Origin of the sequence: Nonomuraea sp. NPDC049709 (assembly GCF_040674815.1) — a bacterium.
Taxonomy (GTDB): domain Bacteria; phylum Actinomycetota; class Actinomycetes; order Streptosporangiales; family Streptosporangiaceae; genus Nonomuraea.
Genome location: NZ_JBFANM010000094.1, coordinates 1 through 41,147, shown reverse-complemented (window position 1 = coordinate 41,147; position 41,147 = coordinate 1). Strand labels below are relative to the sequence as shown.

At 71.5% G+C, this 41,147-nt stretch carries 41 protein-coding genes and 1 pseudogene; 18 read left to right on the top strand and 24 right to left on the bottom strand.

Annotated features, from left to right (window positions below):
- Positions 1-522 (top strand): FAD-dependent oxidoreductase (locus AB0J69_RS53000; RefSeq protein ID WP_364134891.1); only part of this gene is annotated, 522 nt, incomplete at its 5' end.
- 87 nt (positions 523-609) lie between these two features.
- Here the strand turns inward: AB0J69_RS53000 and AB0J69_RS52995 are convergent.
- The 3 genes from AB0J69_RS52995 to AB0J69_RS52985 are packed head-to-tail and all read right to left on the bottom strand — an operon-like array spanning position 610 to position 2,562.
- A complete protein-coding gene (locus AB0J69_RS52995; protein ID WP_364134888.1) occupies positions 610-804 on the bottom strand; it encodes a DUF2795 domain-containing protein in 195 nt (64 codons plus the stop codon).
- Positions 805-824: 20 nt separating this feature from the next.
- On the bottom strand, positions 825-1,721 hold the full coding sequence (locus AB0J69_RS52990) for a glycosyltransferase (protein ID WP_364134885.1): 897 nt from the start codon (positions 1,719-1,721) through the stop codon (positions 825-827).
- Positions 1,714-2,562, bottom strand: a complete 849-nt coding sequence (locus AB0J69_RS52985) for a glycosyltransferase (protein WP_364134883.1) — start codon at positions 2,560-2,562, stop codon at positions 1,714-1,716. The genes AB0J69_RS52990 and AB0J69_RS52985 overlap by 8 nt, the downstream gene beginning before the upstream one ends.
- A gap of 116 nt (positions 2,563-2,678) precedes the next feature.
- Here AB0J69_RS52985 and AB0J69_RS52980 point away from each other — a divergent pair, with 116 nt between their 5' ends.
- The 5 genes from AB0J69_RS52980 (at position 2,679) to aspS (ending at position 8,359) form a co-directional block, all read left to right on the top strand.
- Positions 2,679-3,305, top strand: coding sequence for a TetR/AcrR family transcriptional regulator (locus AB0J69_RS52980; protein ID WP_364134881.1), 627 nt, complete (start codon positions 2,679-2,681; stop codon positions 3,303-3,305).
- The gene (locus tag AB0J69_RS52975; RefSeq protein WP_364134879.1) at positions 3,302-4,660 is read left to right on the top strand and encodes a carotenoid oxygenase family protein; all 1,359 of its coding nucleotides are present in this window, start codon (positions 3,302-3,304) and stop codon (positions 4,658-4,660) included. Before AB0J69_RS52980 ends, AB0J69_RS52975 begins: the two co-directional genes overlap by 4 nt.
- Before the next feature lie 75 nt (positions 4,661-4,735).
- The gene (gene cmk / locus AB0J69_RS52970) at positions 4,736-5,371 is read left to right on the top strand and encodes a (d)CMP kinase (protein ID WP_364134897.1); all 636 of its coding nucleotides are present in this window, start codon (positions 4,736-4,738) and stop codon (positions 5,369-5,371) included.
- Between the two features lie 38 nt (positions 5,372-5,409).
- Positions 5,410-6,801, top strand: coding sequence for a ribosome biogenesis GTPase Der (der, locus tag AB0J69_RS52965; RefSeq protein WP_364134876.1), 1,392 nt, complete (start codon positions 5,410-5,412; stop codon positions 6,799-6,801).
- A 295-nt stretch (positions 6,802-7,096) separates the two neighbouring features.
- Complete coding sequence (gene aspS, locus AB0J69_RS52960) at positions 7,097-8,359, top strand: aspartate--tRNA(Asn) ligase (RefSeq protein WP_364134873.1); 1,263 nt, start codon at positions 7,097-7,099, stop codon at positions 8,357-8,359.
- A gap of 179 nt (positions 8,360-8,538) precedes the next feature.
- Here the strand turns inward: aspS and AB0J69_RS52955 are convergent, their stop codons facing one another.
- From AB0J69_RS52955 to AB0J69_RS52945, 3 genes are read right to left on the bottom strand one after another with little or no spacing between them, the layout of a single operon-like run.
- Positions 8,539-10,428 (bottom strand): MFS transporter, encoded by a 1,890-nt coding sequence (locus AB0J69_RS52955; protein ID WP_364134871.1) that lies wholly within the window; start codon positions 10,426-10,428, stop codon positions 8,539-8,541.
- A gap of 10 nt (positions 10,429-10,438) precedes the next feature.
- Complete coding sequence (locus AB0J69_RS52950; RefSeq protein WP_364134868.1) at positions 10,439-11,089, bottom strand: LppX_LprAFG lipoprotein; 651 nt, start codon at positions 11,087-11,089, stop codon at positions 10,439-10,441.
- 59 nt (positions 11,090-11,148) lie between these two features.
- Entirely contained in the window at positions 11,149-11,607 is a 459-nt protein-coding gene (locus AB0J69_RS52945; RefSeq protein ID WP_364134865.1) for a MarR family transcriptional regulator, read from the bottom strand.
- A gap of 34 nt (positions 11,608-11,641) precedes the next feature.
- Here AB0J69_RS52945 and AB0J69_RS52940 point away from each other — a divergent pair, with 34 nt between their 5' ends.
- Complete coding sequence (locus tag AB0J69_RS52940) at positions 11,642-12,568, top strand: cation diffusion facilitator family transporter (RefSeq protein ID WP_364134862.1); 927 nt, start codon at positions 11,642-11,644, stop codon at positions 12,566-12,568.
- On the opposite strand, the gene AB0J69_RS52935 is transcribed toward AB0J69_RS52940, so the two are convergent.
- Both AB0J69_RS52935 and AB0J69_RS52930 read right to left on the bottom strand, forming a co-directional pair.
- On the bottom strand, positions 12,525-13,154 hold the full coding sequence (locus tag AB0J69_RS52935) for a 4'-phosphopantetheinyl transferase superfamily protein (protein WP_364134860.1): 630 nt from the start codon (positions 13,152-13,154) through the stop codon (positions 12,525-12,527). The two genes, AB0J69_RS52940 and AB0J69_RS52935, sit on opposite strands and share 44 nt — an antisense overlap.
- 17 nt (positions 13,155-13,171) lie before the next feature.
- Positions 13,172-13,939 (bottom strand): hypothetical protein, encoded by a 768-nt coding sequence (locus AB0J69_RS52930; RefSeq protein WP_364134857.1) that lies wholly within the window; start codon positions 13,937-13,939, stop codon positions 13,172-13,174.
- Between the two features lie 24 nt (positions 13,940-13,963).
- Here AB0J69_RS52930 and AB0J69_RS52925 point away from each other — a divergent pair.
- Positions 13,964-14,053: pseudogene (locus AB0J69_RS52925) on the top strand (pentapeptide repeat-containing protein); the annotation flags it as partial.
- A 152-nt stretch (positions 14,054-14,205) separates the two neighbouring features.
- On the opposite strand, the gene AB0J69_RS52920 reads toward AB0J69_RS52925, so the two are convergent.
- The 9 genes from AB0J69_RS52920 to AB0J69_RS52880 form a co-directional block, all read right to left on the bottom strand.
- On the bottom strand, positions 14,206-15,582 hold the full coding sequence (locus tag AB0J69_RS52920; protein ID WP_364134854.1) for an MCE family protein: 1,377 nt from the start codon (positions 15,580-15,582) through the stop codon (positions 14,206-14,208).
- A complete protein-coding gene (locus AB0J69_RS52915) occupies positions 15,579-16,577 on the bottom strand; it encodes an MCE family protein (protein ID WP_364134852.1) in 999 nt (332 codons plus the stop codon). The genes AB0J69_RS52920 and AB0J69_RS52915 overlap by 4 nt, the downstream gene beginning before the upstream one ends.
- Positions 16,574-17,599 (bottom strand): MCE family protein, encoded by a 1,026-nt coding sequence (locus tag AB0J69_RS52910; RefSeq protein ID WP_364134850.1) that lies wholly within the window; start codon positions 17,597-17,599, stop codon positions 16,574-16,576. The genes AB0J69_RS52915 and AB0J69_RS52910 overlap by 4 nt, the downstream gene beginning before the upstream one ends.
- On the bottom strand, positions 17,596-18,621 hold the full coding sequence (locus AB0J69_RS52905) for an MlaD family protein (RefSeq protein WP_364134847.1): 1,026 nt from the start codon (positions 18,619-18,621) through the stop codon (positions 17,596-17,598). The genes AB0J69_RS52910 and AB0J69_RS52905 overlap by 4 nt, the downstream gene beginning before the upstream one ends.
- The gene (locus AB0J69_RS52900; protein WP_364134845.1) at positions 18,621-19,664 is read right to left on the bottom strand and encodes an MlaD family protein; all 1,044 of its coding nucleotides are present in this window, start codon (positions 19,662-19,664) and stop codon (positions 18,621-18,623) included. Before AB0J69_RS52900 ends, AB0J69_RS52905 begins: the two co-directional genes overlap by 1 nt.
- A gap of 1 nt (position 19,665) precedes the next feature.
- Entirely contained in the window at positions 19,666-20,685 is a 1,020-nt protein-coding gene (locus AB0J69_RS52895; protein ID WP_364134843.1) for an MlaD family protein, read from the bottom strand.
- A 4-nt stretch (positions 20,686-20,689) separates the two neighbouring features.
- Positions 20,690-21,544: an ABC transporter permease gene (locus AB0J69_RS52890; RefSeq protein ID WP_364134840.1), complete on the bottom strand. Its 855-nt coding sequence runs from the start codon at positions 21,542-21,544 to the stop codon at positions 20,690-20,692.
- Positions 21,544-22,335 (bottom strand): ABC transporter permease, encoded by a 792-nt coding sequence (locus AB0J69_RS52885; protein ID WP_364134837.1) that lies wholly within the window; start codon positions 22,333-22,335, stop codon positions 21,544-21,546. The genes AB0J69_RS52890 and AB0J69_RS52885 overlap by 1 nt, the downstream gene beginning before the upstream one ends.
- Before the next feature lie 136 nt (positions 22,336-22,471).
- A complete protein-coding gene (locus tag AB0J69_RS52880; RefSeq protein ID WP_364134835.1) occupies positions 22,472-23,863 on the bottom strand; it encodes an aminopeptidase P family protein in 1,392 nt (463 codons plus the stop codon).
- Positions 23,864-24,001: 138 nt separating this feature from the next.
- On the opposite strand from AB0J69_RS52880, the gene AB0J69_RS52875 reads away from it, so the two are divergent.
- The 4 genes from AB0J69_RS52875 to AB0J69_RS52860 all read left to right on the top strand — a co-directional run bounded on the left by AB0J69_RS52875 (position 24,002) and on the right by AB0J69_RS52860 (position 27,693).
- Entirely contained in the window at positions 24,002-24,430 is a 429-nt protein-coding gene (locus AB0J69_RS52875; protein WP_364134832.1) for a CBS domain-containing protein, read from the top strand.
- Between the two features lie 22 nt (positions 24,431-24,452).
- A complete protein-coding gene (locus AB0J69_RS52870) occupies positions 24,453-25,112 on the top strand; it encodes a hypothetical protein (RefSeq protein WP_364134829.1) in 660 nt (219 codons plus the stop codon).
- Positions 25,113-25,279: 167 nt separating this feature from the next.
- Entirely contained in the window at positions 25,280-26,053 is a 774-nt protein-coding gene (locus AB0J69_RS52865; RefSeq protein WP_364134826.1) for a cyclase family protein, read from the top strand.
- Positions 26,050-27,693, top strand: a complete 1,644-nt coding sequence (locus AB0J69_RS52860) for a thiamine pyrophosphate-binding protein (RefSeq protein WP_364134823.1) — start codon at positions 26,050-26,052, stop codon at positions 27,691-27,693. The genes AB0J69_RS52865 and AB0J69_RS52860 overlap by 4 nt, the downstream gene beginning before the upstream one ends.
- Positions 27,694-27,707: 14 nt before the next feature.
- On the opposite strand, the gene AB0J69_RS52855 is transcribed toward AB0J69_RS52860, so the two are convergent.
- The 3 genes from AB0J69_RS52855 to dhaK are packed head-to-tail and all read right to left on the bottom strand — an operon-like array spanning position 27,708 to position 29,682.
- Positions 27,708-28,082, bottom strand: coding sequence for a phosphoenolpyruvate--protein phosphotransferase (locus AB0J69_RS52855; protein ID WP_364134821.1), 375 nt, complete (start codon positions 28,080-28,082; stop codon positions 27,708-27,710).
- A gap of 2 nt (positions 28,083-28,084) precedes the next feature.
- Positions 28,085-28,702, bottom strand: coding sequence for a dihydroxyacetone kinase subunit DhaL (dhaL, locus tag AB0J69_RS52850; RefSeq protein ID WP_364134818.1), 618 nt, complete (start codon positions 28,700-28,702; stop codon positions 28,085-28,087).
- Positions 28,702-29,682, bottom strand: coding sequence for a dihydroxyacetone kinase subunit DhaK (gene dhaK, locus AB0J69_RS52845; RefSeq protein ID WP_364134815.1), 981 nt, complete (start codon positions 29,680-29,682; stop codon positions 28,702-28,704). Before dhaK ends, dhaL begins: the two co-directional genes overlap by 1 nt.
- Before the next feature lie 54 nt (positions 29,683-29,736).
- Here dhaK and AB0J69_RS52840 point away from each other — a divergent pair, with 54 nt between their 5' ends.
- Entirely contained in the window at positions 29,737-30,903 is a 1,167-nt protein-coding gene (locus AB0J69_RS52840; RefSeq protein ID WP_364134812.1) for a cytochrome P450, read from the top strand.
- Positions 30,904-30,921: 18 nt separating this feature from the next.
- Positions 30,922-31,671, top strand: coding sequence for a lysophospholipid acyltransferase family protein (locus tag AB0J69_RS52835; protein ID WP_364134809.1), 750 nt, complete (start codon positions 30,922-30,924; stop codon positions 31,669-31,671).
- An 89-nt stretch (positions 31,672-31,760) separates the two neighbouring features.
- Here AB0J69_RS52835 and AB0J69_RS52830 read toward each other — a convergent pair whose 3' ends face one another.
- The gene (locus tag AB0J69_RS52830) at positions 31,761-33,503 is read right to left on the bottom strand and encodes a pyruvate dehydrogenase (RefSeq protein ID WP_364134806.1); all 1,743 of its coding nucleotides are present in this window, start codon (positions 33,501-33,503) and stop codon (positions 31,761-31,763) included.
- Positions 33,504-34,013: 510 nt separating this feature from the next.
- Entirely contained in the window at positions 34,014-34,664 is a 651-nt protein-coding gene (locus tag AB0J69_RS52825) for an FAD-dependent monooxygenase (protein ID WP_364134803.1), read from the bottom strand.
- Positions 34,665-35,344: 680 nt separating this feature from the next.
- Between AB0J69_RS52825 and AB0J69_RS52820 the strand changes: the two genes are divergently transcribed.
- Complete coding sequence (locus tag AB0J69_RS52820; RefSeq protein WP_364134800.1) at positions 35,345-35,908, top strand: GNAT family N-acetyltransferase; 564 nt, start codon at positions 35,345-35,347, stop codon at positions 35,906-35,908.
- Positions 35,909-36,117: 209 nt separating this feature from the next.
- On the opposite strand, the gene AB0J69_RS52815 is transcribed toward AB0J69_RS52820, so the two are convergent.
- Positions 36,118-36,528 (bottom strand): phosphotransferase, encoded by a 411-nt coding sequence (locus AB0J69_RS52815; protein ID WP_364134894.1) that lies wholly within the window; start codon positions 36,526-36,528, stop codon positions 36,118-36,120.
- 125 nt (positions 36,529-36,653) lie between these two features.
- On the opposite strand from AB0J69_RS52815, the gene AB0J69_RS52810 reads away from it, so the two are divergent.
- Positions 36,654-37,103, top strand: coding sequence for a hypothetical protein (locus AB0J69_RS52810; protein ID WP_364134797.1), 450 nt, complete (start codon positions 36,654-36,656; stop codon positions 37,101-37,103).
- A 6-nt stretch (positions 37,104-37,109) separates the two neighbouring features.
- Positions 37,110-38,036, top strand: coding sequence for a hypothetical protein (locus AB0J69_RS52805; RefSeq protein WP_364134795.1), 927 nt, complete (start codon positions 37,110-37,112; stop codon positions 38,034-38,036).
- An 18-nt stretch (positions 38,037-38,054) separates the two neighbouring features.
- Here AB0J69_RS52805 and AB0J69_RS52800 read toward each other — a convergent pair whose 3' ends face one another.
- A complete protein-coding gene (locus tag AB0J69_RS52800) occupies positions 38,055-38,567 on the bottom strand; it encodes a hypothetical protein (protein ID WP_364134792.1) in 513 nt (170 codons plus the stop codon).
- A 145-nt stretch (positions 38,568-38,712) separates the two neighbouring features.
- On the opposite strand from AB0J69_RS52800, the gene AB0J69_RS52795 reads away from it, so the two are divergent.
- Positions 38,713-40,797 (top strand): prolyl oligopeptidase family serine peptidase, encoded by a 2,085-nt coding sequence (locus AB0J69_RS52795; protein WP_364134789.1) that lies wholly within the window; start codon positions 38,713-38,715, stop codon positions 40,795-40,797.
- Positions 40,798-41,147 lie beyond the last annotated feature (350 nt).

Genomic DNA, 41,147 nt, shown 5'->3' with positions numbered 1-41,147 from the left:
GCGGGCGTCGCGCCCGCCGCGGGCGAGCTCGTCCACTCCGACGCCACGCTCTGGACCACCGGCACCCGGGGGCTGCCCGTGGCCGCCGGGTCGGGGCTGAGCGTCGACGCCCGCGACCGGATCGTGGTGGACTCCGCGCTGCGCTCGGTCTCCCACCCCGACGTGTACGCCGTCGGCGACGCCGCCGCCGTCAGCCAGAAGTTCGGCGTCATGCACGGCACCTGCCAGGGCGGCATCCCCACCGGCCTGCACGCCGCCGACTCGCTGGCCGACACGTTGCGCGGGAAGACGCCGAGGCCCTTCAAGTTCGGATATTTCCACCAGCCGGTCAGCCTGGGACGCGGGGACGCGGTCATCCAGTTCACCCGGCCGGACGACAGCCCGCGCAGGTGGTACCTGACCGGGCGGGCGGCCGTCTTCTACAAGGAGACGGTGAGCAGCAGCCCGATGCCGATGTTCCGGCTGCTCAAGCGGGGGCTGGTGCCCGTGCGGGCGTTCGCGCTGAGCGCCCTGCCTTCATGAGGGCCTTCACGACGGGTCTCATGAAGGCCTCGGGGCGGCAGCGCGGCGGGCGGGACCGGTGGCCCCGCCCGCCGTGCTCCCCACGGATCAGCGTTTCGTGACCGCCTCGCTGACGGCGTTCGGGCCGTCGTAGCGGCGGTCGGGCATGGCCTCCAGGGCCTGGACTATGTCGTTGCCCGCGTTGTGCTCGCGAGCTGCCTTGATCAGATCGTCCTTGGTGGCCGGGTAGTCGACCCCGCTCAGGTGCTTCTGCAGGTCGATCGGGTTGGGTGCAGTACTCATACCTGCCTGCTGCCCCGCGTTCACGAGACGTAACGGCGCGCCCGCGAGTTGGCCTGCGATGCCTCCAGACTCGCCAGCCGGGCCTCCACCCGCGGCGGCACGCGCCGCCGCTCGGCCAGCACCCACGGCAGGCCGCGCAGGGCGTCCAGGGCCGCCAGCGCCGAGACGCGGTCGCGCGGCACGGTCGCCGCCAGCCGCAGGGTACGCCGCAGCGCCGCCGGGACCGGCCGCCGCAGCCAGGTGAACCAGAGCGTGTTCCGCAGCCCCACCCGGCGCCTGGCGTGCGCGTCGCGCTGCTTGGAGGCCTGGTGGTGCACGGTCAGGTCCGCCAGGTAGCACAGCTCCCACCCGGCCGTGGCCAGGTCCACGGCGAGCAGCTCCTCCTCGCCGCCCAGCCACAGCCGCCGGTCGAAGCCCCCGCACTCCAGGAACGCCTCCCGCCGCAGCACCGACGCGCCCGCCAGGAAGCTGCCGAGCGCGGGGCCGGGCAGCCAGGCGGGGCCGCGTACGGGGGAGTCGCGCAGCTCGGCCACGATCGGGTCGTCGCGCCCGCCCGGCTCGGCCAGGATGCGGGCCGTGACGACGGCCAGCCGGGGATGCGCGTCGAGCACGTCGGCGGCCCGGGCCAGCGAGCCCGGCGCCCACCAGGTGTCGTCGTCGGCGAAGGCCACGTACGGCGTGCGCAGCCGCTCCACCCCCACGTTCCGCCCCACGGCACCCAGGTTCTCGTCGAGCGCGACCACGTCCACCTCGGGATAGGCGGCCGCGACGGCCTGAGCGGTGCCGTCGTCCGAGCCGTTGTCCACCAGCACCACCTGGGGCCGCTCCGGCAGCGCCAGCAGCCTGCCCAGCGAGGTGAGGACCTCCTCCCGCCGGTTCCAGGTGATCACGACGGCTCCCACGCGCTGATCAGCCACCGGTACGCTCCAGCCTGCGCCGCGCGCGCTCCACCGAGACCGGCAGCCCGCGCCGCTCGGCCAGCGCCCGCGGCAGCCGCCGCACGGCGGTACGCAGCCCCTCCCAGCCCGCGGGCCCGCCGCGCAGCGCCTCGAACGAGCGTCGCGCCACCACCCGCCACGGGCGGCGCAGCACCGCTGTGAGCACGGCGTTGCGGGTGGCCAGCACCTGCCTGCCGCGCGGGTCCCGGGCCGGCGAGGGGTGGTGGTGGGCCACCACGTCGTCCACGTACGCCAGCCCCCAGCCCCTCGCGGCCAGGTCCATGGCCAGCCGCTCCTCCTCGCCGAAGAAGAAGATCACGTCGTCGAACCCGCCCGCCTCCAGGAACGCCTCCTTGCGCACCACCGCCCCACACGCCAGGAACCCCAGCACGCTCGGCCCCGGCAGGTCCGGCTCGACGCCGAGCGGGGAGTCGCGCATCAGCTCCGACACCGGGTCCAGCCGCTCCTCCGGGCCCACCAGCACGCGCGCGCCCAGCACCGCCAGGCGGGGATAGGCGTCCAGCACGTCGGCGGCCCGCTCCAGGGCGTCCGGCGCCCACCAGGAGTCGTCGTCGGCGAAGGCCACGTACGGCGTCTCGGCCATCTGGACGCCGATGTTGCGGGCGGGGGCGCCCAGGTTCCGGCCCGCCTCGACCACGTGGACGTCGGGGAAGTGGCGGCGGACGAATACGGCGGTCCCGTCGGTGGAGCCGTTGTCCACGAGGATCACCGGGCGCGGGTGCAGGGGGAGCGAGCGGGTCAGCGCCCGAAGGCGGTCCTTGCTCGCCACGACCACCGTGACGCGGGCTCCGTTCTTCACACCGTGTCACTTACCGGGCGGGCAGCTCTTAGTCCTCCCGCAGGCCGTTGACGGGCCGGTGGGAGGGGCGTAGAAAGGTGGGTAACAGTGTTACCCGGAAGAAACGGCGTTACTGGATGACGATCACCGCCTATCAGCAGGCCCAGCGGCAGGGGCAGGAGGCCGTCAGGGCGGCCGTCCTCGACGCGGCCAAACGGCTGCTCATCGGCGCGGGGCCGGAGGCGCTGACCGTGCGGCGGATCTCCGCCGAGGTCGGCTGCTCGACCAAGGTGATCTACACGCTCTTCGGCGGGAAGGACGGGCTCAGCGAGGCGCTCTGGCTGGAGGGGTTCGCCCGGTTCGAGCGGCGGCTGCTGGCCGTGCCGCCGGACGACGACACGCTCCGGCGGCTGCACGCGGGCCTGGCCCTCTACCGGGAATACGCGCTGAGCGAGTCCGACTACTACCGGGTCATGTTCCAGGGGGCGATGCCGGGGTTCAGGCCGGGGGAGGAGGCGGTGCGGGCGTCCAAGAGGACGTTCCAGCTGCTGGTACGTGGCGTGGCGGCCTGCCTGGAGGCCGGCAGCCTGAGGGGCGCGGAGGCCGTGGAGATCGCCGACGTGCTGTGGATGGCCATGCACGGCGCCGTAAGTCTGGAAATTTCGGGTTATTTCGATCGGGCCGAGGCCGAGCGGCGCTACCGCCTGCTGTGCACCTCGGTGCTCACCCCATTCCTGGCTCCAGAAGAGAGGGACACGCCATGAGCACAACCCCCTTCAAGAACGGGTTCGCCCCGGTCGCCGAGGAGATCACCGCCTTCGACCTCGAGGTCACCGGCCGCATCCCGGCCGAGCTCAACGGCCGCTACCTGCGCAATGGCCCCAACCCGCTCAGCCTCGACGACCCCAACGCCGGCCACCTGTTCCTCGGCGAGGGCATGGTGCACGGGGTGCGGCTGCGCGACGGCCGCGCGGAGTGGTACCGCAACCGCTGGGTGCGCAGCGCCGCCGTCGCCGAGCGGCTCGGCGAGCCGGCCAGGCCGGGGCCCGTGCACGAGGGCATGGACTTCGCGGCCAACACGCACGTCATCGGGCTGGCCGGGCGCACGTTCGCGACCGTGGAGGCGGGGGCGCTGCCGTACGAGCTGGGTTACGAGCTCGACACCATCGGCTCCTGCGACTTCGACGGCGGCCTGCCCGGCGGGTACGCCGCCCACACCCACCTCGACCCGGTCAGCGGGGAGCTGCACGCGCTGGCGTACTTCTTCGGCTGGGACCACCACCAGCACGTCGTCATCGACCCCAAGGGCGAGGTGACGCAGGTCAGGAGGATCCCGATCGCCGACGCGCCGATGGTGCACGACTTCGCGCTCACCGAGCGGTTCGTGGTGATCTACGACCTGCCGGTCACGTTCAGCATGGCCCACGCGGAGAAGGGGGTGTCGCTGCCGTACGCGTGGAACGACGCGCACGCGCCCAGGCTCGGGCTCATGTCGCGCGAGACGGGCGACGTGCGGTGGGTGGAGGCGCCGTCCTGCTGGGTCTTCCACACGCTCAACGCCTACGACGACGGCGACGAGGTGGTCGTGGACGTGGTCAGCTACCCGAAGGGGTTCGTGGACGCCCGGCTCGACGCCGGCGGCCCGCCCACGCTCGACCGGTGGCGGGTCAACCTGGCCACCGGCCGGGTCGGGGTGGCGCGGCTGGACGACCGCGCGCAGGAGTTCCCGCGCATGGACGAGCGCCGCACCGGACGGTCCTACCGCTACGGCTACACCGCCGCCACCCGCGAGCTGCACGAGATCGTCCGCCCGGCCACCGAGCTGGAGGACCTGCCCGACGAGGCGTTCGACAACACGCTCATCAAGCACGACCTGGAGCGGGGGACGCAGGAGTCGCGGCAGTTCGGGCGGGGGGCGTACGTGGGCGAGCCCGTCTTCGTCGGCTCCGGGCAGGCCGAGGACGACGGTTACGTGATGTCGTACGTCAACAACCCGGCCAGGGGAGCGGCCGACCTGGTGATCCTTCCCGCGCAGGACTTCACCGGCGAGCCGCTCGCCACGGTGCACCTGCCCGCCCGGGTGCCGCTCGGCTTCCACGGAAGCTGGATCGCCGACTGAGCCGGAGGCGGTAGCCTCTTCAGGTTGGGTGGACAACGTGAAGAGGGAGAGGCCGTGACCGGTCTGGTCGTCGCCATGGACGGTCCTTCGGGGTCGGGCAAGTCGAGCGTGTCGCGCGGGGTCGCCCGCGCGCTGGGCCTGCGTTACCTCGACACCGGGGCGATGTACCGCGCGATGACCTGGTGGATGCTCCGGCAGGGCGTCGATCTGGCCGATCCCGACGCGATCGCGGCCCGCTGCGCCGAGCCCGCCGTCGTCCCCGGCACCGACCCCGACGGCCCGACGATCCGCGTCGACGACGTGGACGTGGCGGGGCCGATCAGGGAGAGCGAGGTCACCGGCGCGGTCTCGGTCGTCGCCGCCGTTCCCGAGGTGCGCACGCGCCTCGTCGCGCTGCAGCGGGAGATCATCGGCGAGGGTGACATCGTGGTCGAGGGCCGCGACATCGGCACGGTCGTCTGGCCCGACGCGGCCGTCAAGGTCTACCTGACGGCCAGCGCGGAGGCCCGTGCCCGCCGGCGCAGCGCCGAGCTGACCGGCTCCACGGTGGAGGCCCAGCAGGCGGCCATGGCCCGGCGTGACACCCTGGACTCGACACGTAAGACGGACCCACTCTCGATGGCGGCTGGCGCCGTCGAGCTCGACACGACCCCGCTGACCTTGGAAGAGGTCATCGGGGAGGTGCTGAGGCTGGTCAAAGAGCGCACCTGAGCCAAACTCGGTGCGGTACTCGCAAAGGATGAAAAATCGTGACAACGGGGGATTGGGTCGAGGCTGACCTCGACGAGCTCGAGATCACCGAGCACGACCACGGCGTTCCGCTGCCGGTCGTCGCCATCGTGGGGCGGCCCAACGTCGGCAAGTCCACGCTGGTCAACCGCATCATCGGCCGCCGCGAGGCCGTCGTGGAAGACGTGCCCGGGGTCACCCGCGACCGCGTCACCTACGACGCCAACTGGCGCGGCCGCCGCTTCACCGTGGTCGACACCGGAGGCTGGGACCCCGACGCCACCGGCATGAACCTGCGCATCGCCGAGCAGGCCCAGGTGGCCGTCGAGCTGGCCGACGTGGTCGTGTTCGTCGTGGACGCGACCGTGGGCGCGACCGACGCCGACGAGATCGTGGGCTCGGTGCTCCGGCAGTCCGGCAAGCCGGTCATCCTGGCCGCCAACAAGGTCGACAACCAGCAGCTCGAGCTGGAGGCCGCCGCGCTGTGGGCGCTCGGGCTGGGCGAGCCGTACCCCGTCTCCGCCCTGCACGGGCGCTCCAGCGGCGACCTGCTCGACGTGATGCTCGACGCGCTGCCCGAGACGCCGCAGGTCACGTTCGGGGCCGAGCGCGGCCCCGCCCGCGTCGCGCTGCTCGGCAAGCCCAACGTCGGCAAGTCCTCCCTGCTCAACAAGCTGGCCGGCGAGGAGCGGGTGCTCGTCGACCCCATGGCGGGCACCACCCGCGACCCGGTGGACGAGCTGATCGAGCTGGGCGGGCGCACCTGGCGCTTCGTGGACACCGCCGGCATCCGGCGGCGCGACCGCGAGCTGCAGGGCGCCGACTTCTACGCCGCCATGCGCACCCGGGCGGCGCTGGAGCGCACCGAGGTGGCGATCGTGCTGATCGACGCCAGCGAGCCGCTCACCGAGCAGGACCTGCGCATCATCGGCCTGGTCATCGAGTCCGGGCGGGCGATGGTGGTGGCCTTCAACAAGTGGGACCTCGTCGACGAGGACCGGCGCTACTACCTGGAGAAGGAGATCGACCGGCAGCTCGTCCGCACCCCGTGGGCGCTGCGCGTCAACATCTCCGCCAAGACGGGGCGCCACCTCGACCGGCTGGTCCCGGCGCTGGAGAAGGCGCTCGACTCGTGGTCCACGCGGGTGCCCACGGCCCGGCTCAACGCGTTCCTGACCGAGCTGGTGCAGCAGACGCCCCCGCCGGTGAGGGGCGGCAAGCAGCCGAAGATCCTCTTCGCCACGCAGGCGTCGGTCGAGCCGCCCAAGTTCGTGCTGTTCACCTCGGGGTGGCTGGAGGACACCTACCGGCGCTTCATCGAGCGGCGGATCCGGGAGGAGTTCGGCTTCGCCGGATCGCCCATCGACGTGACGATGAAGATCAGGGAGAAGCGCCCCAAGAAGGACAAGTAATGGTTTTGCCGTTGCCCCGGGCCTGATCATAGGATCTACGGCAACGCGTTGACGGAGCCGAGTAGCCAGCGGGCCCGCACGGGCCCAGAGAGCCGCCGGTAGCTGCGAAGGCGGCGCCGTGTCCCGCTGGTGAAGACACTCCCGAGTGCGGGGAGGAAATGCCCCGCCGGTCTGACCCCCGTCATCGGGTCGTCGAGGCCGCCTCCGTGCCGGGGCGGCGAAAGTGCGGTGGCACCGGGAGTCCCTTCTCCCCCGCACTCCCAAGGGGTCATGCAATTCCTCGTGAGGAGCTGTGATGATCTCTCGTGTCATGTCGGCGGAGCTCGCTGAGCACGCCGGGCAACGAGTGACGATCGCCGGCTGGGTCCATCGCCGCCGGCAACTCAAATCCGTGTCCTTTCTCGTCGTCAGGGACCGTACCGGCCTGGCCCAGGCGGTGACCGCGCGCGACCTGCCTCCTGAGGAGAGCGTCGTCGAGGTCACCGGCACCGTGACCGCCAGCCCGCAGGCGCCGGGCGGCTACGAGCTGGTCTCGCCGGAGGTCGAAGTCCTGGCGGAGCCCCAGGTGGCGCCGCCGTTCGACCTCTACCGGCCCGTGGTCGGGGCGGCACTGCCGACCGTCCTCGACCATGCGCCCGTCGCGCTGCGGCACCCGCTGCTGCGGGCGCCGCTGGAGATCTCGGCCGCGAGCGTGGCCGGGTTCCGCGAGACGCTCGACCGGCTCGGCTTCACCGAGATCCACACGCCGAAGATCGTCGGCTCGGCCACCGAGTCGGGCGCGAACGTCTTCGGCATCGACTACTTCGGCCGGCCCGCGTACCTGGCGCAGTCGCCGCAGTTCTACAAGCAGGCGATGGTCGGGGTGTTCGAGCGGGTCTACGAGGTCGGGCCCGTCTTCCGGGCCGAGCCGCACGACACCGTGCGGCACCTGGCCCAGTACACGAGCCTCGACGCCGAGCTGGGCTTCGTCGGCGACCACCGGGACGTGATGGCGGTGCTGCGGGAGGTGGTGGCGGGCATGCTGGAGTCCGTACGCCGCCGCGCCTCCTCCGCCCTCGACCTCCTCGGCGCCGTGCCGCCGCCGGTGCCCGCCGAGATCCCGGCCGTCCACTTCGCCGAGGCGCAGCGGCTGACCTCGTCCGACGAGCCCGACCTGTCGCCCTGGCAGGAGCGGTGGCTGTCGGAGTGGGCGGAGCGGGAGCACGGGTCGGAGTTCCTGTTCGTGACCGGTTACCCGATGTCCAAGCGGCCGTTCTACACCCACCCGGACCCCGCGCGGCCCGGCTACTCCAACGGCTTCGACCTGCTGTTCCGGGGCATGGAGCTGGTCACGGGCGGTCAGCGGCTGCACCGGTACGAGGACTACGCGCGGGCGCTGGCCGCGCGTGGCGAAGGGGTGGAGGCGTACGAGGGTTACCTGCAGGCGTTCCGGTACGGGATGCCGCCGCACGGCGGGTTCGCCCTGGGGCTGGAGCGGTGGACGGCGCGGCTGACGGGTGCGGCCAACATCCGCCAGACCACCGCGTTCCCCCGGGACCTCCACCGCCTCTCGCCATGACCCTTTCCTGAGCTCCGCGCGTTTGCTGAGCCCCGCGAGGCCCCCGGACGGCCTCGCGGGAACCCGACGGATCGACGCGTCCGGTGAGGCGTCTCATGTGGGCGTCCTCACCGGGCGGCCTCGCTGGGCGGGCCGGCCGGGCGGGCTCGCCTGGGCGCGCTCGCGTTCGGGCCGCCCGGTCAGCGGCGCTTGGCGTCGTGGGACGGCATGAGGAGGGCGACCGCCGCGCCGAGCAGGCAGATGAACGCCGTGACGAGGAACATCTCGGTGTACTCGGTGTGCAGCGCGGCCTGCACCTTCGCGGTGTAGTCGGCCAGCCGCCGCTGATACGTCTCCGGGTCCACGCCGAACGGCAGCGGCGTGTCCAGGTGGGCGGTCAGGGACTGGAACCGGTAGAAGCCCCAGGCCGACACGGCCGCGATGCCGATCAGCATGCCCATCATCCTGGCCACCACGACCGCCGCCGACGCCACGCCGTGCTGGGCCGCCGTGCTCACGCGCAGCACCGCCGACGACACCGGGGCGATCACCAGGCCGAGGCCCAGCCCGGCGACCACCAGGTCGACGTCCATGACGAGGCCCGCGCCGGCCAGGTCGAGCGGCCAGCGGCTCATCAGCCAGTAGCCGACGGCCGCCACCGCCATGCCCGCCACCGCCACCGCCCGGTCGCCCAGCCGGCGCGCCAGGAGCCCGCCCAGCAGGGCGGCCACGGTGAGGGCCGCCAGGAACCTGGCCAGGACCAGCGACGCCCCCAGCGCGTCCTCGCCGAGCAGGGTCTGGGCGGTGAACTGGACGAACACCATGGTGACCAGGAGCGCCGCCCCGGCCAGGAAGCTGACGGCCAGGGTGGCGAGCAGCGGGCCCTTGCGGGTGCCGGTGAGGTCGAGGAGGCGGACGGGGGAGCGGATCTCCCACCAGACGAAGCCGGCGGCCGTCACCGCGCCGGCCGCGATCACGGGCAGGCCCCATGGGGGGAGCACGGAGCTGGCGGGGTCGGGGTTGTACAGGCCCACGACCAGGAGGCCGAGCGCCAGGGCCAGTAACGCCCCACCGACCACGTCCACCCGCCCGCCCCTGCGGCTGACGGCTGTGGCGCCCGGCGCGCTCGCGGCTGCGGCATCCGGATGACTCGCGGCCATCCCGCCCGCCAGGTCTGCGACGCTCGCCGGGTCTGCGCTCGTCGGGTCTGCGACGCTCGCCGGGCCGGTGCCCGCCTGGGCGGCGCTCACCTGATCGGCGGAGGCTGGGACTGGCTCGCTGGTGGAGGTGGCGCGCGGGCTGCTCGCGGCCACCGCGCCCGCCTGGTCTGCGCTCGCCTGGCCGGTGCCCGTCTGGCCGGTGCCCGCCTGGCCGGTGCCCGCCTGGCCGGTGTTCGGCGTGCTGGGGGACGTGGCGCTGGTGCCGAGGGGGTTCGCCGTGGCTGCGTCCGACTGGGCCTGGCCTGGCGTATCGGAGCCGGCCGGAGAGGTGGTGGTGCGGGGCGGGACGGTGAAGTGGACTGCGAGGGCGGCCAGGGCGGCGAGGGGGACGTTGATCCAGAAGATCGCGTGCCATTCCCCCAGCTCGATCCCCGCCACCACCGTGCTGGGCACCAGCGCCAGCAGCCCGCCGTACAGCGGCCCGAGCGCGCTCCCCAGCTCCTGCGCCGCCCCCACCGCGCCGAGGGCCACCGGGCGTTCCCGCGGCTCCCACAGGTCCCCGATGAGGGCCATCGTGATCGGCAGCAGCGCGCCCCCGGCCACCCCCTGGACGGTACGCCCGGCCACCACCATCACCTCACCGGTCGCCAGCGCCGTCAGCACCGAGCCGAGCGCGAACGCAGCCAGGCAGGCGTGGATCAGCGGGCGCCGGCCGTACCGGTCGGAGAGCTGGCCGAGCAGCGGCATCGCGGCGATGTACCCGAGCAGGAAGCCCGTGACGATCGGGGTGGCGCGCTCGAGGTGGTTCAGCGGGATGTCCACGTCCTCGGCGATGTCGATCAGGACCGTCACCACCACGTACGCGTCCAGCGCGGCCAGCAGCACCACCGCGCCGCCCGCGCCGAGCACCACCCGGCGGGTGCGCCTCACTTGACGGCCTTCACTTGGTGGCGGGCGGCGTGATGGTGACCGGCGCGTCGTAGTCGCTGAACGACACCGTCACCGTGCCGTCCTGCAGCGGCAGGCTGGCCTTGGTCAGCCGGCTGGTGGCCTGGTCGATCCAGACCTTGCCGTTCACCCCCTGCGTGACGCCGGGGATGATCTGCCCGACGACGGTGCCCGGGAAGGTGGTGGCGACCCGGTAGGAGCCGCTCTCCACGCCCTCCACCTTGGGATCGGTGCCCGAGGCGAGCAGTTGCGCGATGCCCTTGGTGGGCTCCAGGATCACCGACGGGTCGTAGAACTGCGCCAGCTGGTCGCGCGTCATCTGCTGGAAGCCGCCGGTCGGGCCCTTGAAGTGCACGGTGTCACCGATGAGGGCGAAGGTGACCTCCTGCAGGGTGCCCAGCACGTCGAGCGTGATCGTGCCGTCGGCGTCCCCCTCCGCCGTGAGCCGGCCGTCGGCCTTCTTGACCGGCACCTTCGGCTTGCCCTCGGTCGTGATCGAGAAGCCGGCCGACTTGACGCCCTTCATGGCCTCGGAGGACTTCTTCATCAGGTCGGGCCCGGCGGGCAGCTCGGCCCCGCCACCGCCGGACGAGCACGCCGACGCCAGCGCGAGGACAGCCACGACGAGGAGCTTTCTCAGCATGACCGGATCGTATCGATCGACCGTGAACGCCGCGCGCCGTCACGGATATCGGTTGGATGTCAGCGCAGCTTCTTCAGGTGCTCCACGAGCGGCGCGTACGCCTCCTCGATCGCTTCGAGCTGGTCGTCGGTGAGCCGGTCGACGAAGTGCTCGCGCACGCTCCCGACGTGGAACGGCGCCACCCGCTGGATCGTGTCCCAGCCCTCGTCGGTCAGCACCGCGAACGTGCCCCGCCGGTCGTCACGGCAGTCTTCCCTGGTCACCAGGCCCTTGGCCTCCATGCGGGAGATCTGGTGCGACAGCCGGCTGCGCGACTGGATCGTCGCGTCCGCCAGGTCGCTCATCCGCATGCGCCGTCCCTGGCTCTCGGAGAGGTTGACGAGGATCTCGTAGTCGTTCAACGAGAGTGAGTGCTCCTGCAGCTCGCGGTCGAGCCGGTGCATGAGCAGCTTGTGCAGCGCCAGGTGCGTACGCCAGGCACGCTGTTCGGCGGGAGAAAGCCAGCGAGGCGCGCTCATGATCCCCAATCTAGCGCACATACAGTTGTGCGCTATGGAGGAAAAGTCGGGGGAGAGCCTGGGCACCGTGCTCGTGGCCGGAGCGGCGAACCTGACCATCGCCCTGGCCAAGCTCGTCGCCGGCCTCATCAGCGGCTCGGCCGCCATGCTGTCGGAGGCGGCCCACTCCGCCGCCGACACCGTCACCGAGCTCCTCCTGCTGGTGGCGGTCCGCCGCGCGGGCAAGCCCGCCGACCGGCGGCATCCGTTCGGGTACGGGAAGGCGGGCTTCGTCTGGGCGATGATGGCGGCGGTCGCGACCCTGGTGGGCGGGGCCGGGTTCTCCATCACCCACGGCATGCACGAGATCAGCCATGGGGAGGAGCTGTCCAACCTCACCCCGTCCTACGTCGTGCTGGCCGTCTCGTTCGTCATCGAGGCGATCTCGTTCACGAAGGCGATGTCGCAGCTTCGCCGCGAGGCCGCGCGATACGACGTCAACCCCGTACGCCTGGTGCGGCTCACCTCCGACACCGCGCTGAAGGCCGTGCTGTTCGAGGACGCCGCCGCCCTCGTCGGCCTGCTGATCGCCGGCGCCGGGCTGATCGGCTCCCAGCTCACCGGCTCGGCGCTCTGGGACGGGGCCGCGTCGGTCGCGATCGGCCTGCTCCTGCTGGTCGTCGCGCTCACTCTCATCCAGTCGAACCTGTCGCTGCTCATCGGCCAGGCCGCGCCCCAACGGATCGAGACCGGCATCCGCGCCGTGCTGATGGCCCAGCCCGAGGTGGAGGAGGTGGTCGAGCTCCTCACCATGATGATCGGGCCGGGCGCGATCCTGGTCGCCGCGAAGATCGACTTCAGGGACCAGGCCAGCGCGGCCGGGGTGGAGATCGCCTGCGAGGAGGTGGACCGGCGGCTGCGGGAGCGCTTCAGCGGGGTCAGGCAGGTCTTCCTCGACCCGACTCCGACCCGCCGCCGCTGACCTCCGGGATGGGCACCCTCTCGGCGGGGACGTCGGTGACGACCGCCACCCTGATGTCCGGCCCGGCGCTCCATTCCAGCAGATGCCGTCCCGTCAGGTCGTCGCCGCCCTGACCGAGCTTGTCGAGCGTCAGCTCGCCGCGCTTGATCAGCGCCTCCTTGCGGGTCCAGTGGCGCATCAGCTCGTCGTTGCCGGTGACCAGCGCGCGCTCGTGCGGGGTGAGCACCCGGTCGGCCAGCATCGTGTCCAGCGGGCCCGGGCGTACGTGCTCGGCGTCCACGCCCACCTTGCCCGGGCCGGCCACCGCGCACACGTAGCCTCGCGTGTGGCTGAAGCTGACGCCCAGCTTCGGGGCCTGCTCGACGTACGGCCTGCCATGCCCGGGGCCGTGCACGTCGCAGTGTTGCAGCAGCGTCAGCTCCGCCGGGTCCGCGTCGAGGGCGGCGGCGGCGCAGAGACGTACGAGGAGGTGGGCGGCGATGAAGCAGACCCGGTCCTCCTCGAACCGGAAGCGGGCGGCCCGCTCCTGCTCCACCTCGGTCAGCCATTCGTACGGGGCGCGCACCTCGTCCGGGTGTCCGCCCATCGCTAAGCAGCCGATCGTCAGTCCTTCTTCTTGTCGTCGCCGTCGAGGGAGTATTGATCCTCCGAGGCCGCGCCGAGCACGGTCACGTCATGGATCTTCCAGCTCCCCTTCTCCTTCACAAGACTGATCTTAAGGTGGGAATCCTTGACCGAGCGGATCGCCTCGGAAGTGTTCACCTGCTGGTCCACGACGACGATGGCGTGGGCCGTGGCCTCGTCCACGTCGGCCAGGTACACCTCGCGCACGGTGGCCTGGGAGGTGGCCTCGAGCTTGACGATGACCTGCGCCATGGTGCCGCCGAACGCGGCGTCGTAGGTGGCCAGGAAGTCGCCCGTGGCCTGGGCGGCCAGGGCGGAGCGGGTGGTCTGGAGGTCCTTGTAGTCGTAGCTGAGCAGGGCCCGGCTGAAGGCGGCGGCCGCGCCGGACACCTCCATGCGCAGGGCGCGCTCGGACTCCAGCCGGGCGCGGGCGTCCTGGGCCTGGGCGGCGGTCAGCCACTGGAGCACGGCGGTGGCGGCGATGGCGGCCACCACCATCGCGGCCAGCGCCCCCAGAACCTTGGCCCGGGTGACCCGCCGGGGCCGCTCGCCCTCGGGGCCTGCGGAAGAGCCGGTGTCCTTGGGGGCGTCGGCGGCGGCGCCGGTGTCCGTGGGGGCCTCGGAGCCCTCGCCCTCGGTGCTCGCCGCTGGACGTGCGCTCTTCTCCGCGTCGGCGGGCGGCTCCACGCTCGTCGACGCGGAGCCGGCGTCGGGCGCCACGGTGGGCGTGCCGTCGGCGGACGGCACGGCGTCGGGCGGCGCGCCTTCCGAGGGTGCACCTTCCGAGGGTGCACCTTCCGAGGGTGCACCTTCCGAGGGTGCACCTTCCGAGGGTGCGGCGTCAGAGGATGCGGTGTCTGAGGATGCGGTGTCAGGGGGCGTGGTGCCCGAGGGTGCGATGCCAGAGGGCGCGGTATCGGGTGGTGCGGTGTCGGGCGCTGGGGTGTCCGAGGGTGTGGTCTCGGGTGGTGGCGTTGCGGGGTGGGCCTGCGTGGCGAGGTGCTGCCTGGTGGTCATGTCGACTCCTCACGGCGGCGGGCGGCCCGGCCCGCCGCGATCCAGCCCACGATGCCACCACTCGCCACCACGGCGAGGAATATCGCGACAATCAGCGGGGCGATGTTCAGCGGGGTACCGGACGCGGCGCGCGTGGCGGCCACGCCCGTGGGTGACGCGGTGTCCTGCGGGGTCTCCTCCGAGGGGCTGCGGGTGTCCTTCGCCGCCGGACGGGGCGAGCCGCCGGGATGGGCCGCGTCGGTCCGGCGGTCATCGGGACGATCGGCGGGGCGGTCGGCAGTGCGGTCAGTATCGCGGTCGGCGGTGCGGTCGGCGGTGTGGTCAGCGGGGCGGTCCGGGCAGGTGCGGAGGGCGGGGACCGAGGGCGGGCCGACCGGTCCGGCGTACTCCTCGGCGGGCGTCGGCCCCCCGGGCACGCTGAAGACGAACGCCGCCTTGCCGTACACCGTGCCCCCGCGCCGGTCGCTGATGTCGTCGGCCAGGCTCAGCGCGGTCGGCACGATGCCCAGCAGGTGGTGCACGTTCCGCTCGGTCGCCGCCGAGAACACCGGCTGGTGCGGCAGCCCGGCCGCCGTCAGCAGGCACGAGAACCCCGGCCTGGACGCCCGGACGGCCGCGTCGAGCTGCGCGAACACGCCGGGTCCCTGGTCGAGGAAGGCGTTCAGGTCCGTACGGGACTCCCGCAGCGCCGCCGTCACCGTGCTCAGGTCCGTGATCCCCGAGGCCAGCTCCCCCCGCTTGCCGGCCAGCGTGTGCGTGAGCCGGGTGAGCTGCACCGACAGGTCGTCGAGCACCTCGGCGTTGTCCGCGAGGGTGCCGGTCAGGGTGTGCGCGTCGTCGACGATGCGCCTGATCGCGGGCGCCCGCCCGTCCAGCGCCACGGCCAGCTCGTGCACGATGGTCTTGGCGTCCTCGGGCGGCACCGCGTTCAGCAGCTTGCCGACCCCTTCGAACAGCTTCTTGTAGTCCAGCGGAACGGTCGTCCTGGCCAGCGGGATCGTGTCGCCGGCCGCCAGCGTGGCGCCGGCGGCACCGGTGGCGGGCGGCGAGAGCTCCACGTACGGCTCCCCGATGGCCGACCTGCGCCGCACCTCGGCCGTGACGCCCTTCGGCAGCCGGATCTCCCGGTCGATGTCCAGGCCCACGACGATCTTGCCCGGCGCCAGCCGCACGTCGCCGATCTTGCCGACCCGGACACCCAGGTACGCCACGTCGAACCCCCGGATCAACCCGGGCGAGGAGACGAACTCGGCCGACACGCGGTACGGCCGCTCGATGGCGTCCAGCCGGATGATCGTGCTGAACGCCCAGACCGTCATGACGATCCCCAGCACCACGAAGAACCCCAGGTTCAGGTAGATCCGGTGTCTCATCGCGGCGGCTCCAGCAGCAGGCGGAAGTCCTCCACCCGGTCGCGTACGGGATCCTCCCGGGCGGGCAGCAGCACGCCCTTCAGCCAGACGTAGATCAGCACCTGCCCGTTCACCGTGATCGGCGGCGCGTCGATGAACTTCTGCAGCTTGGCCACCAGCGCCTTCAGGTCCTCCTTGCCCCGCTGCATGGACGACGAGATCGCCTCCAGCTCGCGCAGCAGCGTCCGCAGGCGGGCGGCGTGGCGCGGGTAGACGGTGAGGTTGGCCTCCTCGGCCAGCTTCGTCAGCGCGACGATGGCCTTCTTGACATGCCTGCGCCCGTGCGCGAGCCGCGCGGTGGCCGAGGCCAGTGTGCCCGGCAGCCGGTCCAGCTCGGCGCTGCCCTCGGCCAGGTCGTCCCCGAGCCGGGCCAGGGCGTCGATGCTGGTGCCGAGGTCGCGGCGGGCGGTCGCGTAGGCGTCGGTGACCTCCGCCGTCTGCTTGATCAGCCGGTTGACCTCGTCGCCCTGCCCGGCGAACGCGGTCGAGGCGGCGTCCAGGATGGCGTTCACGTCCTGCGCCCCGAGCGCCTCGATGAGCGGCCCGGCCTTCGCCGTGACCTGCTCGATGTCCGGCTCGACGGACGTCTCGGCGATCGTGGCGCCGTCCTTCAGGTACGGCCCCGTGGCCAGGTCCCGCCCCGCCGGCGGGGCGAGCTGGACGTAGTTCTCGCCCAGCACGGACGTCTTGGCCACGGTGGCCGTGCTGCCCTCGGGCACCCGGTGCGCGGACTGGATCGACATCGTCACCCTGGCCCGGTAGCCCTGCAGCCGGATGCCGGTGACGGTGCCCACGCGTACGTCGGAGATCTGCACGCTGTGCCCGGTCACCAGGCTCTGCACGTCGTCGAAGACCGCGTGCAGGGTGAGGTCGCCGGTGGTCGCGCCGAGCGTCTGCAGCGAGCACGACGCCGTCACGGCCAGCGCCGCCAGCCCGGCCAGCAGCCGTACGCTCATCGCCGGCCTCCCCGCTGCGCGAAGGGGCAGTTGCTGAGCCCGCCGGGCAGGCACGGCACCTCGCCCAGGTTCAGCGCGTCGAACAGCGGGGTCAGCCACGCCCTGGTCATGGCGTTGAGCACGACGCGGATCTTGAGCACGTGCTGCTTCCGGTCCCAGGAGTCGATCAGGATGTCGGCGAAGTCGGCCGCGCCCTTGACGGCCCGCGCCGCGGACGCGCTGTTGGCCCTGACCGTCAGCACCAGCTCGGCCAGCGTCCCCGCGGCCTGCGGGAGCCGCTGCGCGTACTGCTCGATGAGCACGTCGCCGCGCCGCACGAAACCCGCCATGGAGGTGACGAAGCCGCGCAGCCGCCGCCGCTCCTCCGCCAGGATCGCGCTGGCCTCGGAGAAGGCGTCGATGGCGCCCGTCACCTGGCTCTCGCGCTCGTTGAGGCTGGTGGCCAGCTTGTTCAGGCCCTTGGCCAGGTCGATGAGCCGCTGGTCCTGCTCGGCCAGGATGCCGGTGAGCTCGGAGGTGTCGGCGATCGCGTTGTTGATCGTCCTGCCCCGTCCCCTGACCCCGTCGGCTAGGTCGCCGGCCACGTCGCCCAGCTTGTCGTCGTCGAGCGCGTCGGTCAGCTTGGTGAAGGCGTCGAGCGCGTCGTCGATCTCCACCGGCAGGTCGGTGCGCTCCAGCGGGATGGTGGCCCCCGACCGGATCCGCTGCTGCCCCGGTTTCCACGGGGGATAGAGCACGACGTTGCGCTCGCCGAGCGTGTTCTGCGGCGCGACGACGGCCTTGACGTGGGACGGCAGCGGAACCTGCCGGTCGATCCGCAGCTCGGCCCGTACCTTGTCGCCCATGATGCGGATCCGCTCCACGTAACCGGCGTCGAGCCCCATCACCTTCACCCGCGCCTCCTCGTACAGGGAGGGCGCCTTGCCGAAGATCGCCACCAGCCGGTACGGCTCCGCCCCCACCGCCGAGCACCCGGACGCCAGGAGGACGCCTGCCAGCAACACCGCCACGAGCCGTCTCATCTGTCGCTCTTCCTGTCCTTGGCGATGGCGGCCAGCACCTCCGGGTTGATGGGCCCCAGGCCGGTGGCGATGGCCTCCAGCCACGGCCCCTGCCCGCCCATCGTGGACAGGCCGGCGAACGTCGGGCCCGCCCAGGCCAGCAGCGAGTTCAGCCGCTCGTTGCTGCCGCTGAGCCGCGTGGTGATGGCGGCGTTGTCGTCGAGCACCTGGACGAGCGTCCGCTCGTGCTCGGCGATCAGCCGGGTCGTGCTCTGCACGAGGTCGCTGCCGTCGCCGAGCAGCGTGCGCAGCTCGGTGCGGCGCCTGCGCAGCTCGTTCAGCATGACCTCGAGGGCGTCGATCAGCCGTCCGAGCTGCCGATCCTTCTTCTCCAGGACGTCCATGACGCGGGTGCCGTTGTCCAGCAGCCGCTGCAGCTGAGGCTCGCTCTTGCTGATGGTGTCGGAGAGGTCGCCGATGTTGTCCAGCAGCCGGGTGACGCGGCCGCGCTTGAAGGTGTCCATCTTGCCGAGCTCCGCGAGCAGGTCGTCCACGGCTTCGGTGTCCAGCCGCTCGACCAGCCGGGTCGCGTCCTTGACGGCGTCGTTGATCAGCGTGGGCACGCCGGTCCGCTGCACCGGGACGCGCCGCTGGGCCTCGGGGAGCTGGTCGACGTACGGGGGCGAGACCGGGCCGGTGAGCCGGACGTAGCGGCCGCCGAGCAGGTTGGACAGGGCGATGTCGGCGCGGGTGCCGCGGCCGAGCCGCACGCCGTCGTCCACCTTCCAGGTGACGACCACGTGGCCCTGGCTGTAGTCGGCGCGTACCTCGGTGACCTTGCCCACCCGCACCCCGGCGACCCGTACGTCGTTGCCGGTGCGCAGCCCGCCGGAGTCCACGAACACGCCCGACATGGTGTAGCCGCCCTCCAGCAGCCCCAGGTTGCCTACCAGGAACGTGGCGACGAGGATCACCGCGAGCGTGGCCAGCGACACCAGGCCGACGGCGTGCTTGTTGCGGTCGCGAAACGACTTGAGCGCCATCACCGGCCCACCAGCAGCTTCCGCAGGTCCTTCTCGCTCTGCACCCTGGTGTTGCGCAGCGGCGGCGGCGTCTGCATCCCGTAGGGGCAGGGCGCGGCGCTCAGCGCCACGCAGGGGACCGCGGTGATGAAGTAGTGGCCGCGGTTGACGCTGGAGTACGCCCGCGCGAACAGCGGCTGGAACGTGCTGACGGTCCGGTCGATCGAGCTCACGTTGCGCCGGATGCCGCCGGTCAGCCCCGACAGGTTGTCCACCAGCGCGCCGAGCTCGTCGGCGTTCTTGCCGAGCACCTCGTTGGAGGTGTGGAAGGTCGCCGACAGCTCCACCAGCGCGTCGTCCACCAGCTTCCGGTTGTCGGCGAACGCCTCCGTCAGCGTGACGAGGTTGTCGACGAGCTGCTCGATCTGCTTGTCGCGCTTGGCGACCACGCCGGTGACGGTGGCGTAGTCCTCCAGGAGCTGCTCGATGGTCTTCCTGCGGTCGTTGACCGTGGTGGTGATGGCGTTGACGTTGTCGAGCAGCCTGGGGATGTTGCGGTCGTTGCCCTTGAGCGACTTGGCGGCGGCGGTGAGGAGCTGGTTGATCTGCTCGGGGTCCAGGCTGCGGGTCAGCGGGCCGAGATCGCTGACGAGCTCGCCGATGTCCACGACGGAGGAGGTGCGGGTGATGCGCGAGCCCGGGGGCAGCCGGCCGGGGGCGGTGCCGGGCAGCAGGTAGATCACCCGCTGGCCCACGGCGTTGCGCCAGCGTACGGCGGCCTCGGTGTCGGTGGGGACCCGGACCGCGTCCTGCACCTCCATGGTCACCTCGGCCCGGCCGTCCACGACCCTGATCGTGTCCACCTGGCCGACCGGCGCGCCGGCGATCTTGACCTGGTCGCCCTCGACCAGCCCCGACACGTCGTCGAACATCGCGACCAGCCGGTACCCGCCGCCCGTGCCGACCCGGGCGATCTGCACGCTGATCGCCACGATCAGCGCCACGCAGACGCCGACGAACAACGCGAAGCGGACGAAGGTCCAGCGGCGCCGGACGCGTTCCATGTCAGCGCCTCCCGTCGGTCGGGCCGCAGGCGCCGACGATCAGCTCGCAGACGTCGGTGGCCACGAACGCCTCCACCTGGAGCTGGCGGCTGTTGCCGGGGCCGGGCGCCTCGATCAGCTCGTTCAGCAGGTCGACCAGCTTGTTCAGGCCGCGTACGCCGTCGCCGGCCAGGCCGAGCTGGGCGTAGATGAGCGCGGCCACCCGCTCCCCGGAGTGCACGCCGGCCCGCAGGTTCCCCCGGTGCTTGTCCAGGCCGTGCGCCACCTGTCCGGAGATCGAGGTGATCTCCTGGAGCAGGGCGCGTACCTTGTCGGCCCGCTTGAGCAGGTCGGGGGTGATGACGTTGACGTCGGAGGAGATGGCGACCAGCTCGTCCCCCTTGTCCGACAGGGCCGTGCCGAGGAGGGCGGCGTCGCGCAGGAACTGCCTGGCCCGCTCCCGCTGCCGGTGCGCGACGCCGACGACCGTGCCGGCGTCGCCGATCAGCTCGCGCAGGTCCTCCCCCTGGCCGTCGAGCCCCTTGGCCACGGTGTGCACGATGACCGCGACCTCGCGCGGATCGACGGCGTCCAGGCCGCGGTAGGCGTCGCCGAGCGTGTCGGACAGGTCGAGCGGGTCGCGGGTGTCGGTGATGACGGCGCCGGAGGTCAGGTAGGGGCCGGTGGTCTCGCCGGAGCCCAGGTCGAGGGCGAGGAACTTGGGGCCGAACACCGAGGCCGGCTCCACGGACGCGACCGCCGTCCGGGGCACCCGTACGCCGGGGTCGAGGTGCATGGTGACCACGGCGCGGCCCCGGGCGTCGAGCGCGACGGCGGTCACGTCGCCGACCGTGATGCCGCGGATCTTGACCGGGGAACTGGTGTCCAGGCCCTGCCCGGCGCGGCCGAACACGGCGTCGATCCGGGTGCCGCTGGTCTCGGTGGCGGTGCGGACGACGTACAGGACGGCCGCGGCGAGCACCGCCAGCAACGCGAGCGCGATGCCCAGGCGGGCGGCGAGGGAGAGATCTGCTCTGGCCACCGGCTCACCCCGTCAGCGGTATGTTGCCGCCGGCGCCCCAGAACAGGTACGACAGCAACAGGTTGAGCAGCACGATCGTGACGATCGACTGGCGGATGGCCCGGCCCGCCGCCACCCCCACGCCCACCGGCCCGCCCGTGGCGTGGAAGCCGTGGAAGCAGTGGATGACGATGACGGCGAAGGCGAACACGGCGACCTTGGCGACGCTGAAGGCGATGTCGCTGACCGGTAGGTACAGGTAGAAGTAGTAGTCGTAGACCCCGGGCGCCAGCCCGAACAGCACGGTGCACATCAGCCGGGTGGCGAAGAAGCTGGCGAACAGCGCGATCAGATAGATCGGCACCAGGGCCAGCAGCGCCGCCACCACCCGGGTGCAGATCAGGTAGGTGAAGGCGTTGATGCCCATCACCTCCAGCGCGTCGATCTCCTCCGAGATCCGCATCGCGCCCAGCTCCGCCGTGAACGACGAGCCGACCTGCGCCGCCAGCGCCGTGGCCGCGATGATCGGGGTGATCTCGCGGACGTTGGCGAAGCTGCCGACCAGGCCCATGAACGACTCCGCGCCGATGGCCTGCAGCCCCTGGTAGCCCTGCAGGCCCACGGTCGCGCCCACGACGAACGCCATCGTGAACACCACGAAGATCATCCCGCCGCCGATGACGGTCGCGCCGACGCCCACCACGACGTCGCTGACCTGCCGGATGACGACCTTGAAGTACTTGAGCCGGAGCACGACGTCGCGTACGGAGTAGAACAGCACCTTCCACACGAACAGCGGCCAGTCGGCCAGCGTGGCGAACCGCTCGGCGACGTCCCGCCCCCTGAGGGCGAGTCTGAGGCCGGCCGTCCGCGTCACCATCAGAGCGACCTCGGCGGGTAGGCGAGGAAGTACACGGCCGAGATGACGTAGTTGAACGTGAACACCAGCATGAACGTCACCACGGTCGCCTGGTTGACCGCCCGCCCCACCCCGACCGGGCTGGACGCGCACGTCATGCCCTTGTAGCAGGCCACTCCCGCCGCGATGAACCCGAAGATCCACGCCTTGAACAGCGTGACGTAGAGGTCGGAGGCCACCACCAGCGACAGCGCCCCCTCGAAGTACGCGCCGGGGGTGACGCCCTGGACGATCACGTTGAAGAAGTAGCCGCCGGTCGCGCCCGCCAGGATGACCAGCGGGCACAGGCACACCGCGATCGTGCTGGCCGCCCACATGCGCGGGGTGACCAGGCGATGGATCGGGTTGACCGACATGACCTCCATCGCGCTCAGCTCGTCGCGGATGTGGCGCGCGCCGATGTCGGAGGTCATCGCGCTGCCCCCGGCCCCGGCGATCAGCAGCGCGCTGGCCAGCGGCGCCACCTCGCGGATCAGGCCGACGAAGACCGCGCTGCCGGTGGCCGAGCCGGCGCCGAGCTGGCGGGCCAGCTCGCCCACCTGTAAGGCCACGGTGGCGCCCAGCGGCAGGGAGACCAGCAGCACCGGGACGCTGGTGACGCGGGCGAGGAACCAGCACTGGTCGACGAACTCCCACCACCAGTGCCTGACGTCCCAGCTCCGGCGCAGGCCCTCCAGCACGATGACGAACAGGTCACCGACCTGGCCGAGCGCCGAGCCGGCCCGCCGCCCGACGTACCCGGACCAGGCCATCACCACCTCCGCCGCCTACGGATTGGCAACCCTACTGACGGGCTGTCCAGTAGGCCATGCTTCCGTGGGAATTTGCGGAAAAGGTATGAGAGCCGGCTCGTACCTTGTCAGCCCGGCACGAAACGTGACCGGTCCGTTACGACAGGGCGCCCATCCAGGACTCGATCTCGTCCGGGTGGCGGGGGAGTCCGGACGACATCAGGGTGGCCCCGTCGGCGGTGATCACCAGGTCGTCCTCGATGCGGATGCCGATGCCGCGCAGCTCCCGCGGCAGCGTCAGGTCGTCGGGCTGGAAGTACAGGCCCGGCTCCACGGTCAGCACGTTGCCCTCCTCCAGGACGCCGTCCAGGTAGACCTCCGCCCGCGACTTCGCGCAGTCGTGCACGTCCAGGCCGAGCATGTGGCCGCTGCTGCACAGCGTGTAGCGCCGGTAGAGGCCGGTCTCCATGAGCGTGTCCGTGGAGTCCTTCAGCAGGCCCCAGTCGCGCAGGCCGTCGCAGATGACGCGCATGGCCGCCAGGTGGAAGTCGCGGAAGCGGGCGCCCGGCCTGAGCGTGGCGATGGCCGCCGTCTGGGCCTCGTACACCAGCTCGTACGCCTGCCGCTGCACGGCGCTGAACCGGCCCGACAGGGGGAACGTGCGGGTGACGTCGGCCGTGTACAGCGTGTCCGCCTCCACCCCCGCGTCCAGGAGCAGCAGGTCGGCGGGGTCGAGCGCGCCGTCGTTGCGGATCCAGTGCAGCACGCAGGCGTGCGCCCCCGAGGCCACGATGCTGTCGTAACCGGAGGCGTTGCCCTCCAGCCGTGACCGCAGCCCGAACACGCCCTCCAGATACCGCTCGCCCCGGGGGTGCCCGAACGCCTGCGGCAGCGCGCGCACGACGTCCTCGAAGCCGCGCACGGTGGCGTCCACGGCCGACTGCAGCTCGCCGACCTCCCATTCGTCCTTGACCAGCCGCATCTCCGCCAGGAACGACTCCAGCTCCGTGTCGCCCGCGCCCCTGGGGACCCGCGCGTCCACGGTGGCGTCGACCCCGCGCAGCACCCGTGCCGGGCCGCCCAGCTCCAGGTCGCGGATGTGCGCGCACTCCACCTGGTACAGCTCCGCCGCCTCCGCCAGGTCCGGCCGGGGACCGGCCCAGAACTCGCCGTAGCGGCGGTCGCGGTAGAACTCCTGGCCCTCCTCGCGCGGGGCGCGCGGCCGGACGTACAGGACCGCCTCGCCGGACGGCTCGATCACCAGCACGTCGTCCGACTCGCTCGCCCCCGTCAGGTACGAGTACGCGCTGTGCGGCCGGAACCGGTAGTCGCTGTCGTTGCTGCGCACCTTCAGCGTGCCCGCCGGGATCACCAGCCGCTCACCGGGGAAACGCTGCGCCAGCGCGGCCCGCCGCTTGGCCGCCCACGGCGCGATCGGCTTCGCGCTCACCTGAGCCGTCCGGGTCCCCGCCCACCCGGTGCGCATGAACGCGGCGAGCTCGTCCGTGACGGGCAGATCGTGGCTTCCGGTGTTGAGCGGCTCGGTCATTTGGCGGTCCTTGAGTGAATTTTCGGTTTTTGTATGGGATTAAGTACGGGAGCAGCCTACGTGACCGCTTGACGCGGTCCCCACAGGGTTGTTTGCCTTGACGCAGGGCTTGGAACACTCAGGGCAGAGGTGGTGCACATGCTCATCGGGACGATCCTTCGTGGCAAGGGCAGTGGCGTGACGACCGTGGCGCCTGGAGCGACCGTACGGGAGCTGCTCACCCAGCTCGCCGAGCACAACATCGGGGCCGTCGTCGTGTCCTCCGACGGGGTCACGATCGAGGGGATCGTCTCCGAGCGTGACGTCGTGCGGCGCCTGCACGACCGCGGCGCCGCGATCCTCGACTCGCCGGTCTCGGCGATCATGACCACCGAGGTCACCACGGTCGGACCGGGCGAGAACGTCGACTCGCTGCGCCGGACGATGACCACGCAGCGGTTCCGGCACATGCCCGTCGTGGAGAACGGCCGGCTCGTCGGCATCGTGAGCATCGGTGACGTGGTCAAGAGCGCCATCGAGGAGCTGGAGACGGAGAAGGCGTCGCTCGTCGACTACCTCCACCGTTGACAGGGATGGCACGCTTGGGTCCGTGATGTACGGGCCCCCACCCCCTGACTACCCCCGGGTCCCCGAGTACCCGCGGGCGACGAGCAGTCCGCCGATCATCGTGCTCGTCTCCGGGCTGGCCGCCCTGCTGGGCTTCCTGCTGGGGGTCTTCGTCGGGTTCGGCGCGCAGACGGCGTCGTCGGATGAGTCCGAGCCCAGGGTCACGGTGACGGTCGAGGAGAGCCCCACGGCCGAGCCCGAGCTCTCCATCCCCGCGGACACCACCACCCCGCCGCAGACGGTTCCCAGCCAGACGGCGCCCAGCCAGACCGCGCCGGGCCAGACCCAGCAGGGGCAGACCCAGCCCGGTCAGACCCAGCCCGGTCAGACACAGCCGAGTCAGACGCAGCCGAGTCAGACGCCGCCCGGCCAGACGACCCAGCCCGGTGGCGGTACCGCCACCGGCCCCGCCATCAACCCCGCGTCCCTGCGCACCCTCCTCGTCGGCACCGACATCCAGCCCGGCACCTACCGCACGGCCGGGCCCACCTCCGGGTTCCCCCTCTGCTACTGGGCCAGGCTGAGGAGCACGACCGGCGACGTGATCGCGACCGGCATGCCGACCGGCGCCGCCACCGTCACCATCCAGGCCACGGACAAGGCGTTCCAGACCGGCGGCTGCGCGGAGTGGACCAGGGCGTGACGCCTTTCTCGTGGCGCCCGGCAACGTCGACGGCTGCAGCGACGACGGCGGCTTCCCGCTCAGGGCCGCCGACCGGGTGGATCGGCGCGTAAATCCACGTGTAGGCCGGTGTTGGCACTGGTAGGGCCAGCGTAGGAGGATGCGCTCAGCCCACCAAGGAGGAAGACATGTCGGTGTTGAAGAGCTTCGTGGACAGCGTGCGCAGCGGGGCGATCGAGGTGATCGACCTCACCGCTCCGCTGACGTCGGAGACGCCGATCCTCCAGTTGCCCGAGCCGTTCGGCAACACGATCCCGTTCCGGCTGGAGGAGATCAGCCGCTACGACGACCGAGGCCCGGCCTGGTACTGGAACGACATCCACACCGGTGAGCACACCGGCACCCACTTCGACGCCCCCGTCCACTGGGTGACCGCCCGCGACGGCCAGGACGTCTCCCAGGTGCCCGCGCGCAGCCTCATCGCGCCCGCCGTGGTGCTCGACTTCGCGGCCGAGGCGTCGAAGGACCCCGACTTCCTCCTGCGGATCGACCACGTCAAGGAGTGGGAGCGGGCCAACGGCCCGCTTCCCGAGGGCGGCTGGCTCCTCTACCGCACCGGCTGGGACGCCCGCTCCGCCGACCAGGCCGCCTTCCTGAACGCCAACGAGACCGGGCCGCACACGCCCGGCGTGTCGGTGGAGTGCGCCGAGTGGCTGGCGTCCGAGACCCCCATCCTCGGGCTCGGCGTCGAGACCGTCGGCACCGACGCCGGCGCCGCCCACTCCTTCGACCCGCCCTTCCCCTGCCACTCCTTCCTGCTGGGTGCCGGCAAGTACGGCCTCACCCAGCTGCGCAACATCGACCGCCTGCCGGTGACCGGCGCCGTCGTGGTCGCTCCGCCGCTGCCCATCGTGGGCGGCTCGGGCAGCCCCGTGCGCGTGCTGGCCCTGGTGGAACGTTGATCGTCGCGGAGGCCGTCGGCCGGGCCCTGGCCGCCTGCGGGGCCCGGACCGCCTTCGGGGTGATCGGCAGCGGCAACTTCCACGTCACGAACGCCCTCGTGGCGAGCGGCGCGCGGTTCGTCGCCGCCCGCCACGAGGGCGGGGCCGCCACGATGGCCGACGCCTACGCCCGGATGAGCGGCCAGGCCGGGATCGTGTCGGTCCACCAGGGGCCCGGGCTCACCAACGCGATGACCGGCATCACCGAGGCGGCCAAGAGCCGGACGCCGCTGATCGTCCTGGCCGGTGAGGCCACCGAGGTCCAGTCCAACTTCCACATCGACCAGGCCGCGCTGGCCACGGCGGTGGGGGCGGTGCCGATGCGGGTCACGGAGCCGGGCACCGCCGTGGCCGAGGCGGCGGAGGCGTACCGGATGGCGGTGGCGGAGCGGCGTACGGTGCTGCTGAACCTGCCCCTCGACGTCCAGGCCGCCCCCTACGACGGCCCGCCGCCGTCGGAGATCGCGCCCATGAACGCGGGCGAACCCGCGTCGGGCGAGGTGCCGTCGGGTGAGATCACGGAGCTGGCGCGGGTGCTCGCGGCGGCCCGGCGGCCGGTGTTCATCGCCGGGCGCGGCGCCCGGCACGCGCGCCGTGAGCTGGTGGAGCTGGCCGACCTGACGGGTGCGCTGCTGGCGACGTCCGCGGTGGCCAGGGGGCTCTTCCGCGGCAGCCCGTGGGACCTGGACGTGTCCGGCGGCTTCGCCACGCCGCTGACCGCCGAGCTGATCCGGGGCGCCGACCTCGTCATCGGCTGGGGCTGCGCCCTGAACATGTGGACCACCCGCCACGGCTCCCTGATCTCGCCGGGCACGAAGGTGGTGAAGGTGGACCTCGACCCGGCGGCGCTCAAGACCCACGTGCCCGCCGACCTGGGCGTGGTGGGCGACGTGGCGGCCGTGGCCCGCTCACTGGCCGACCGGCTCGCGACGGGGCCCGCGGAGGGCTGTCGCTCGCCGGAGCTGGCACGGCGGATCCGGGCGGAGGGCCGCTGGCGGGCGGTCCCGTACGAGGACGAGAGCGGCGGCGGCAGGATCGACCCCAGGACCCTCACCATCGGCCTGGACGACCTCCTGCCCCGCGAGCGGATCGTCTCCATCGACTCCGGAAACTTCATGGGATATCCGTCGATGTTCCTCGATGTCCCGGACGAGGGCGGGTTCTGCTTCACCCAGGCGTTCCAGTCGGTCGGGCTGGGCCTGGCGACGGCGATCGGCGCCGCCGTGGCCCGCCCGGACCGGCTCCCGGTGGCCGCGCTCGGCGACGGCGGCGCCCTGATGGGCCTGGCGGAGCTGGAGACCGTGGTCCGCCTGGGCCTGCCGATGGTGATCGTCGTGTACGACGACGAGGCGTACGGCGCCGAGGTCCACCACTTCGGCCCGCACGGGCACCCCCTGGGCACCGTCACGTTCCCCCCGGCCGACCTGGCCGCCATCGCCCGGGGCCAGGGCCTGGCCGCCGTGACCGTCACCGGGCCGGACGACCTGGCGGGCGTGGCCGAATGGCTGGAGGGAGCGCGTGAGCGGCCGCTGCTGGTGCACGCCAAGGTGACGAGGGAGCACGGCTCCTGGTGGCTGGAGGAGGCGTTCAGGGGCCACTGAGCACACAGCGGAGGTCAGAGCTTGCGGAAGGTGCGGGCCTCCTCGGCCGCGGCCAGCACGTCGGCCAGCGGCTGGCCCGCACCCGCCGCCACCGCCGCCGCGATCGCCCCCTCCACGAACGGCACGTCCGCCACCACGACCCGCCCGTCCTCCATCAGCAGCCGGGCGGTCAGCACCGAGCTGCCGAGGTCGGGGATGAGCACCACCCCTTCACCCCGGTCGACGCTGCGCACCGCCGCCTCGATGACGTCCACGCTCGTGCCCAGCCCGCCGTCCTCCATCCCCCCGGCGGCGACCACGGGAGCGTCCTCGCCCGCGATCCCGCGGACCAGCGCCACCGCCTCGGTCGCGAAAGCGGCGCTGTGGGAGACCAGGACCACGCCCACCATTGCTATGCCGCCACGGTGGCCAGCGCCTCCAGGAACAGCGCCGCCGACGCCGCCCCCGGGTCCTCGTGCCCGATGCTGCGCTCCCCGAGGTAACTGGCCCGGCCCTTCCTGGCCTGCATCGGGATCGTGGCCTTGGCGCCCTCGACGGCAGCCCGCGCCGCCTGGTCGAGCCCCTTGCGCACGCCCACCCCGTCGCGTACGGCCAGGGCCAGCGCGCGGGAGGCCGGGGCCAGGGCGTCCACCATGGTCTTGTCGCCCAGCGCGGCCTTGCCCAGCCGCTCGACCGCCACGACCCCCTCCTCGAACGCCGTCGCGAACCCGGCCAGCGTCACCGGCGTCTCCAGCGACTTGCCCATCTGCCGGAACACCGACCCGTACAGCGGCCCGGAGGCGCCCCCGACGCGGCGGATCAGCGTCGTGCCGGCCGTCGTCAGCACCTCCGCCGGGGAGCCCGCCGGCGAGTCGTCCAGCGCCTTGAGCACCTCGGTGAGCCCGCGGTCGAGGTTCGTGCCGTGGTCGGCGTCGCCGATCGCGGCGTCGAGCCGGTTCAGCCGGTCGCGGTTCTCGCGCACCAGCCTGGCCGCCTCCTCGAACCAGGCCAGGAACAGGTCGGTCTCCATCAGCGCCCCCAGCGCAGCGCGGGCGTCTCCACCGGCGCGTCCCACAACCGGGTCAGCGCGTCGTCGACCCGGCAGACGGACACGGAGAAGCCCTGCATGTCCAGGCTCGTCACGTAGTTGCCCACCAGCGAGCGCGAGATCCGCGCCCCCTTGCCCTTGACGAACGCCGCCACTTCCGCGAACACCACGTACAGCTCGATGAGCGGCGTGCCGCCCATGCCGTTCACCATCACCAGCAGGTCGCCCTGGAGCGGCAGGTCGCCGTGGATCGCCTCCATCGCCACGCCTGCCAGCTCGCGCGCCGACACCAGCGGCACCCTGGCCCGGCCGGGCTCGCCGTGGATGCCGATGCCCAGCTCCACCTCCGTCTCGGGCAGGTCGAAGGTCGGCTTCCCGGCCGCCGGAGCCGTGCAGGAGGTCAGCGCGATGCCGAACGACCTGCTGCGCTCATCCACCTCGGCCGCCACCGCCGCGACCTCGGCCAGCGCCGCGCCCTCCTCGGCCAGCGCCCCGGCGATCTTCTCCACGAACACCGTCGCCCCCGTGCCGCGGCGGCCCGCCGTGTAGAGGGAGTCCCGTACGGCCACGTCGTCGTCCACCAGCACGGTGGCCACCTCGATGTCCTCGACCAGCTCGGCGGCCATCTCGAAGTTGAGCACGTCGCCGGTGTAGTTCTTGACGATGTGGAGCACCCCGGCCCCGCCGTCCACGCCCCTCGTCGCCTCGATGATCGGGTCGGGGACCGGCGAGGTGAAGATCTCGCCGGGGCAGGCGGCGTCGAGCATGCCGTGGCCGACGAAACCGGAGTGCAGCGGCTCGTGCCCGGAGCCGCCGCCCGAGACCAGGCCGACCTTCCCCCGCCGCGGCCCCTCGGCCCGGTAGACCACCTGGTCGCGGACCCGCAGCGACGGATGCGCCGCCGCCAGGCCGTTCAGCGCGTCCTCAACGACGGAGTCTGCCGTGTTGATGAGCTTCTTCATGGTCAAAACATCTGCCCGTTTTCACGACCGCGCAAGCGTCGTAGCGTGGGCGGCGTGGAGGTCTTCTACAGCCCGTACGATCCCGCGATCAACGACGAGCCCTACGCCGTCTACGCGCGGCTGCGCGCGCAGGCGCCGCTCTACCACAACGCCGGCCTGGACTTCTGGGCGCTGTCCCGGCACGCCGACGTCTCGGCCGCGCTCACCGACAGCGCGCTGCTGTCCAGCGACCACGGTCCCATGCTCGACCCGGGCGCCTGGGGCACGCACGCCCGCAGGTTCCTGTCGTTCGTGGCGATGGACCCGCCCGAGCACACCCGCATGCGCGCCGCCATCTCCCGGGGTTTCACCCCGCGCCGGGTCGCCGCGCTGGAGCCCATGATCAGGGAGATCGCGCGCGAGCACATCGAGGAGGCCGTCGAGCGGGGGACGTTCGACTTCGCCCGCGACATCGCGGCCAAGCTGCCGCTCGACGTGATCTCCGAGCTGGTGGGCGTGCCGCCGTCGTACCGGGCGGGCGTGCGGCGCGACTTCAGCTCCGTGCTCGCCTACGACCCCGAGGGCAAGATGGCCGAGGACGGCGTCAAGGGCATCGTCTCCCTCGGCGACTACTACCGCTCGATCATCGCCGAGCGCCGGGTGACGCCGGGCGACGACCTCGTCTCCGCGCTCGTCGCCGACGACGAGCTGACCGACGAGGACATCGTGGCGTTCCTGTTCCTGCTCATCGGCGCCGGCGCGGAGACGACCACCCACCTGCTCAGCGCCGCCTGGTACTGGGCGTGGCGCAACCCCGCCCAGCGCGCCGCCGCGTTCGGCGGGGCGATCACAGAGTGGATGGAGGAGTCGCTGCGCTACGACACCCCCGCGCACGGCGTCGCCCGCCGCCTCACGCGGGACACCGAGTGGTACGGCACCCGCGTCCCCGAGGGCGCCAAGGTCTGGCTGCTGATCGGCTCGGCCAACCGCGACGAGGACGTCTTCGCCGACCCGGACGTCTACGACCTGACCCGCGACACCGGCCGGGCCATCAGCTTCGGCGCCGGCCGCCACTACTGCCTCGGCGGCCCGCTGGCCCGCCTGGAGGGCCGGGTGGCGCTGGAGGAGCTCACCAAGGCCGTCTCACCCGACTACGACATCGACGAGACGGGCATCAGGAGGACCGCCCACGGCAATGTCCGGGGGATGGTCAACCTCCCGACTACCGTGAAACGTGCCTGAGTACGTTACCTTCTGCTCATGGCTGAGATCGTGTACCCGCCGGTGATCGCCGCCGCGCGGACCCTCTTTCGCATGCTCGACATCCGCTTCCACATGGAGGGGACCGAGCACGTGCCGCGGACCGGGGGAGCGGTGCTGGTGAGCAACCACATCAGTTACCTCGACTTCATCTTCGCCGGGTTCGCCGCGCTGCCGTCGAAGCGGCTGGTGCGGTTCATGGCCAAGCAGGACGTGTTCGACAACCGGATCTCGGGGCCGTTGATGCGCGGGATGCACCACATCTCGGTGGACCGGGGGGCGGGGGCGGGCTCGTACGCCACGGCGCTGCGGATGTTGAAGGCCGGCGAGGTGGTGGGCGTGTTCGCCGAGGCCACGATCAGCAGGTCGTTCACCGTCAAGGAGATCAAGAACGGCGCGATCCGGATGGCCCAGGCGACGAACACGCCGGTCATCCCGGTGGCGCTGTGGGGCGACCACCGGCTGTGGACCAAGGGCCGGCCGCGCAAGCTGCTGCAGCGGCACGTGCCGGTCACCATCCTGGTGGGCGAGCCGATGCACCCCAAGCGCGGGGAGAACGTCAACGACCACACGGCCGACCTGCACCGGCGGATGTCGGAGCTGGTGGACCGGGCGCAGCGCACCTACCCGGAGATCCCGCCGGGCGTGTGGTGGCAGCCGGCCCACCTCGGGGGGACGGCGCCGACCCCGGAGGAGGCGGCCGCCATGGACGCCGCCGAGGCCGAGGCCAGGTCGAAGAAGGTGGAGTAGACCGGCCGCTGTCTGCGAGGCGGCGGTCTGCCGAATTCGGGATAACCGGCCATTATCACGTACATGACGCATGCGCGTGCTCGTCGAGGTCATGGGCGTGGGATGTTGCGCAGGTTCGAGCGGGCGAGCTGGATCATGCGGCCGACGCCGCCGCTGAGCACGAGCTTGCTGGTGGTGGTGGCGAAGCCGGCCAGTTGCTGTCCGGTGATGCGCGGGGGCATGGACAGGGCGTTGGGGTCGGTGACGAGATCGAGCAGGACCGGTCCGTCGTGGTCGAGTGTCTGGCGTAGTGCGTCTCGCACGTCGCGTGGATCGTCGACCCGGATGCCGTGAACACCGGCCGCGCGGGCGATGGCCGCGTAGTCGGTGGGCGGGTACGTCGTGCCGTACGGCGGGAAGCCGGCGACCAGCATCTCCAGGTCGACCATGCCGAGCGCGGAGTTGTCGAACAGCACGATCTTGACCGGCAGGTCGTACTGCGGCAGCGTGAGCAGGTCGCCCATCAGCATGGAGAGTCCGCCGTCGCCCGACAGGGAGATGACCTGCCGGCCGCGGTCGGTCAGTTGCGCGCCGATGGCCTGGGGCATGGCGTTGGCCATCGACCCGTGGGAGAAGGAGCCGAGCAGGCGGCGCCGGCCGTTCGGGGACAGGTAGCGGGCCGCCCAGACGGTGCACATGCCGGTGTCGGCGGTGAAGATCGCATCCTCGGCGGCTTCCTCGTCCAGCAGGGAGGCGACGTATTCGGGGTGGATCGGGCGGTGCTGCCCGACGTCGCGGGTGTAGGCGGCGACGGCGCCTTCCAGGGCGTCGGCATGCTTCTTCAGCATGCGGTTCAGGAAGCGGCGCTCGCTCTTCTCCCGTACCTGCGGCGTCAGCGCGCGCAGGGTCTCGCGGACGTCGCCCCAGACGGCCAGGTCCAGTGTGCAGCGACGGCCCAGGTTCTCGGGGCGGATGTCGACCTGGACGATGCGCACGTCGCCGGGCAGGAAGGCGGTGTAGGGGAAGTCGGTGCCCAGCAGGATGAGCAGGTCGGCCTCGTGCATCGCGTCGTAGGCGGCGCCGTAGCCGATCAGGCCGGACATGCCGACGTCGAACGGGTTGTCGTACTGGATCCATTCCTTGCCGCGCAGCGCGTGCCCGACCGGTGCCTTGACGCGTTCGGCGAAGGCCATGACCTCCTCGTGGGAGCCGGCCGTGCCGCTGCCGCAGAACAGTGTGATCTTCTCGGCCTCGTCGACCAGCCGGGCCAGCTCGGCGATCTCGGCCTCGCCGGGTCGTACGACCGGCCGCCGGGTGAGCAGGGCAGGTTCGGCGGTCCGCTGCGGCGCGTCCTGGCCGGCGATGTCTCCCGACATGCTGACGACCGCGACGCCCGAGCGGCCGATCGCATGCTGGATGGCGGTCTGCAGGATGCGCGGCATCTGCGTCGGATGTGAGATCAGCTCGGAGTAGTGGCTGCATTCGGCGAACAACCGGTCCGGGTGGGTCTCCTGGAAGAACGAGGTGCCGATCTCGGCGCTGGGGATGTGGGCGGCCAGCGCCAGCACCGGCGCCATGCTGCGCTGCGCGTCGAACAACCCGTTGATCAGGTGCAGATGGCCTGGGCCGCAACTGCCCGCACACGCGCCCAGACGCCCGGTGAGCTGCGCCTCCGCGCCTGCCGCGAACGCCCCGACCTCCTCGTGCCGCACCTGCACCCACTCGATCGCCGGATGCCGGCGTACGGCGTCGGTGACGGGATTGAGGCTGTCACCGACGACGCCGTACAACCGCTCGACCCCGGCCCGCGCGAGAATGTCCGCGAACTGCTCCGCGACGCTCTGCTTGGCCATACCCCGATGCCCCCGTCTGCTCGAACCCCAGGTCGGCCTGCGGGCCCCCGCCCTCAATCGGCCGAATCTCCCTGTCCCGGCTAGCGTTCCCGTTTCCGCCGGTACGAAGAGTGGCGGCGTGCTGCCGGCGCATGGCACGCCGACCTGGTCGCGGTGTGCCCCGTGGGGACGACATGCGCTCCTGGCGGGCGACTGTTCGCCCTGCGTCTGAACCGCTCCGACTTTCTTGGGGACTGGTGTGCCCCGGCTCGAGTGGAGGCGGATTTCTGGATTCTCCTCCCGCATCACCGCCAAGGTGCTGTCCGATCCGGGGTGGATCGGTGACCGGGGACGCGGTCTGTCTAGATAGCGGAGAGTCGGGCACTGGGATGGGATAAAGGGACCTCTGCTGTGGGACTAGAGTGACGCGGTTGCCGGGCAGGTGGGGCTGTGTGTCGGCGCTGCCTGAACGCTGCGGGGCTGGGCGAGGACGACGCAGCGTGATCCAGCCGGACTGGAGTGTGAGTGTGGCTAGTTGGTTCCGGCGGCGAGTTCACTGAACAGCTTGTTCGCCGCGTCCGAGGTGAACTGACGCTGCAGTTCGGCGCGTGCGACTCGCTTGCGGAACTCGCCTTCGTGGCCGGTGAAGCCGGCGTTGTGCATGGTGTCGGTGATCCAGGTCGCGAACGCCTGGTAGTTCCAGATGTGCGGCAGGCAGGTCTCGGAGTAGCTGTCGAGGAGGCTGGAATCGCCTTCCTTGACCTGGCGGATGACGGCACGGGCGAAGACCTCGGTGTCGTGGAGGGCGAGGTGGATGCCCTTGGCGCTCATCGGCGGAACGATGTGAGCCGCGTCGCCGAGGAGGAACAGCTTGCCGTAGCGCATCGGGTCGAACACCACGCTGCGCAGCGGCACAATCTGCCTGGTGGCGATCTTGCCGCTCGGCACCGGGCAGCCGAAGCGGGCCTCCAGTTCGCGCCAGATGCGCTCGTCCGGCCACGGCTCGGGGGTGTCGTCGATCGAGCACTGCAGGTAGATGCGGCTGGCCTGCGGGCCCCGGGGGATCATGCCGGCCAAAACCTCCTCCAGCCCCCACTCCCGGAACATCCGCACCCCGAAGGTGTCGATGGTCCCGGCGCGCTGACGCCGCTCGACATAGGCGCGTGGGTGCTTTTTCAGCACGATGCAGTCGATACCGTTGCGAGCAGGAAGTTGCCGAGCGTCAGGCCGGCGACGCCGGCCCCGACGATGACGTCGGCCATGTTGTCGCGTGTCTCAGTCATGTGTGTGCGAGCCTCCGTGCCGAAAGCGCTGGCCGATCACGCCGGCGGCGCGAACGAGCCCTCGCCGACCTGATCAACCAGTTCGCGCAGGAAGAAACCGACCCTGACCGGCGCCTGACCGCCTGGGAAGCATCCGGAACTTTGGATCTCCTGACCTGAGGGCCTCACTGCCCACCGAGGCCGCGCCCGGCACGTCCGACGGCGCCTCTTCACGCGGCTGATGGATCTTTCAGAGCGTTCGATCCCCCAGAACGATGAACGTCCGGCGCGGCGTGGATGCTTACAGCTGAGATAGCTCACGCCGCTGGTGGAGGAACCTGTTGCTGGTCTGGTCCAAGTCGAGGCTGCGCCAGTATCTCCAGCACCCTCTCAACGGCCCGCTGGTGCGGCAGCCGTAGCCAACCTCCTTGCCTAACGTGCCTCACAGGCCTTCAAGCGGCTGACCAGCTATTTCGCTCGCCTACCCCAGATGATCAACGTAGTCTCGCTCGGCGTGTTCGTCGCCCGCTCCACCGTCCCCGGGCGCGGGCGAGTGTGGCAGCCCAGGACAAGAGCCCCGTGTTCTATGATCATGGCCCTATGAGCCGATTGCCCACGCTGTCTGCCACGGAAATCCCTTCGGAACGGCTGCTGCTTCGCAGAGCGTTGCACGATGCCGATCGTGAAGGATTCATCGAGCTCTCGACCGATCCTGAAGTTCGCGCATACCTTGGCGGTCCCCGGCCTCGGAGTGAGGTCGAGCAGCGCTTTGATGCGGTCATCACCGCTGAGGCGGCATCCAGGCCTGGCAATTACATCATCGCGGACAACACGACGAACCGGCTCATCGGGACCTTGATGCTCGCCCGCCGGTCGACCGAGAGCCCCGGGCATGTCACCGAGGATGGCGAGGAACTGGAACTGGGCTATGTGCTGCGGCGCAGCGCATGGGGCGCGGGGATCGCGTTCGAGGCCGCCACGGCCGCGTTGCGCGCTGCGGCTGACGAACTCCCCGACCAGCCGGTCCTACTGGTGACCCAGACCGCGAACGAGCGATCTCTGAAACTCGCCGCCCGCCTCGGCTTCCGCCCCGTCAGCACGTTCCAGGAGTTCGACGCCGAGCAGACCCTCTGCACCGCTCCCCTGTCCATGTTCCACATCTGATCACCGCATCAACACAGCGGCCCTCAGGCCAAGAGCCCCCGGGGTTTCGGGCGCTTCCCAGACGGTCACCTGCCGCTCAGGGTCGGTTTACTGCAGCGGGGACCATCGCCGGGCGGGCAGCAGTCGTTCCTGTCGGCGCTGTCCGCGGACGCTTGGTTGCTCTGCTGGCCGTGGCTCTGGGAGCCGTTGACCGTGTCGGCTGGCCTATTTCAGTAGAAATCCGCCGATTGGGTGGTGATCTGAGCGCGTTTGACCACCGGACCGTTGGCGGAGCCGGGGATCGCCATGACGGCGCCGGTCTCGCTGTGGCCGGAGACCCAGGTGGTGACGATCCAGGGGCGTGGAAACAGGGCGGAGGGCTCGCCGAGGCGTCGAGGGACGGGAACGGGCAGCGGGAGGCGCGGGGCGAGGGCGGGCAGCCAGGTGTGCTCCTTGCGCAGCAGCGCGTCCGCGTCCTGCGTCGCCCAGGGCAACCGGACGGCGAGGTCGTCGCCGAGCCGCCAGAGCTGGTTGTCCCAGCCCCGCGCGCCGCTCACCGGGTAATCGGCCAGGTCGGGGTGCTGGTCACGCCCGCGACTTCCAGGCAAGGCCTCATATGGACAAGACGCCCGGGAGGCGATGAACGGTTGGGGTATTTCCGAAAACCGTACAGACATGATCATCTACGGCCGGGCATACCGCCGATATACCGGCGCTCCCTACGCTCCCTACGACAGATGCAAGTCAAGGTAACGGAAAGGGCATCATGCGACTGAGCACCATACTTCGGCATGCGGCGATCGTCGGGACCGCGGGACTGACGTTGTCGATCGTCGGCGCCGGCGGCGCTTCCGCCTCTGCGTCAGCTGACAAGACTCTCAGCGGCAGTTGCTCGTCGGACCCCAAGGGTTACAGCGGCTCGGCGCGCTACTACTACAACAGCGCAGGGAGTGACGTCTTCACCAAGTTCACGTACACGATTGGCGGTCGCGCCGGATCGAAGACCGACGTGGCCATCGATGTCTATTCGGACAAGAACAACGCGGTCGACAAGTGGCACGGCGGTTGGGGCACCGACAGCGCCAAGGTGGGCACGAAGAGCGCGACCGTCCACATCATCAGCCCGGCGAAGGACAAGGTCTACGTGAAATTCTGGGTGCGCTGGGACCTTCCGGGCCTCGACCCCACGTGCAGCTTCCAGACCAAGCGGATCTAGCGGCCGATGAACCACCGCGCACTTGTCGCGTCCCTGCTGGCGCTGGTGGCGGTCACGTCGTGTTCCACCGGCGGTGAGCAGGAAATTCCGCCGGTCTTCGTCGCCGCCTCCTCGACGGGGGCGATCGTGTACGACCCGCAGACCGAATCGCACCTCGGGTACGCCTCGGACGGGCGGCACGTGTGGACGGACAAGCAGGCTGCCGTCTGCGCGGCCCGATGCCCTGAAGCGGCCTTCTCCACCGCCACCCGGAAGGTGCTGAGCCGGCGGGGCGATGCGGACACGGTCGTCGCCGAGGGAGGCACGCTCCAGATCCAGCGTTCGGACGGCAAGAAGGAGAGCCATCAGGTCGCCGGCGTGGAGAACGTCCTCTGGCGGGAGAGCCCCGACCGGACGACGGCTCTGCTGCTCTACGCCGACCCCACGCTGCCAGGCGGTGAGATCCTGCGCTTCCAGCGCGACGCTCACGGATGGCGGGCTACAGGGGAGCGCGTGCCCGCCGGGGGGTTCTGGGGTGGCTGCGTCGGCGGAGACTGGGCGGTCCTGACCGGCGAGCGCGGAGGGATACTCAAGGACGGGACCGTCGTTCCCCTTCAGGTCGATCTCGACCAGCCCGGGGAATGTGTGGCCGGTACGCGAGGGGGCGCGGTGGTGTCCCGCTACGTCGACCAGCGCGGAACCCATCACACCGAGGTGCGCGGCATCGACCCGAGCGGGCGGCAGACGTGGTCGCGCGATGTCGCCGCTCGGGCCGGTGTGATCGCCGATCCGTCCGGTACGGCGGTCGGCCTGGTCCACGATGGTGAGCTGGAATTGCTCGACGTCAAGGGGGAGGTCCGCGAGCGGCGTGAGGACGTCGTCGCGGCCAGCTTCACTGAGACGGGCCGCCTGGTGACGGTGAACGCCGACGGCGAGGTCACCTGGGCCGCATAAAGCTCACTCATCCGCGTGTCAGACGGCGTGTACGCCTGTGCGAACGTGCCGGGCCGGTTCGGCCAGCGCACAAGCCTCATCGCTGTGCGGCGAGATCTCATCGGCGTGCCGATCCCAGCGCTGTAGCACCCACACCACCTGGGGCGGCGCATCGTTCGGAGGGCCCTGAGGGGCGCTCGCCTCGGTCGCCGGCCTCAGGGCCGTCACCTCAGCGCGGACCTGACCCGTCCACTGGCCAAGCTCCTCCGGATCAACGAACTCACGAACTCCTCCAGATCCCTGTTCAACTACTTCCGCAACAAGGAAGACCTCGCGCTGCGGCTGCGCGCCTGGATCGCCACCGGGCTCGGGCACGAGCGCGTCTCGGCGATCACCGCCCGCGAGATGACCGCCTGGCACGATCACCTGGCCGCCGCCGGGCGGCGCGCGAAAGACCGGCAGCACGGCCGTCATGGCACCGGCGACGGTCAACAACCACCTTGCCCACGCCTCGGCGCTGTTCTCCTGGATCAGCGCCCACGCCCCGGCCACCCTGGCCCAGCTACAGCCGCGCGATCCCGAGCACCTACGACAGACCAATCAGGCCAGGCCGACTGGGGCACGCGGCAAAGGCCGCACCACATTGACGCTTACTTGGTCTGCCCCCACCGGATCTCCGACATATGATCATGCGCATATGCGCGAAATCACCGAACCCCCGATCGCCCGGGTGGACGTCGTGCGCGAGACCCTCCACGGCATCACACTTGAGGATCCCTACCGGTGGATGGAAACCGAAGGTGAGGAGTTCCACCACTGGCTGGACGGCCAGGCCAGGCACGCCCACGAGCACCTGGACGCCCTGCCGCACCGCTCCGGCCTGCTGACCCGGATCCGAGAACTGGGCGGTGCGCTCACGCAGTACTTCGGCCTCGCGATGGCGGCCGACAGGGTCTTCGCCCTGGTGCGCGAGCCGGACGCCCGCGTGCCGGTGCTGACGGTGACCGAGGCCGGCGGAGCGAGCAGGGCCTTGTTCGACCCCGGCACGGTGCCGGGCGACGGGCATCACGCCATCGACTGGTACGTGCCCTCCCCCGACGGCCGCCACGTCGCCTGCGCCGTCTCCGCCTCCGGGTCGGAGGACAGCTCCATCCACGTGATCGACGCCGACTCCGGCGCCCTCCGGGAGACGATCCCGCCCACGACGCGTTTCGCCTTCCTGAGCTGGCTGGAGGACAGCCGGTCGTTCGTCTATCACCGCTACGTGGAGCGGCACCGCTTGGACAGCCGCTCCTTCCTGCATCAGCTGGGCGCCGACCCGGCGCAGGACACAGTGGTGCTGGCGCGCGGCCTCAATCCCCACGTCGAGCTGACCCCGCGGGACCGGCCTTTCCTGGTGGTGCCGCCGCGAGGCGAGTGGATGCTGGCGATCGTCTCCCACGGCGCGCTCAGCCCCTGGCCCTGGACCGGCGAGCAGCTGAGCGACTGCACGGTGTACGTGGCGCCGCGCGCCGGGCTGGCCGACCCGGCCGCCTGCCCGTGGCGGCTGGTCGCGGGCGTGGCGGACGGCGTGACCGCCTTCGCCACCAGCCACGACACCCTCTACCTGGTCTCCCATCGGGACGCGCCGCGCTCCCGTGTGCTGGCCGTTCCGCTTGCCGTACCAGATCTGTCCCGGGCCCGGGTGGTCGTGCCCGCGGGTGAACGGGCGGTGGAGGCGGTGCGGGTGGTGGGCGACCGGCTGCTGGTGCGCGATCTCGACGGCGGCGTCAGCCGGGTACGGCACGCGCCCCTGTCCGGCGGCGAGCCCGCCGACCTCCCGATGCCGGTGGACGGCGCCATCCTGGAGTGGACCACCCACCCAGCGCGGCCCGAAGCCCTGCTGCTGGTGGCCGGCTGGACCGACGCGCCGCGGCTCTACCGCTACGACGGCCAGTCCCTCCAGGACACCGGGCTGGCGCCCCTCTCACTGGTGGACTTCGGCGACGTGCACGTCCGTACTCTGCACGTGCCCGCGAGGGACGAGACGCCGATCCCGCTCACGGTCATCCACCACAAGGACCTGGAGCTGGACGGCGACAACCCGGCCGTGCTCACCGGCTACGGCTCCCACGGGTTCATCGACCTGCCGGAGTTCCGTCCCGAGATGCTCGCCTGGTACGAGCGTGGCGGCGTCTACGCCGTCGCGCACCTGCGCGGCGGCGGCGCCTACGGCCGCGAGTGGCACGAGGCCGGGCGCGGCGAGCGCAAGGAGGCCACCATCACGGACTTCATCGACTGCGCCGAGCATCTCATCGCCCTCGGCTACACCCGCCCGGGACGGCTGGCCGCCGAGGGCGCCAGTAGCGGCGGCATCCCCACCGGCGGCGCGCTGGTGCGCCGCCCCGATCTGTGGGCGGCCATGGCGATCCAGGTGCCGACGGTGAACGCCACGCGCAACGAGTTCACCGAGAGCGGGCCGATCAACGTGCCGGAGTTCGGCAGCGTCACCACCGAGGAAGGCCTGCGTGCCCTGCTGATCATCGACGCCTACCTGCGGGTTCGGGACGGCGTGCCGTACCCGGCGGTGCTGCTGACCACCGGCCTGCACGACGCGCGGGTGCCGCCGTGGCAGCCGGCGAAGCTGGCTGCTCGCCTGCAGGCGGCCACGGCCTCCGGACGGCCGGTGCTGCTGCGCGTCGAGGAGCACGGCGGCCACGGCGCCGGCTCGACCAGAGACCAGGAGCACGCACTACTCGCCGATGTGCTGGCCTTCATCCTGCGCGCGTCCGACGGGTCATGATGACGACAGACATGTCGGGTACGGCACGTACGCGCCCTCAGCCACATCGCGGCCCTGCCGTCCGGCGGCCCGTCGATCCCGGCCTGCGTGTGACGCTCGACTTCCATCCTGACCGCCTGGTGGGCGAGCCGGCGATCCTCGACAGGCCGGCAAGGACGGCGTCTACCTCTCCCAGCTCGTCACCGGGACCAGCAACGGGGGCCTGACCCCCATCCCGGCGGGGACAGGTGGCGCTCGGAGAGCAGCATCGTCGCGGGGGGGGGGGGGGCCGGGGGCCCGCCCCCCCAACGGGCGGCGGCCGCGCCCCCCCGGGGGGGGGGGGGGGGGCGCCCCCCGGGGGGGCGCCCCCC

Coding starts and splice junctions, on each gene's coding strand:
- AB0J69_RS52995 (WP_364134888.1), bottom strand. CDS start 804: ATGAGTACTGCACCCAACCCGATCGACCTGCAGAAGCACCTGAGCGGG.
- AB0J69_RS52980 (WP_364134881.1), top strand. CDS start 2,679: ATGACGATCACCGCCTATCAGCAGGCCCAGCGGCAGGGGCAGGAGGCC.
- AB0J69_RS52975 (WP_364134879.1), top strand. CDS start 3,302: ATGAGCACAACCCCCTTCAAGAACGGGTTCGCCCCGGTCGCCGAGGAG.
- cmk (WP_364134897.1), top strand. CDS start 4,736: ATGGACGGTCCTTCGGGGTCGGGCAAGTCGAGCGTGTCGCGCGGGGTC.
- aspS (WP_364134873.1), top strand. CDS start 7,097: ATGATCTCTCGTGTCATGTCGGCGGAGCTCGCTGAGCACGCCGGGCAA.
- AB0J69_RS52950 (WP_364134868.1), bottom strand. CDS start 11,089: ATGCTGAGAAAGCTCCTCGTCGTGGCTGTCCTCGCGCTGGCGTCGGCG.
- AB0J69_RS52945 (WP_364134865.1), bottom strand. CDS start 11,607: ATGAGCGCGCCTCGCTGGCTTTCTCCCGCCGAACAGCGTGCCTGGCGT.
- AB0J69_RS52940 (WP_364134862.1), top strand. CDS start 11,642: ATGGAGGAAAAGTCGGGGGAGAGCCTGGGCACCGTGCTCGTGGCCGGA.
- AB0J69_RS52935 (WP_364134860.1), bottom strand. CDS start 13,154: ATGGGCGGACACCCGGACGAGGTGCGCGCCCCGTACGAATGGCTGACC.
- AB0J69_RS52920 (WP_364134854.1), bottom strand. CDS start 15,582: ATGAGACACCGGATCTACCTGAACCTGGGGTTCTTCGTGGTGCTGGGG.
- AB0J69_RS52915 (WP_364134852.1), bottom strand. CDS start 16,577: ATGAGCGTACGGCTGCTGGCCGGGCTGGCGGCGCTGGCCGTGACGGCG.
- AB0J69_RS52910 (WP_364134850.1), bottom strand. CDS start 17,599: ATGAGACGGCTCGTGGCGGTGTTGCTGGCAGGCGTCCTCCTGGCGTCC.
- AB0J69_RS52905 (WP_364134847.1), bottom strand. CDS start 18,621: ATGGCGCTCAAGTCGTTTCGCGACCGCAACAAGCACGCCGTCGGCCTG.
- AB0J69_RS52900 (WP_364134845.1), bottom strand. CDS start 19,664: ATGGAACGCGTCCGGCGCCGCTGGACCTTCGTCCGCTTCGCGTTGTTC.
- AB0J69_RS52890 (WP_364134840.1), bottom strand. CDS start 21,544: ATGGTGACGCGGACGGCCGGCCTCAGACTCGCCCTCAGGGGGCGGGAC.
- AB0J69_RS52885 (WP_364134837.1), bottom strand. CDS start 22,335: ATGGCCTGGTCCGGGTACGTCGGGCGGCGGGCCGGCTCGGCGCTCGGC.
- AB0J69_RS52880 (WP_364134835.1), bottom strand. CDS start 23,863: ATGACCGAGCCGCTCAACACCGGAAGCCACGATCTGCCCGTCACGGAC.
- AB0J69_RS52875 (WP_364134832.1), top strand. CDS start 24,002: ATGCTCATCGGGACGATCCTTCGTGGCAAGGGCAGTGGCGTGACGACC.
- AB0J69_RS52865 (WP_364134826.1), top strand. CDS start 25,280: ATGTCGGTGTTGAAGAGCTTCGTGGACAGCGTGCGCAGCGGGGCGATC.
- AB0J69_RS52855 (WP_364134821.1), bottom strand. CDS start 28,082: ATGGTGGGCGTGGTCCTGGTCTCCCACAGCGCCGCTTTCGCGACCGAG.
- dhaL (WP_364134818.1), bottom strand. CDS start 28,702: ATGGAGACCGACCTGTTCCTGGCCTGGTTCGAGGAGGCGGCCAGGCTG.
- dhaK (WP_364134815.1), bottom strand. CDS start 29,682: ATGAAGAAGCTCATCAACACGGCAGACTCCGTCGTTGAGGACGCGCTG.
- AB0J69_RS52835 (WP_364134809.1), top strand. CDS start 30,922: ATGGCTGAGATCGTGTACCCGCCGGTGATCGCCGCCGCGCGGACCCTC.
- AB0J69_RS52830 (WP_364134806.1), bottom strand. CDS start 33,503: ATGGCCAAGCAGAGCGTCGCGGAGCAGTTCGCGGACATTCTCGCGCGG.
- AB0J69_RS52820 (WP_364134800.1), top strand. CDS start 35,345: ATGAGCCGATTGCCCACGCTGTCTGCCACGGAAATCCCTTCGGAACGG.
- AB0J69_RS52810 (WP_364134797.1), top strand. CDS start 36,654: ATGCGACTGAGCACCATACTTCGGCATGCGGCGATCGTCGGGACCGCG.
- AB0J69_RS52805 (WP_364134795.1), top strand. CDS start 37,110: ATGAACCACCGCGCACTTGTCGCGTCCCTGCTGGCGCTGGTGGCGGTC.
- AB0J69_RS52795 (WP_364134789.1), top strand. CDS start 38,713: ATGCGCGAAATCACCGAACCCCCGATCGCCCGGGTGGACGTCGTGCGC.